Here is a 43415-nt window from a genome sequence, read left to right as displayed (position 1 = left end):
GAACCCACCAGGGTTGAAAACCTGGGGGATGACCTGTGGTTAGGGGTGAAAGGCCAATCAAACTCCGTGATAGCTGGTTCTCCCCGAAATGCATTTAGGTGCAGCGTCGTGTGTTTCTTGCCGGAGGTAGAGCACTGGATAGGCGATGGGCCCTACCGGGTTACTGACCTTAGCCAAACTCCGAATGCCGGTAAGTGAGAGCGCGGCAGTGAGACTGTGGGGGATAAGCTCCATGGTCGAGAGGGAAACAGCCCAGAGCATCGACTAAGGCCCCTAAGCGTACGCTAAGTGGGAAAGGATGTGGAGTCGCAGAGACAACCAGGAGGTTGGCTTAGAAGCAGCCACCCTTGAAAGAGTGCGTAATAGCTCACTGGTCTAGTGATTCCGCGCCGACAATGTAGCGGGGCTCAAGCGTACCGCCGAAGTCGTGTCATTGCAGCATGAGGGTCAACGCCCGCTGTGATGGGTAGGGGAGCGTCGTGTGCCGGGTGAAGCAGCACCGGAAGGTAGTTGTGGACGGTTCACGAGTGAGAATGCAGGCATGAGTAGCGATTCACACGTGAGAAACGTGTGCGCCGATTGACTAAGGGTTCCTGGGTCAAGCTGATCTGCCCAGGGTAAGTCGGGACCTAAGGCGAGGCCGACAGGCGTAGTCGATGGATAACCGGTTGATATTCCGGTACCCGCTGTGAAGCGTCAAACATCGAGCATCGTGATGCTAAGGCCGTGAAGCCGCCCCGGAGCCTTCGGGCGAAGGGGAGTGGTGGAGCCGCCGGACCAAGCGGTTAGTAGGTGAGTGATGGGGTGACGCAGGAAGGTAGTCCAGCCCGGGCGGTGGTTGTCCCGGGGTAAGGGTGTAGGCCGCAAGGTAGGTAAATCCGCCTTGCATACGGCTGAGACCTGATGCCGAGCCGATTGTGGTGAAGTGGATGATCCTATGCTGTCGAGAAAAGCCTCTAGCGAGTTTCATGGCGGCCCGTACCCTAAACCGACTCAGGTGGTCTGGTAGAGAATACCGAGGCGTTCGGGTGAACTATGGTTAAGGAACTCGGCAAAATGCCCCCGTAACTTCGGGAGAAGGGGGGCCACACCTGGTGACGAGTCTTGCACTCCGAGCTGGGGGTGGCCGCAGAGACCAGCGAGAAGCGACTGTTTACTAAAAACACAGGTCCGTGCGAAGCCGTAAGGCGATGTATACGGACTGACGCCTGCCCGGTGCTGGAACGTTAAGGGGACCGGTTAGTCCGATTTCGGTCGGGCGAAGCTGAGAACTTAAGCGCCAGTAAACGGCGGTGGTAACTATAACCATCCTAAGGTAGCGAAATTCCTTGTCGGGTAAGTTCCGACCTGCACGAATGGCGTAACGACTTCTCGACTGTCTCAACCATAGGCCCGGTGAAATTGCACTACGAGTAAAGATGCTCGTTTCGCGCAGCAGGACGGAAAGACCCCGGGACCTTTACTACAGTTTGATATTGGTGTTCGGTTCGGCTTGTGTAGGATAGCTGGGAGACTTTGAGACGCGGACGCCAGTTCGTGTGGAGTCGTCGTTGAAATACCAGTCTGGTCGTGCTGGATGTCTAACCTGGGTCCGTGATCCGGATCAGGGACAGTGTCTGATGGGTAGTTTAACTGGGGCGGTTGCCTCCTAAAGGGTAACGGAGGCGCCCAAAGGTTCCCTCAGCCTGGTTGGCAATCAGGTGTTGAGTGTAAGTGCACAAGGGAGCTTGACTGTGAGACCGACGGGTCGAGCAGGGACGAAAGTCGGGACTAGTGATCCGGCGGTGGCTTGTGGAAGCGCCGTCGCTCAACGGATAAAAGGTACCCCGGGGATAACAGGCTGATCTTCCCCAAGAGTCCATATCGACGGGATGGTTTGGCACCTCGATGTCGGCTCGTCGCATCCTGGGGCTGGAGTCGGTCCCAAGGGTTGGGCTGTTCGCCCATTAAAGCGGTACGCGAGCTGGGTTTAGAACGTCGTGAGACAGTTCGGTCCCTATCCGCTGTGCGCGTAGGAGTCTTGAGAAGGGCTGTCCCTAGTACGAGAGGACCGGGACGGACGAACCTCTGGTGTGCCAGTTGTTCTGCCAAGGGCATGGCTGGTTGGCTACGTTCGGGAGGGATAACCGCTGAAAGCATCTAAGCGGGAAGCCTGCTTCGAGATGAGGACTCCCACCTCTATAAGAGGGTAAGGCTCCCAGTAGACGACTGGGTTGATAGGCCGGATCTGGAAGCCAGGTGACTGGTGGAGGTGACCGGTACTAATAGGCCGAGGGCTTGTCCTCAGTTGCTCGCGTCCACTGTGTTTGTTCTGAGGCAACGACCGTTGCCGGCTTTGAGCAGAACGCATAATTGAAGAGTGTGCTTGTTCGCTCGAAACCATTAGGGTTTCGGTGGTTACAGCGTGAGGGAAACGCCCGGTTACATTCCGAACCCGGAAGCTAAGCCTTACAGCGCCGATGGTACTGCAGGGGGGACCCTGTGGGAGAGTAGGACGCCGCCGAACAATCTTTGGAAGGACCCCTGGTCCCAGCGTTCAGCTGGGACCAGGGGTCCTTTCGTTTTTTACAATGCTTGCGGTACCTAAGACAGGAGTCACCATGTCCACCAACTCTCCCGACGACCGACCGGAGCGCGACCAGCGGCGACGGGACAGTGGGGACCGTGGCGAGCGCGGCGGCTACCGCGGCAACCGCGGTGGTTTCCGCCGCGACGACCGTCGTGACGACAATCGGCGGGACGACAACCGAGGTGGTGGGTACGGCCGGCGTGAGGATCGGCGCGAAGGCGACCGCGGTGGCCGCCCGGCGTTCCAGCGTGACGACCGGGACCGCGGTCCGCGTCGGGACGACCGTGACCGCGACCGTGGTTTCCGCCGCGACGACCGCTCTGACCGGCCGTCCTTCCGCCGCGACGACCGCCGCGACGACCGCCGCGACGACCGCCGCGACGACCGCCGGGACGATCGTGGCGAGCGTCGTGATGCCGACCGAGGTGGCTTCCGGCGCGACGACACCCGTGGTGGCGGCTATGGCCGTAGGGACGATCGCCGTGGCGGGTACGACCGTGGCGGCAACGATCGCCGCGATGACCGAGGCGACCGCGGTGGTTTTCGTCGTGACGACCGTCGTGACGATCGGCGCGATGACCGTCCGTCGTACCGCCGCGATGACCGGGACGACCGCGGTGACCGTCCGTCGTATCGCCGTGACGACCGGCGCGACGACCGTGCTCCCCGCCCGTCCTTCCGTCGTGACGACCGCCGTGACGACCGTGCTCCCCGCCCGTCCTTCCGCCGTGACGACCGGCGCGATGATCGCCGGGACGACCGCGGTGACCGTCCGTCGTATCGCCGGGACGACCGCCGGGACGACCGTGGTGACCGTCCGTCGCATCGCCGGGACGACCGCCGAGACGACCGCGGTGACCGACCGCCGTACCGCCGAGACGACCGCAGGGACGACCGTGGTGAGCGTCGGGACGGCGAGCGTGGTGGCTACGGCCCCGGTCGGCGTGACGACAACCGGGGTGAGCGCGGTGGGTTCCGCGGGCGTGATGAACGGGGTGGACGCGGTGGGGCTCGGCGTGACGACCGCGGTGGGCGTCCCGGTGGTTTGCGGGGACGTGACGACCGGCGCGGCGGCGGTGGCGGTCGGTTCCGTGACGAGCGGCCCAGGGAGCGGGATCGCGACCGGGACCGGGACCGGGACCGGGAGCCGATCAAGCGGTTGCCCATCCCCGAGGACGTCACCGGTGACGAGATCGACAAGGACGTGCGGCAGGAGCTGCAGAGCCTGCCGAAGACGCTGGCGGAGGACGTCGCCAAGAACCTGGTGATGGTCGCCCGGCTCATCGACGAGGATCCCGAGGGCGCCTACGCCTACTCCCGGGTGGCGCTCCGGCTGGCGTCGCGCGTGGCCGCCGTACGTGAGGCGGCCGGGTTCGCCGCGTACGCGAACCAGAAGTACTCCGAGGCGCTGGCCGAGTTCCGGGCCGCGCGGCGTATGACCGGCACCGTGGACCTGTGGCCCGTGATGGCCGACTGCGAGCGTGGGCTCGGACGGCCGGAGAAGGCGCTGGACATGGCTGGCGCGCCCGAGGTGCAGAAGCTGGACAAGGCCGGGCAGGTCGAGATGCGGCTCGTCGCGGCCGGCGCACGGCGCGACATGGAGCAGCTGGACGCCGCCATCGTCACGCTGCAGAGTCCCGAGCTGGCCTCGAACTCCGTGCAGCCGTGGACCGCGCGGCTGCGGTACGCGTATGCCGACGCTCTGCTCGCCGCCGGTCGCGAGGGCGAGGCGCGCGACTGGTTCGCGAAGGCCGTCGAGGCCGACCGGGACGGCAGCACGGACGCCTCGGACCGGCTCGCCGAGCTGGACGGCGTGGAGTTCGTGGACGCTTTCGACGCGTCCGACGACAGCGCGGAGGACGATGAGATCGACAGCGGCGACAGCGGCGACAGCGGCGTCGGCGGCGACAGCGGCGTCGGCGGCATTGACGGCGCGGACGCCGAGGAGGACGCCGGCGCCGAGGCGGGCGACGACAAGGACTGATCCTTAGTGCTGTGAAGGGGCGGGGCCATGCGGTCCCGCCCCTTTCCTGGGCCCCGCCCTTTCGTGGGTCCCGTCGCTTTCGGGTTCGTGTGCCGGGGTCCGGCGCACCGGACCGGGGTCAGAGGTCCAGCGTGCGCAGCACCAGTCCCGATGCCGGCTTCGGGCCGAACGACGTCGACTTGCGGGGCATCGTCACGCCCTGACGGGCCAGGTCCCGGACGACCTCCTCGCGGACCGGGTGCAGCAGGACGGCCGTACCGCCGTCGCGTTCCGCCTTCTCGACGGTGGCGGCCGCGTCGTGGATGTAGGCGATGCGGGCGGGGTCGTCCTCGGGGATGCCCCAGACATGGGCCAGGAGCGTGGCGTGCAGGACCGTCGCGTCCAGGGTGCGCCAGGCGACGGGGCGGTCGACGGGGACGGTACGGGCCAGGAGGTCCGGGTCCGGGCGGTCGACGAGGTGGAAGGCGCCGTCGCCGGCCAGCAGGAACGCGTTGCCGGCGCAGGCGCTGTCCGCCAGGGCCGCCAGGGCGTCCGGGAGCGGCACCGGCAGGTGCCGGACGCGGAAGCGGCCCTCCAGGGCGGCGAGCGCGTCGGCGACCGGCAGCCCGTGCAGGAGGCGGTGGATGGAGCGGACGCGCAACGGGTAGCGCGCCGTGTCGACGAGGAGGACGAGGCCGTAGTCCCAGGGGCTCGGCGAGCCGTGCTCCATACGCAGCCGGCGATAGGTGGCCCAGCGGTGGTGGCCGTCGGCGATCAGGGCCTGGTGCTGGGCGAGGTCGGACCGGACGCGTTCGAGGTCGGCCGGGTCGGTGATGGACCACAGGCGGTGGCTGTAGCCGTCCTCGGTGGTGGTGGCGAGGAGCGGGGGGCGGCCGGCGACGTCTTCCACGAGCTCGCTCGCGGCCGACGGCGTGCCGTTGCCGCGGTAGGTCAGGAGCAGGGGTTCGAGGTTGGCGGAGGTGGCCCGCATCAGGTCCGCGCGGTCGGCGACCACGTGCGGCATGACGTCCTCGTGCGGCAGCACCACGCCCTCCGACGGGTCCGAGACACGCAGGGCGCCGATGATGCCCCGCTGGAGCAGGCCGTCGCCGTCGTGTTGCTCGTAGACGTAGAGGCCGGGTTCGGGATCGGCGGCCAGGACGCCGTCGGACAGCCAGCGGCGCAGGGTGTCGGACGCCTGCTCGTTGCGCGCGCCGGCCGTCGGGGCCTGCGGCAGGATCAGGCGGACGATGTTGTACGGGTCCGCGGACTGGAGGTGGTGCAGGCCGTCGGGTCGTACGACGACGTCGTACGGCGGCGATGTCACGGCGGCCAGGCTGCCGACCCGGTCCGGGTCGTAACGAAGGCCTCGGAACGGGGTGAGTTCCAGGCCCCGGCGCGCCGTCGCTTCCGAGTGACCTGCTGAGTTCATCCCGGCATCGTACGTGTGTCAGAGGCGTGAGGGATGATCGGGGGAGAGCCGTCGATCGAGGAGCGATGTGGAATGAGCCAGAGCGTCAGGACGAGGCCGGAGGGCAGTGGCCGGGCCCTGAGCGAGGCGTACGACACGGCGCTGCTCGATCTGGACGGGGTGGTGTACGCGGGCGGCCACGCCATCGCGCACGCCGTCGAATCGCTGGCGACGGCCCGGGGCGGTGGGATGCGTCTGGCGTACGTCACCAACAACGCCCTGCGTACGCCGGACACGGTGGCCGACCATCTGACGGAGCTGGGGATCCCGACCGGCGCCGCGGACGTCATCACCTCCGCGCAGGCGGTCGCGCGGCTGATCAGCGAGCAGGTGCCCGCGGGGGCCCGGGTGCTGGTGATCGGGGGCGAGGGGCTGCGGGTCGCCCTGCGGGAGCGGGGACTGGAGCCCGTGGAGTCGGCGGAGGACGATCCGGCGGCGGTGGTGCAGGGATTCGGCGGGCCCGAGCTGCGGTGGGGGCGGTTCGCCGAGGCGTGCTACGCCATCGCGCGCGGGGTGCCGTGGTACGCCTCCAACACCGACCTGACGATTCCCAGCGGTCGCGGGATCGCGCCCGGCAACGGCGCGGCGGTGGAGGTGGTGCGGATAGCGACCGGCGCCGAACCGCAGGTCGCGGGCAAGCCGTTGCCGCCCATGCACCGGGAGACGATCCTGCGGACGGGCGCCGAGCGGCCGCTGGTGGTCGGGGACCGGCTGGACACGGACATCGAGGGCGCGTTCAACGGCGAGGTGGACTCGCTGCTCGTCCTGACCGGCGTCACCGACGGCGCGAAGCTGCTGGCCGCACCGCCCCGGCACCGGCCGACGTACGTCGACGCCGATCTGCGCGGCATGCTGGCGGGACAGCCGGAGGTGACCGGAGCGCAGGACGGCTTCCGGTGCGGCGGCTGGACGGCCACGGCGACCTCGGACCGGTTGGAACTGGACGGTGACGGCACGCCCCTGGACGGCCTGCGGGCACTGTGCGCGGCTGCCTGGACCGCTGCCGGTGAGGGCGAGTGCCGGCTGGATGCGGGGAAGGCGCTGGCGCGGCTGGAGTTGTGAACCGGGGGTTGGGTGAGACGCCGGGCAGGTGCGAGGCCGGGGAGGTCAGCTGCCGGCCAGGTGAGGGATCGGGGAGGTCAGCCGCCGGGCAGGTGAGGGGTCGGGGAGGTCAGCTGCCGGCCAGGTGAGGGATCGGGAGGTCAGTCGCCGGGCAGGTGCGAGGTCGGGGAGGTCGGTCGCCGGACAGGTGAGGGGGGCGGGCAGGTGAGTGGCCACCCCATCGAGCGGGGAAGCGAGGGTAGGCTAACCTAACTACGTGTTGGTCGACAGTCCTCCCGAACAGCGCGCGGACACCGCCCCCGCGCCCCCGACCCGCCGGGCGATACGCGCCTCCGGCCTTCTCCTCGCACTCGCCGTGCTGGCGCTCGTCGCCCTGGCGAGCATCGCGATCGGTGCGAAGGAACTGTCCCCGGAACAGGTCTGGCACGGACTGTTCCGGAGCACGTGGACCTACGGCGACGTCGTCGTGGACGAGCGGCTGGCGCGGACCGCCCTCGGGCTGCTCGCCGGCGCGGCGCTCGGCCTCTCCGGCGCGGTGCTCCAGGCGCTCACCCGCAATCCGCTGGCCGACCCAGGTCTGCTCGGCATCAACGCGGGCGCGTCGGCCGCGGTCGTCACGGCCATCACGTACTTCGGTGTCACGAGCCTCGAGGGCTATGTGTGGTTCGCCTTCTTCGGCGCGGCCGCCGTGGGAGCCCTGGTGTGGGTCCTCGGTGGGAGCCGGAGCGCGACGCCGGTGCGGCTCGCGCTCGCCGGAACCGCCATCAGCGCCGCCCTCTACGGCTATCTCCAGGCCGTGATGATCACGGACGAGGCGGCGCTCAGCAAGATGCGCTTCTGGACGGTCGGTTCGCTCGCCTCGGCGACCGGCTCGACCACCCTGCGGGTGCTGCCGTTCATCGCGGCCGGCACGGTCCTCGCCCTCGTGCTCGCCCGGCCGCTCAACGCGGTGGCCATGGGCGACGACACCGCCAAGGCGCTCGGCGCGGACCTGAACCGCACCCGGGCGCTGTCCATGCTCGCCGCGACCGTGCTGTGCGGGGCGGCGACGGCGGCCTGCGGACCGATCGCCTTCGTCGGGCTGATGGTCCCGCACGCCGTGCGCTCCTTCACCGGGCCCGACCTGCGCTGGATCCTGCCGTACGCCGCGGTCCTGGCGCCCGTGCTGCTGCTCGGCGCTGACGTGCTCGGCCGGGTCGTCGCCCGCCCCTCGGAGCTGCAGGTCGGCATCGTCACCGCGATCATCGGCGGGCCGGTCTTCATCTTCCTGGTACGGCGGCGCAGGACGGCGCAGCTGTGAGGGGCCACCGTGTGCTGAGGTCCCCGGGCGGGCTCTCCGTGCGCCTGGACGTCCGGGCCGCCGCCGTGGTCGTCGTCCTGCTGCTCGCCGCGCTCGCCGCGAGCGTTCTGCTGATCGGCACCGGCGACTTCCCGATCTCGGCCGGCGACGTGCTCAGGGCCCTGGCCGGGAACGGCAGCGCGAGCCAGGAGTTCATCGTCGACGAGCTGCGGCTGCCGCGCGTCCTGGTGGGGTTGCTGGTCGGCGCCTCGCTCGGCCTCGGCGGCGCGCTGTTCCAGGCCGTCACCCGCAATCCGCTGGGCAGCCCGGACGTGCTGGGCCTCGGGCAGGGGGCGACGGCCGGGGCGCTGGTGGTGATCGTGCTGTTCTCCGGCAGCGCCGCCCAGGTCACCGTGGGCGCCCTCGCGGGCGGACTGGCGACCGGGCTCGCCATCTATCTGCTCGCCTGGAAGCGGGGCGTGCACGGTTCCCGGCTCGTCCTGGTCGGTATCGGGGTCTCCGCGATCGTCACCGCGGTCAACGGCTATCTGCTCACGGTGTCCGACATCGTCGACGCCGCCCGTGCGGTGGTGTGGATGACCGGCTCCCTCAGCGGCCGCGACTGGGACCAGGTCCGGCCGCTGCTCGCGCTGTGCGCCGTGCTCGTCCCGCCGGTCCTCGCGGGCGCGCGCGGGCTCAGGCTGATGGAGATGGGCGACGACGTCTCGAACGCTCTCGGGGTGCGCGTGGAGCGGGTACGGGCGCTGCTGATGGTGGCCGCCGTGCTGCTCACCGCGACCGCAACCGCCGCCGCGGGACCCGTCAGCTTCGTGGCGCTCACCGCGCCGCAGCTCGCCCGGCGCCTGACCCGCTCGCCGGGCCCCAACCTGCTGTCGTCCCTGTGCATGGGTGCCGCCCTGCTGGTCACCGCCGACTGGGCCTCGCAGCGGGTCTTCGGTGCCGACCAGCTGCCCGTGGGCGTGGTCACCGGGGTCCTGGGCGGCGTCTATCTGCTGTGGCTGCTGGTCGCCGAACGCAGGGCGGGCCGGATATGAGCGGCTCCGCGAGGCCGGACGCGAGCGGCTGCACGGAGACGGAGGCAAGCGGCTGCACGGAGCCGGACACCGACACCCAGAGGAGCGCAGTGAACCGCCTGTCCGCCGAGAACGTCACCCTCGCCTACGATCAGCGGGTCATCGCCGAGCAGCTGTCGGTGGAGATCCCGGACAACTCCTTCACGGTGATCGTCGGCCCGAACGCGTGCGGCAAGTCGACACTGCTGCGGGCCCTGTCGCGGATGCTCAGGCCGAGCCGGGGCCGGGTGCTGCTGGACGGGCAGGTCATCCAGTCGATGCCGGCGAAGAAGGTCGCGCGGACGCTGGGCCTGCTGCCGCAGTCGTCGATCGCGCCCGACGGCATCACCGTCGCCGACCTGGTGGCCCGCGGCCGCTACCCGCACCAGGGCGTCCTGCGCCAGTGGTCCGGCGAGGACGAGCGGGTCGTCAGGGAGTCGATGGCGCGGACCGGGGTCGCCGAGCTCGCCGATCGACATGTCGACGAACTGTCCGGCGGGCAGCGCCAGCGGGTGTGGATCGCCATGGCGCTCGCCCAGCAGACGCCGTTGCTGCTGCTCGACGAACCGACGACGTACCTCGACATCCAGCACCAGATCGACGTCCTCGACCTCTGCGCGGAGCTGCACGAGGAACAGGGCCGGACGCTGGTCGCCGTGCTGCACGACCTCAACCACGCCGCCCGCTACGCCAGCCACCTCATCGCCCTGCGTGCGGGGCGGGTCGTCGCGCAGGGCGCGCCGAAGGACATCGTCACGGCCGGCCTGGTCGAGGAGGTGTTCGGGCTGCGCTGCCGGATCATCGACGACCCCGAGACGGGCACGCCGCTGGTCGTGCCGGCGGCACGGAGGGCGCGTGCGCGGACGAGGGCCGGCGCTACAGGAGCTTCCTGAGCTGGAACAGGTCGCGCAGGCCGGCCTCCAGCTTCACCCGGCCCGAGCCCCAGGCCCGGGCGAAGTGCAGTTCGCCGTCGACCATCGCGAGCAGGTCGTCGCCCTTCATGGCCAACCTGATCTGGGCCTTCTCCCGCGGGGGGCCCTGGAGCGTGTCCTGCACCACGATCCGGCCACCGGTCATCCTGCCGACGAACGTGACATCGAGGTCGGTGATCAGGCAGCTCACCGACCGGTCCAGGGAGGCGGCCGCGCGGACGTCCCCTTCGGCGCGGTCCATGTTGTCCGAGAGCTTCTCGAGCGCTGCGCGGCATTCTTCGATCGTGGCCATCGGGATCGACGGTACCCCAGGCCTTCGGGGTAGCGTCTGGGCATGAGCGACACTGCGCCCGAGGCCCCTGCGGGGGACGAAAAGGCCGAGCCGGAACCCGGCCACGACCCCGCCGCCCCCGCCCCGCTGGACGTGCCCCGCACCCCGACCGGCAACGCCGGGGTCGACGCGCGGCTGGAGCGGCTGGGCGACGCCGACCACCTCGCCACCGACGGACACATCGAGGTGTACGAGGATGTACACCGGGGGCTGCGCGACACGCTCACCGCGCTCGACGCCCGCCAGGGACCTGCGGCCCCCTCACCGTCGTACGGACAACACAGGAGCTGAACCCAACGTGGCAGGAGTCGCACGTCGCCGTCTCGACGCGGAGCTGGTGCGCCGCAAGCTCGCGCGCTCGCGCGAGCACGCCAGCCAGCTGATCGCCGCCGGGCGGGTCAAAGTCGGCAGGACGGTGGCGACCAAGCCGGCCACGCAGGTGGAGACCGCGGCGGCGATCGTCGTCGCCTCCGACGACCGCGATCCCGACTACGTCTCCCGGGGCGGCCACAAGCTCGCGGGCGCGCTGGCGGCCTTCGTGCCGCGGGGGCTCGTCGTCGAGGGGAGGCGGGCGCTCGACGCCGGCGCCTCCACCGGCGGCTTCACGGACGTCCTGCTGCGGTCGGGAGCCGCGCACGTCGTCGCCGTCGACGTCGGATACGGACAACTCGCCTGGACTCTGCGCAGCGATGAACGCGTCACCGTCAAGGACCGTACGAACGTACGCGAGTTGACGCTCGAAGCGATCGATGGGGAGCCTGTGGATCTTGTCGTGGGGGATCTGTCCTTCATCCCGCTGGGCCTGGTCCTGCCCGCCCTGGTGCGGTGCGTGAAAGCGGACGCCGACCTGGTGATGATGGTCAAGCCGCAGTTCGAGGTGGGGAAGGAACGGCTGGGCAGCGGGGGAGTCGTACGCAGTCCGCAGCTGCGGGCGGAGGCCGTGCGGGGCGTGGCCCACAGGGCGTCGGAGCTCGGGCTCGGGGTGCGGGGCGTCACCGCCAGCCCGCTGCCCGGCCCGTCCGGGAATGTCGAGTACTTTCTGTGGCTGCGGGCCGGGGCACCGGAACTGGACCCGGCCGACGTAGACCGTGCAGTGGCGGAGGGGCCGCGTTGACACAGAACCGAGCTCGTACTGTTTTCCTGCTCGCCCACACGGGGCGGCCCGCGGCCGTCCGCAGCGCCGAGCTGGTCGTGAAGGGGCTGCTGCGCGAGGGCATCGGCGTGCGCGTGCTGGAGTACGAGGCACACGACCTGCCGCTGCCCGAGGAGGTGCAGCTGGTCAAGGAGGCCACCCCGCAGTGCCTCGACGGGTGCGAGCTGCTGATCGTGCTGGGCGGGGACGGGACGCTGCTGCGCGGCGCCGAGTTCGCGCGGGCCTCCGGCGTGCCGATGCTCGGCGTCAACCTCGGGCGGGTCGGGTTCCTCGCCGAGGCCGAGCGGGACGACCTCGACAAGGTCGTCGACCGGGTGGTGACGCGGGCGTACGAGGTCGAGGAGCGGATGACCGTCGACGTCGTCGTCCATCGCAACGGCGACATCGTGCACACGGACTGGGCGCTGAACGAGGCGGCCGTGCAGAAGGTGTCCGCCGAGAAGCTGCTCGAGGTGGTGCTGGAGATCGACGGGCGGCCGGTCACCGGGTTCGGCTGCGACGGGATCGTGCTGTCGACGCCCACCGGGTCCACGGCGTACGCGTTCTCCGCGGGCGGGCCGGTGGTGTGGCCGGAGGTCGAGGCGCTGCTGATGGTGCCGATCTCGGCGCACGCGCTGTTCGCGAAGCCGCTGGTGACCTCGCCGGACTCCGTGCTGGCGGTGGAGGTGCTGCCGCACGTCCCGCCGGGGGTCCTGTGGTGTGACGGACGGCGGACGGTGGAGCTGCCGCCGGGAGCCCGGGTCGAGGTGCGGCGCGGAGCCGTGCCGGTACGGCTGGCCCGGCTGCATCACGCCTCGTTCACCGATCGGCTGGTGGCGAAGTTCGCGTTGCCGGTGTCCGGGTGGCGCGGAGCGCCTCACTAGCCGTCCGGGAGCACGTCCGGGAGCGTGTCGGCGGCTGCGGCGGGTCGTGGTCGCCCGCGTGGTCGCCCGCGCCCCGGAGGACCTTGCACTCGCGTGGGTGACGATCTGGCCGCGACACACATCCGTCACCTGCACCTTCACACAACCGAACCGGGGGGCGTCGCACATCCGACCCCTGACCTCGTAAGGTCGTGTTCGTGTTGGAGGAGATGCGGATACGGTCGCTCGGAGTCATCGACGACGCGGTCGTCGAGCTGTCGCCCGGGTTCACCGCCGTCACGGGTGAGACGGGCGCGGGCAAGACCATGGTGGTCACCAGCCTCGGGTTGCTGCTGGGCGGGCGGGCGGACCCCGCGCTGGTGCGGATCGGGGCCGGCCGGGCCGTGGTGGAGGGGCGGATCGCCGTTCCCACCGGCTCCTCGGCCGTCGTACGCGCCGAGGAGGCCGGGGCCGAGCTCGACGAGGGCGCGCTGCTGATCAGCCGTACCGTTTCCGCCGAAGGGCGGTCCCGGGCGCACCTCGGCGGGCGCAGCGTTCCCGTCGGGCTGCTGGCCGAGCTCGCCGACGACCTCGTGGCCGTGCACGGGCAGACCGATCAGCAGGGGCTGCTGAAGCTGACCCGGCAGCGGCAGGCGCTCGACCGGTACGCCGGAGAGGCCGTCGCCGGGCCGCTCGCCAAGTACGGCGAGGCCTACCGGCGGCTGCGGGCCGTCTCCGCCGAGCTGGAGGAGATCGTCACGCGCGCGCGTGAACGGGCCCAGGAGGCCGACATGCTGCGCTACGGGCTCGACGAGATCGCCGGCGTGGAGCCGCGGGCCGGGGAGGACGTGGAGCTGGCCGAGGAGGCGGAGCGGCTCGGGCACGCGGAGGCGCTCTCGTCCGCCGCCACGGCCGCGCACGCCGCGCTGGCCGGCAACCCGGAGGACCCCGAGGGCATCGACGCCGCCACGCTCGTCGCGGGCGCCCGGCGGGCGCTGGACGCCGTGCGCTCGCACGATCCGGCGCTGGCGGCGCTGGCCGACCGGATCGGCGAGATCGGGATCCTGCTCGGCGACGTGGCAGGGGAGTTGGCGGGGTACGCCGACGACCTGGACGCGGACCCCCTGCGGCTGGCGGCGGTCGAGGAACGGCGCGCCGCGCTGGGCGCGTTGACGCGCAAGTACGGCGAGGACGTCGCCTCGGTGCTGGCGTGGGCCGAGCAGAGTGCCGCACGGCTGACGCAGCTGGACGGCGACGACGAGCGGATCGCGGAGCTGACCGCCGAGCGGGACGCGCTCCGCGGCGAACTGGGCGGCCTGGCCCAGGTCCTGACGGACGCGCGGTCGGAGGCGGCCGAGCGGTTCGCGGCGGCCGTGACGGCCGAGCTGGCCTCGCTCGCCATGCCGCACGCGCGGGTGTCCTTCGAGATCCGGCAGACCGAGGACCCGGACGGCGTGGAGGTCGGCGGCCGCACCGTCGGCTACGGGCCGTCCGGCGTCGACGAGGTCGAGCTGCTGCTCGCCCCGCACCCCGGGGCGCCGCCGCGGCCCATCGCCAAGGGCGCGTCCGGCGGTGAGCTGTCGCGCGTGATGCTCGCCGTCGAGGTGGTGTTCGCGGGGACGGATCCGGTGCCGACGTACCTCTTCGACGAGGTCGACGCCGGTGTCGGCGGCAAGGCCGCGGTCGAGATCGGCCGCCGGCTCGCGCGGCTGGCGAAGAGCGCGCAGGTCGTGGTCGTCACGCACCTTCCGCAGGTGGCCGCCTTCGCCGACCGGCAGCTGCTGGTCGAGAAGACCGACGACGGGTCCGTGACCCGGTCGGGCGTGAAGGTCCTCGAGGGCGAGGAGCGGGTCAGGGAGCTGTCGCGCATGCTGGCCGGGCAGGAGGACTCCGAGACGGCCCGGGCACACGCGGAGGAACTGCTGGCCACGGCCAGGTCCGACGGTTAGGGCCGGTTGGGGCCTGTTGCGGAATCGGCGGCGCTGCCCGAAGGGCGGCCGCCGGCCGGCCGGGCCCGCGGACCGGGCGCCGTCGACCGGGAATCGAGCGCCCTCCTCGCCCAGGTGGCCCTCCACGCGCGCGTGCCGCTCGTCGCGACCCGCGTCGACGGCATCCCCGAACCCGTCGGCGACGCCAGGGCCTAGGGTGGCCGGATGGCCAACCGCGCTCGCAGAACAAGGTCGTTCGCACTCGCCGCCGGGCTCACCCGCGCGGGAATCGCCGGGCTGCGGGCCTGCGCACCCGGTGGCCGCGGGCGCTGGGAGCGCGAGAACCACGCCGGGCGGGCCGTCGGGCTGTACGCCGGGCCCGCGGCCGGGCTGGCCGCCGCGGCCGGGGCCGCGCGGGTGCGGCCCGCCGCCGGCCTCGCGGTGCTCGCGGCCACGGTCTGCGGGGCCTACGACGACGTGGCCGGCGCCGGTGACCCCCGGCGCGGGTTCCGGGACCATCTCTCCGCGCTGCGGGACGGCGAGGTCACCAGCGGGACGGTCAAGCTCTTCGGGATCTCCGCGGCGGGGCTGGCCGCCGGCGCGCTGCTCGGGGAGCGGGCGGTGGACAAGGTTCTCGCGGGAGTCGTGATCGCCGGGGCCGCCCACTTCGTGAACCTCGTGGACGTACGGCCGGGGACGGCCGCCGGGGCGGTGGCGGCGCTCGGGGCACCGGGACTGCTGCGCTCCGGGCCCGGCGCGGAACTGGCCGCCGTCGCCACGGGCGCCGCCGCGGCCGTCCTGCCCGACGACCTGGCCGAGCGCACGATGCTCGGCGACACCGGCGCGCACGCGCTGGGCGCGGTCCTGGGCACCGCCGTGGTGGCGGGCAACGGGCGCGCCGGGCTGCTCGCCCACGCCGCCGCGTTCGTCGCCGCGGCCGTGTACGGCGACAAAGTCAGCGCGGCGGTGCGGTCGTTGAGCCTGGAGTGAAGCGTGCGCCGGAATGTGTTCCGGCTTCACTCGTGTGAGTGACGAACCCCACCGTCGTGCGGCCCCCGCGTCACCTCAGCGGTGCCGGAACACCCGTGCGTACTGGCATCCTTGACGTAGCGCGGGGAGGAAACCGCGCGGTACACCCCCTGCGCCCGATCCTTCTGTACTTTCGTCGTGACCGCCCGACGCCGACCCAGGAGCCCCGGCCACGTGAGCCCCGTGAGCAGCCACTCACCGCACGGCCAGTCGTCGCTGCGCACCGTGCAGGTGCTGGGCGGCGGCAACGCCCGCAGCAGCGCGCACGTGCGCTCGCTGGCGTCGGGACTGGTCGCGCGGGGCGTGCGGGTGACCGTGTGCGCCCCCGCCGAGGCCGATCGCACCTACGACTTCACGGGCACCGGCGCCGAACACGTGCACGTGCCGCGCAGCAGCGACCCGGGAGCCGTGGCCGCGCTGCGGGCGGCCTGCGCCGACGCCGACCTCGTGCACGCGCACGGGCTGCACGCCTCCTTCCGCGCCGCGCTCGCCCTCAGCGGCCGGCGCACCCCGTTCGTCGTCACCTGGCACGACCGGGCGCACGCCGAAGGCGCCCGCGCCCATCTGCTGCGGCTGCTGGAGCGGCGGGTGGTGAAGGCCGCCACCGTCGTGCTCGGCGCCTCCTCGGACCTCGTGGACGGGGCCCGGCGGAGCGGAGCGCGCGACGCGCGGCTCGCCGCCGTCGCCTTCCCGGCCCCGCGCCGCTCCTCCGACGCGGAGGACCCCGACAGTCCGGGCCTGAAGGCGCGGGCCGAACTCGGCGCCACCGAGCGCCCGTTGCTGGTCGCCGTCGGCTCCCTCGACCGGCACCGGGGTTACGGCACCCTGCTGGACGCCACGCGCGCGTGGCGGCGCCTCGACCCCGTGCCGCTGGTGGTGATCGCGGGCGAGGGGCCGCTGCGGGCCGTACTGCAGCGCCGTATCGAGGACGAGGGGCTGCCGGTCCGGCTCATCGGATGGCGTGAGGACGTCGCCGGACTGCTCGCGGCCGCCGACCTGGCACTGCTGCCCGGCAGCCGGGAATCGCGCTCCCTCCTCGCCCAGGAGGCCCTCCACGCGCGCGTGCCGCTCGTCGCGACCCGCGTCGACGGCATCCCCGAACTCGTGGGTGACGCCGCCGAACTGGTCCCCTACGGCGACGCCGAGGCGCTGGCCGCCGCCGTCACCGGGCTCCTCGGCGACCCCGGCCGGTGCGAAGAGCTCAAGGACAGGGGCACCCGGCAGGCCGCCACCTGGCCGACGGAGGACGAGACGGTCGCCCACGTGCTGAGCGTCTACGACGAGTTGACGCGGCCCGGGGTGCCGATCTGACCGTCGGCCCCGGCTACGGCACGTGCCGGCGCGCCCGCAGGGCGAGGCTCAACGCCAGGACCGTCTGCGGGTCGTCGAGGTCCGTGCCGAGCAACTCGCCGATGCGGGCCAGACGGTTGTAGAGGGTCTGCCGGTTGAGGTGGAGCTCACGGGCGGTCTCCGCCTTGCGGCCGGCATGCGCCAGGTACGTCTCCAGGGTGGGCAGCAGGGGCGGCCGGGAGCGGTCGTCGTGGTCGCGCAGCGGGCCGATCGCCCGGTCCACGAAGGCCGCCAGGTCCGGCTGGTCGCGCAGCCGCCACAGGAGCAGGTCGATGTCCAGGCGGCGGGCGTCGTACCAGGGGCGGTCCGGCAGGCCCTGTGCCGCCGTCGCCGTCTCCACCGCGTGTCCGAGACCCGCCGACGCCGCCGCCCAGCCGCCCGCCACCCCGACGACCACCACCGGCGCCCGCCCCCCGGGCCGCTGCGGCCCGGCCCGCTCCACGCCCGCCCGCAGCGCCGCGGCGACCCGGTCCGCGACCGCCGGACGCTCCGACTCCGAGCGCAGAGCGAGCAGGACGAGCACGCGGCCCTCGACGGGCCGTACACCGAGCAGGACCGGCGCCCCGATGGACGCCAGCTCCTCGGACACCGCCCGCGCCAGCACCGCCCAGCCCCCCGCACGCTCGAACGCGCTCGCGTGGGCGGTGCCCCCGGCGGGCGCGAGGGTGTCGCCCAGCCGCATCACGACCGGCAGCAGCGGGCTGCCGCCGGGCTTGAAGCCCAGCACGCGCGCCTGCGCGGGCGCGTCCCGCGCGGTGATCCGGCCCTCGGCGAGGTCCGTGAGGAAGTCGCCGCGGCCCCGCGCCGCCAGCTCCTCCTCCTGGCGTGCCTGCATCAGGACGACCGCGAGGATGCCCGCCGCCCGCTCGGCCGCCATGCGGTGCACGGGCGCCAGCGGGGCCCGTACCGGAAGGAGGACCAGACGCGCCCGTACCGAACCCGTTCCCGGCCCGCCTCCGGGCACGTCCACGAGCACCGAGCCGGACGGCGGAGGGGTGTCCTTGTGCTGGCCGCGCAGCCCCTCCCAGACCTGGAGCGGGTCCGCGCCCTCGGGTCCGGACCCGGCCGCGTACAGCAGCCGGCGGTCCGGCGTCTCCAGGAAGACCGGATTGTGGCCGAAGTCGGCCAGGACACCGAGGACCTGGGGTACCCCGCCGCCGCCGAGCAGGGCCTCGGTGCAGCGGCGGTGCACCTCCTCCGCCTGCTGCAGCAGCGCGTAATGGCCGTTGACGATCTCGGTGTGGATCTCCTCCGTGACCGTCACGAAGGGCACCTCGCGGTGCAGCTGGACCAGGGGGAGCCCGGCCGCGCGCGCCGTGTCGACGAGCGCGGCGGGCAGGCGCGTGAAGCGTGGGCCGAGCTCCACGACGAGTGCCGCGATGCCGCGCTCGGCCAGGGTGCGCACGAACGCCCGCTGCTCGGCCGGACGGGTGCCGAGACCGTACCCGGTGGTCAGCAGCAGCTCGCCGCCCTTCAGCAGCGAGGCGATGTTCGGCACCTCGCCCGCGTGCACCCAGCGCACGGTCCGCTCCAGCCGGTCGGCGCCCGCGAGGACCTCCGGCAGCCCGCTGCGCAGACCGGGCAGCTCCAGTGCCCGCCGGACGGTGATCCCGGCGCCGTGGGGCTCGAGTCCGCTGTCCGTACCGCTGTCCGTACCGCTGTGCATAGCCGGACGCTACCTGCGCCGATGCCTCCGGGACAGCTCCGGGTGCCCACGGCCGGCGGCAGCCCCGAGGGCTCAGCCGCCGTACGCCCCCGACGCCGTCAGCCGCAGGGCCGTGTCGATGAGCGGCACATGGCTGAAGGCCTGCGGGAAGTTGCCGACCTGGCGCTGCAGGCGCGGGTCCCACTCCTCGGCGAGCAGGCCCAGGTCGTTGCGGAGCGCGAGCAGCTTCTCGAACAGCCTGCGGGCCTCGTCCACCCGGCCGATCATCGCCAGGTCGTCCGCCATCCAGAACGAGCAGGCCAGGAACGCCCCCTCGTCACCGGGGAGGCCGTCGACGCCCTCGCTGGAGCCCTCCGTCGGGTAGCGCAGGATGAAGCCGTCCGTTGTGGACAGCTCCCGCTGGATCGCCTCGATGGTGCCGATCACCCGCTTGTCGTCCGGCGGCAGGAAGCCCATCTGCGGGATCAGCAGCAGCGAGGCGTCCAGCTCCTTGGAGCCGTAGGACTGCGTGAAGGTGTTGCGCTCCTTGTCGTAGCCCTTGTCGCACACGTCCCGGTGGATGTCGTCGCGCAGCCGGCGCCAGCGCTCCAGCGGGCCGTCGGCGTCCCCCGACTCCAGGAGCTTGATGGTGCGGTCGACGGCGACCCAGGCCATGACCTTGGAGTGCACGAAGTGCCGGCGGGGACCGCGCACCTCCCAGATGCCCTCGTCGGGCTCCTCCCAGTGCTGCTCCAGGTAGCGGATCAGCTTCAGCTGGAGCAGGGAGGCGTAGTCGTTGCGGGCCAGGCCGGTCATGTGGCCGAGGTGCAGGGCCTCGGTGACCTCGCCGTACACGTCCAGCTGGAGCTGGTGCGCGGCGCCGTTGCCGACCCGCACCGGTGCCGAGTCCTCGTAGCCGGGCAGCCAGTCGAGCTCCGCCTCGCCGAGTTCCCGCTCACCCGCGATCCCGTACATGATCTGCAGGTTCTCCGGGTCGCCCGCCACCGCGCGCAGCAGCCACTCGCGCCAGGCGCGGGCCTCCTCGCGGTAGCCGGTGCGCAGCAGCGAGGAGAGGGTGATGGCCGCGTCCCGCAGCCAGGTGTAGCGGTAGTCCCAGTTGCGGACCCCGCCGATGTCCTCGGGCAGGGAGGTGGTGGGGGCGGCGACGATGCCGCCGGTCGGCGCGTAGGTCAGGGCCTTCAGCGTGATCAGGGAGCGGATCACCGCCTCGCGGTAGGGGCCGTGGTAGGTGCAGTGCTCCACCCACTCCCGCCAGAAGTCCTCCGTCGCCTGCAGCGAGGCCTCCGGCTCCGGCAGCGCGGGGGGCTGCTTGTGCGAGGGCTCCCAGGAGATCGTGAACGCGATCCGGTCACCCGGAGCGACCGTGAAGTCCGAGTACGTGGTCAGTGACTTGCCGTAGGTCTCGCACTCGGTGTCGAACCACACCGAGTCCGGGCCGGCGACGGCCACCGTGCGCCCGTCGTGCTTGTGCACCCACGGCACCACACGCCCGTAACTGAAACGCATCCTGAGGGCCGAGCGCATCGGGACCCGGCCGGAGACGCCCTCGACGATCCGGATCAGCTGCGGGGCGCCGTCACGCGGCGGCATGAAATCGGTCACCCTGACCGTGCCGCGCGGGGTGTCCCACTCCGATTCCAGGATCAGGGAGTCGCCGCGGTAGCCGCGCCGGGCCGCGGTGGGCGGCTCGGCGTCGGAGGCGTGCGCGGGCCCGAGCCGCCAGAAGCCGTGCTCCTCGGTGCCCAGCAGGCCGGCGAAGATGGCATGCGAGTCGAAGCGGGGCAGGCACAGCCAGTCCACTGTGCCGTCCCGGCAGACCAGGGCAGCGGTCTGCATGTCTCCGATGAGTGCGTAGTCTTCGATGCGCCCGGCCACGTGCAACTCCAGTCGAACGGCCACGTCAGGCCCCTGGGAGGGGGCTGCCGCCAAGTCGGTCAAGGGGTCCATGCAATACGTCGTTGAGCGGTGAAGCAAAACAGGCGTTCGGCCTTGTGGCAAAACGACGATTTTTGCTCAACGAACTGACGAGCTCTCGTTGTTCCGGAGCAAACGGACGGGGGTGGTGCCGTGTTGCCGGCCGGGCTCGGCAGCGAGTGTCCGAGCAGGATACGACGCACGTAGATGATCTGCGTGCCCCTCCGGGCAACCCGGGTAGGCCGAACGGGTGAGCAACGGGTGGGAAACCCGCAGACCGTGCGGGTCCGTGGTGACTCGTGTGCGGAGCGTGGCCGGAAGCCATCCCCTCCGGGCGCTGATACCCTGGTAGCCCGTGGACCGGTGGGCATGAAACCCCCGAACCGCAGCGACGGCGCCTCCGCGAGAGAACATCGCGATCTCCGGTGGGCAGCCGGACCGCACCCCAGACCGCGACCACGGGAGCCCCCCTTTGGCCATGCCGCCCGCTGCTTTCCGAAACAGCACAGCCACGACGACCAAGCACATCTTCGTCACCGGGGGTGTCGCCTCCTCGCTCGGCAAGGGCCTCACCGCCTCCAGCCTCGGCATGCTGCTCAAGGCCCGCGGCCTGCGCGTGGTGATGCAGAAGCTCGACCCGTACCTGAACGTCGACCCGGGCACCATGAACCCCTTCCAGCACGGTGAGGTGTTCGTCACGAACGACGGCGCCGAGACCGACCTGGACATCGGGCACTACGAGCGGTTCCTCGACCGTGACCTGGACGGCTCCGCCAACGTCACCACGGGCCAGGTCTACTCGACGGTGATCGCCAAGGAGCGGCGCGGCGAGTACCTGGGCGACACCGTCCAGGTCATCCCGCACATCACCAACGAGATCAAGCACCGCATCCGCCGCATGGCCACGGACGAGGTGGACGTCGTCATCACCGAGGTCGGCGGCACGGTCGGCGACATCGAGTCGCTGCCCTTCCTGGAGACCGTCCGCCAGGTGCGCCACGAGGTCGGCCGGGACAACGTCTTCGTCGTTCACATCTCGCTCCTGCCCTACATCGGCCCCTCGGGGGAGCTGAAGACGAAGCCGACGCAGCACTCGGTTGCGGCGCTGCGCAACATCGGCATCCAGCCCGACGCCATCGTGCTGCGCTGCGACCGCGAGGTGCCCACCGCGATCAAGCGCAAGATCTCGCTGATGTGCGACGTCGACGAGGCCGCCGTGGTGGCCTGCCCCGACGCCCGCTCCATCTACGACATCCCCAAGACCGTGCACGGCGAGGGCCTGGACGCCTATGTCGTGCGCAAGCTGGACCTGCCGTTCCGCGACGTGGACTGGACGACCTGGGACGATCTGCTCGACCGCGTCCACAAGCCCGACCACGAGGTCACCCTCGCCCTGGTCGGCAAGTACATCGACCTGCCCGACGCCTACCTCTCGGTCATCGAGGCGCTGCGCGCGGGCGGCTTCGCCAACCGGGCCCGGGTGAAGATCAAGTGGGTCACCTCCGACGACTGCAAGACCCCGGCCGGCGCCGCGGCGCAGCTCGCCGACGTCGACGGCATCTGCGTCCCGGGCGGCTTCGGCGACCGCGGTGTGCTCGGCAAGGTCGGCGCGATCAAGTACGCCCGCGAGAACAAGGTCCCGCTGCTCGGCCTCTGCCTGGGCCTGCAGTGCATCGTGATCGAGGCCGCGCGCCACCTGGCCGACATCTCCGACGCCAACTCCACCGAGTTCGACCCGGCCACCGGCCACCCGGTCATCTCCACCATGGCGGAGCAGCTGGACATCGTCGCCGGCGAGGGCGACATGGGCGGCACCATGCGCCTGGGCATGTACCCGGCCAAGCTGGCCGAGGGCTCGATCGTGCGCGAGGTGTACGACGGCAAGGAGTACGTCGAGGAGCGCCACCGGCACCGGTACGAGGTCAACAACGCCTACCGCGCGGAGCTGGAGAAGAAGGCCGGCATCGTGTTCTCCGGCACCTCGCCCGACGGCAAGCTGGTGGAGTACGTGGAGTACCCGCGCGAGACGCACCCGTATCTGGTGGCCACCCAGGCACACCCCGAGCTGCGCTCGCGCCCGACCCGCCCGCACCCGCTGTTCGCGGGTCTGGTGAAGGCCGCCGTCGAGCGGCAGCAGAACGAGGACAAGGTTTCCGAGTAACACGACAGTTGTACGGTGGCCGGGGTGCCCGCATTCAAAAGGTGGGCGTCCCGGCTCCATGTGCGCGTGCGGAAGGACAGGGCATGACGATCAAGGACACCCCGGAGGAGTGGGAGATCCGGGCGACGGAGACCCCCTTCGTGGGCAACAAGACCTCCGTCCGCACCGATGACGTGGTCATGCCCGACGGCCATGTGGCCCGCCGCGACTACCAGGTCCATCCCGGCTCCGTCGCCGTCCTCGCCGTCGACGACGCCGGGCGGGTCGTGGTCATCCGCCAGTACCGCCACCCCGTGCGCCGCAAGCTCTGGGAGATCCCGGCCGGCCTGCTCGACGTCCCCGGCGAGAACCCGCTGCACGCCGCCCAGCGCGAGCTGTACGAGGAGGCGCACGTCAAGGCCGAGGACTGGCGGGTGCTGACCGACGTCTACACCACCCCCGGCGGCTGTGACGAGGCCGTGCGCGTCTTCCTCGCCCGCGGCCTGTCCGAGGCCGAGGGCGACCGCTTCGACGTCGAGCACGAAGAGGCCGACATGGAGCTCGCGCGGGTGCCCCTGAAGGAACTCGTCCGGGGAGTGCTGGCGGGCGAGCTGCACAACAACTGCCTCGTCGTGGGCGTCCTTTCGCTGGTCGCCGCGCAGAACGGGGACGGGCTCGAGGCGCTGCGCCCGGCCGAGGCGCCGTGGCCCGCGCGCCCCTTCGACTCCTGAACGCACCCGTCCCCGTACCCGCCCCGTACCCGTCCCCGCGTCCGTGCGCGCCCCCGTTCCCGCGCCGGTGTGACCATCGGCTGATCCGATCGGGGGACTCCTCCGCCGCGCTCCGCACGGAACGTAGCAGAGCGTGAACTAGGCTCTGAACACGCCCGTACCGGGGACCCGGCGGGCTTGCGCGTGCGTGGGACGGGAGTGTGGCCCGTGACGGATCAGGCGGTGGACACAGACGGTGTACGGCCGGCGGGGCGCGCTGCTGAGGAGAGCCGATTCCTCGGCCGTACAAGGGAGTTGAAGGAACTCCGCGCCGACATCGAGCGGGCCGGCCTGGACACCCTCTCCGGCCGCAAGGCCCCACGCGCGCGCGTGCTGCTGATCGCCGGCAGGCCCGGTTCCGGACGCACCGCGCTCGCCGAGGAACTGGTGCGGCAGGTCGCGGACCGTTACGGCGACGGAGTGCTGCGGACCCGGCTGAGCGGACACGACGGCACACCCGTCCCCGTCGCCCGGGCCGCCCGCGAACTGCTCGCCGCCCTGGACCTGCCCGCCCCCGCCGGCGCCTACGAGGACGACCTGGCCGGGGAGCTGCGCACGGCCCTCGCCGACCGCCGGGCCCTGGTGCTGCTCGACGACGCGGCCGACGCCGCGCAGGTGGACGCCCTGCTGCCGGACACGCCGGAGTGCCTGGTCGTGGCCGTCTCCGGCGGCCCCCTCACCGGGATCTCCGACGTCCGTCCCTGCACTCTCGGCGGTCTCGACACCAAGTCGGCCGTGGAACTGCTCAGCCGCTACACCGGCTCGGTCCGGATCACCGTCGACCCCCGGGCGGCCGAGAGCCTCGTCGAGGAGTGCCAGGCCCAGCCGGCCGCACTGAGGCTGGCCGGCGGCTGGCTCGCCACCCGTCCGCAGGCGGCCGTCGCGGACCTCGCCAAGCAGCTGCACACGGAGGGTGACGAGGGCACTCCGCTCAGCCGGGTCTTCCGGCTCGTGCACGCCTCGCTGCCCGCGGCGAGCGCCCGGATGCTGCGGCTGCTCGCGCTCGCCCCGGCCGGGCAGGTGGACCCGCACACCGCCTCCGCGCTGGCCGGCTGCTCGGTGAGCGACGCCCGCTCCGCGCTGGACGGCTTCGTCACCCTCGGCCTGCTGCGGCCGGTCACGTCGCCGTTGCCGCAGTACGAGGTGCCGGGCTGCCTGTACCCCCTGCTGAAGCGGCTCACCGAGACCCTGGACCGGCCCGGCGAGCTCCAGCTGGCCCGCGCCCGCATGCTGGAGCGGACGGTACGGCTGCTGCAGTCCTGCCGGACGATCACCGAGACCGACGACGCCGAGGCACGCGAGAAGCTCCAGGCCATGCCGCCCTCGGTGCGCTTCCCCACCCCGCGGGCCGCCGAGGAATGGCTGCGCGCCCGCAGGCCCGCGCTGCTGGCCGCGGCGCGGCTCGCGGTGGCCGACGGGGAGCTGGACACGCTCGCCCGCCGTCTGATGTCCCAGCTGGTCCGGGCCATGGTCGCGCACTTCGGCACCCGTGCCGCCGCGTTCGACCTGTACGGCGTCCACCGGCTCGTGCTGGACGTCGCCGAGCGGCAGAAGCTGCCCCGGGAGCAGGCCGCGGCCCTGCTGAACCTCGGCGACCTGGACGCCCGGACCGGCCGTACCCGCAAGGCGCTGGCGCGGTACCGGGCGGCGCTGGACGCCGGACGGGAAGCGAACGACCCGTACGCGACCGGCCGCGCGATGGAATCCGTAGGCGGCGCGCACCTGGAACTCGGGGACTACGACCGGGCCGCCGACTGGTTCGGCCGGGCCCTCGCCGAGCGCCTGGCCCGGGCCGACCAGGAGGGTGCGGCCCGCCTCTACGGCCGGATCGCCGTGGCCCACACCTACGCCGGCCGCTACGGCGAGGCCCTGCGCGCCTGGCGCGCCGCGATCGCGGGGCACCGCAGGAGCGGTGACGTCGCGGCCCACGCACGGGCGTTGAGCGAGGCCGCCCGGGTCCAGGAGTACGCGGGACGGCCCGAGGAGTCGCTGCTGACCTGTCACGAGGCGGTGGAGCTGGCCCGCCGTGCCGAGGACGTGCGACTGCAGGCGGCGCTCCAGCTGCGGCTCGCCGACACCCTCGAGCGCCTCGGGGACCCCGCCTCGGCGCAGCTGCACCGGGGTGCGGCGGAGCGGCTGCTGGCCGAGGAGCCGCGGGACCCGGAGGCCCCGGAGGGGCCGGAGAGCGCCGATGACCTGAAACAACTCGGTGATGCCTGCGAAATCCGTAGTGCATCGACTGAAGATTGATGCAATGAAAGGCTAGACAGCGGGAACACCTTCATTAAACTGGCTCTGCCGCACCTTCTCCTGCGGTGTCTCCCGGTGTGCTCACGCATGCCTGGGTATGTGTTGTATTGCCCCATCCACGAGCCAAGGACCGTGATCGACGTGAAGGTCGGCATCCCCCGCGAGGTCAAGAACAACGAGTTCCGGGTGGCCATCACCCCGGCCGGAGTGCACGAGCTGGTGCGCCACGGCCATCAGGTCGTCCTCGAGCGCGGCGCGGGCGTCGGCTCGTCGATCCCGGACGAGGAGTACACCGCCGCAGGCGCGCAGATCCTGGAGACGGCCGACGAGGTCTGGGCCACCGCGGACCTGTTGCTGAAGGTCAAGGAGCCCATCGCCGAGGAGTACCACCGCCTCCGCAAGGACCAGACCCTCTTCACCTACCTGCACCTGGCCGCGTCCAAGGAGTGCACGGACGCGCTCATCGAGTCCGGCACCACCGCCATCGCCTACGAGACCGTCGAGCTGCCGAGCCGCGCGCTGCCGCTGCTCGCCCCCATGTCCGAGGTCGCGGGCCGGCTGGCCCCGCAGGTCGGCGCCTACCACCTGATGCGCTTCAACGGCGGCCGCGGTGTGCTGCCCGGCGGCGTCCCCGGCACCCAGCCCGCGAAGGCCGTCGTCATCGGCGGCGGTGTCTCCGGCTGGAACGCCACGCAGATCGCCGTCGGCATGGGCTTCCACGTCACGCTGCTCGACCGGGACATCAACAAGCTGCGCGAGGCGGACAAGGTCTTCGGCACCAGGGTCCGGGCGATCATGTCCAACTCCTTCGAGCTGGAGAAGGCCGTCCTGGACGCCGATCTCGTCATCGGCGCCGTCCTCATCCCGGGCGCCAAGGCGCCGAAGCTCGTCACCAACGAGCTCGTGGCGCGCATGAAGCCGGGAAGTGTCCTTGTCGACATCGCGATCGACCAGGGCGGCTGCTTCGAGGACTCGCGTCCGACCACGCACGCCGAGCCGACCTTCCAGGTCCACGACTCGGTCTTCTACTGCGTCGCCAACATGCCGGGTGCGGTGCCCAACACCTCCACCTACGCCCTCACCAACGCCACGCTGCCCTACATCGTCGAACTGGCCGACCGCGGCTGGGTGGAGGCGCTGCGCCGCGACCCCGCGCTGGCCAAGGGGCTCAACACGCATGACGGCAAGGTCGTTTACCGCGAGGTCGCGGAGGCGCACGGCCTGGAACACGCCGAGCTGGAGACCCTGCTCGGCTGACCGGACGGCCGCTGACCGGAGGGTCGTCGAGCCGCTAAGTCACCATTCGGCAAAAGGCGATACGTCAACACACGTCGTCAACCCCGCGCGCCCGGCCGGACCTTGCCCGACAAGGTCCGGCCGGATGTGTGTATGGTCACTTTGCGGCTCTCGGCCAACTCGCCTCGAACGTAACCCTTTGGCCGATTCGTACACCGGCGAAACCTGCCGTGCGACGGCCGTACGCCCTTGACAGAGGGATGTTTCATTGCCGACACATCCTGCCGGGTCCGGCGGATTGTGTTGCTGCGGACGCCCGACACGCCATAGAGTCGCCAACCGTCGGCATGGTGCCACGCTGACCTGTCTAGAAGTTTCCTGGTCACCAAGGAGGTAAGACGACTTGTGAATGAGTCGACATTTTCTCCCGGGGGTGGTCAACCAGGAGCGCCTGTACGGGGCCAGGGCCCCGCAGGGTTCGAGGCTGTCGGCTCCGTTGCTGTGCGCACCTTCGCAGCCCACCAGAGCCCGGGTCCGCAGGCGATCCGGACTGCACACCAGAGCATGGATGGCCATCACGTGAACGCCATGGCCGGCGACGGAAGTGGCGCGCCCCACAACCACTTCGCCGACTACGACGAACTGCCCGAAGGGCACTTCTACGACCCCGACGCGGAGTACGAGCCCGACCCCGAGTACGCGGCCACCCTCGCGCCCGACGCTGCCCGCCAGCGCCGTGAGCGCATCGGCCCGACCGGACGTCCGCTGCCGTACTTCCCGATCCCGGGCCCGCTGACCGACCACGGCCCCGCGAAGATCATCGCGATGTGCAACCAGAAGGGCGGCGTCGGCAAGACGACGTCGACCATCAATCTGGGTGCCGCGCTCGCGGAGTACGGACGGCGCGTGCTGCTCGTGGACTTCGACCCGCAGGGCGCGCTGTCGGTGGGCCTCGGCGTCAACCCGATGGAGCTCGACCTCACCGTCTACAACCTGCTCATGGAGCGGGGCATGGCGGCCGACGAGGTGCTCCTGAAGACGGCGGTCCCCAACATGGACCTGCTGCCCAGCAACATCGACCTGTCCGCCGCCGAGGTGCAGCTGGTCAGCGAGGTCGCGCGCGAGTCGACGCTCCAGCGCGCCCTGAAGCCGCTCATGGCCGACTACGACTACATCGTGATCGACTGCCAGCCCTCCCTCGGCCTGCTCACCGTCAACGCGCTGACCGCCGCGCACAAGGTGATCGTGCCGCTCGAGTGCGAGTTCTTCGCGCTGCGTGGTGTCGCGCTGCTGACCGAGACCATCGAGAAGGTCCAGGAGCGCCTCAACCCGGAGCTGGAGCTCGACGGGATCCTCGCCACCATGTACGACTCGCGCACCGTGCACAGCCGTGAGGTGCTCGCGCGTGTCGTCGAGGCGTTCGACGACCACGTCTACCACACGGTCATCGGACGCACGGTCCGCTTCCCGGAGACCACGGTCGCCGGTGAGCCGATCACCACGTACGCCTCCAACTCCGTCGGTGCCGCCGCCTACCGCCAGCTCGCCAGGGAGGTGCTCGCCCGGTGTCACGCCGAGTGAGTCTGCCGGGGGCCGACGAACTCTTCCGAACGACAGGGGGAATGGCGCTCCAGCCGTCCAGTCCGCGGCGGCAGGCCAACGGTGAGGCCCGCGTGCCCGCTCCCGCGGGGGAGAGCGACGCCGCCGCGGCCACGACCACCGAGGACGCGCCGCAGTCGGTGCCCGCGCAGGGCGGCGACGGCGAGGGCGCGGAACACGTGGCCGCGGAGCCGGAGCCGGCCGACGCCGGTGAGTCCCGCAGCCGCGGCACGGGCGGGGAGCGCCCCGCACGACGTCAGGGGGCGCAGGAAGGTTCTGCCGCCGCCTCCGCCAACGCCCAGCCGCGCAAGCGCGGCCGCTCGTCCGCCTCGCGCCGGCCCAGTGGACGGGAGCGGCACGACGAGAAGATCACCGTGTACGTGTCCGCCGAGGAGCTCATGGACCTGGAGCACGCGCGTCTGGTGCTCCGCGGCGAGCACGGGCTGGCCGTCGACCGCGGGCGCATCGTCCGTGAAGCGGTCGCCGTCGTGCTGGCCGACCTGGAGTCCCGCGGGGACGCGAGCATCCTCGTACGTCGGCTGCGCGGGCGGTAGCGATAGCCTGCGGGGGCCATGACCTCGAACGACGTTCCCGCCTCCGCCGGCGCCGGTGCCTCCGGCGGCCGTCGGCGCGCACTGGGCCGCGGACCGGGTGCGGCGCGGGTGGCTCCGCCGGCGGAACCGGCGCCCGAGTCGCCGCCTGAGCCGGCGCCCGAGCCGGCGCCCGAGCCGATGCCCGAGCCGGAGTCGGTCCCGGAGCCCGTGTCTGAACCGGGGCCGGTCCCGGAACCAGGGTCGGCAACTGATCCGGAACCGGTTTCGGTGCCGGGGTCTGCGTCCGGGCCCGAGTCGGGGTCGGACTCGGAGTCTGAGCCGGTGTCCGGACGGGCGCCGGTGTCTGCGTCCGAGTCGGAGTCGGGGTCTGCGCCCGAGCCCGAGTCCGAGTCGGGGTCCGAGGCGGTGTCTGGACCGGCACCGGGGTCCGAGCCGGGGTCGGGGAGTGGGGCGGGGGCGGTTCGGGCCGAGGGGGCGGCCGAGGGCGGCGGGCGGGACGGCGGCGAACCGGAGGACGAGGCCGGTGATGGCGTCTTCAAGGTGCGGCTGTCGAACTTCGAGGGCCCCTTCGACCTCCTCCTCCAGCTGATCTCCAAGCACAAGCTGGACGTCACCGAGGTCGCGCTGTCGAAGGTGACCGACGAGTTCATGGCGCACATCCGGGCGATGGGGCCGGACTGGGACCTGGACCAGACGACCGAGTTCCTGGTGGTCGCGGCCACGCTGCTCGACCTCAAGGCCGCCCGGCTGCTGCCCTCCGCGCAGGTCGAGGACGAGGCCGATCTCGCGCTGCTGGAGGCCCGTGACCTGCTGTTCGCACGGCTCCTGCAGTACCGCGCGTACAAACAGATCGCCGACATCTTCAACGCCAGGCTCGAGGAGGAGGCCCGCCGCCACCCCCGTACCGTCGGCCTCGAACCGCACCACGCCGAGCTGCTGCCCGAGGTGGTCATCAGCATCGGCCCCGAGGGCTTCGCGAAGCTCGCGGTCAAGGCGATGCAGCCCAAGCCCAAGCCACAGGTGTACGTCGACCACATCCACGCGCCCCTGGTGAGCGTGCAGGAGCAGGCCGGGATCGTGGTCGCGCGGCTGCGGGAGCTCGGCGAGGCCAGCTTCCGGACGCTGGTGGCGGACACCGACGACACCCTGACCGTCGTGGCGAGGTTCCTGGCGCTGCTGGAGCTCTACCGCGAGAAGGCCGTCGCGCTGGAGCAGGAGACCGCGCTCGGCGACCTGACCGTGCGCTGGACCGGCGGGGAGGGCGACGAGACACCGAGGGTGACCGACGAGTTCGACCGGCCGCCCGAGGAGCCCGAGGAGCCGGGGGAGCCCAGAGAGTCCAAGCAGCTCAAAGAGCCCAAGGAGCCCAAGGAGGGGAAGAAGGCATGACCGAGGAGACGGCGGACCTTCCGGCAGGGCTCCGCAGCGTCGCCGACCTCGACCTCAAGCCGGCCCTGGAGGCCGTCCTCATGGTCGTGGACGAGCCCGTCGGCGAGGAGCACCTGGCGAAGATCCTGGAGCGGCCCAGGCGGCGGATCGCGGACGCGCTGCGGGAGCTGGCCGACGACTACGCCGTGCAGGGCCGCGGCTTCGAGCTGCGGTTCGTGGCCGGCGGCTGGCGCTTCTACAGCCGCGCCGAGTACGCGCCCGCCGTCGAGCGGCTCGTGCTGGACGGCCAGACGGCCCGGCTCACCCAGGCCGCCCTGGAGACCCTGGCGGTCGTCGCCTACCGCCAGCCGGTGAGCCGCAGCCGCGTCTCGGCCGTACGGGGAGTCAACTGCGACGGGGTCATGCGCACCCTCCTCCAGCGGGGTCTGGTCCAGGAGGCGGGCACGGAACCCGAAACAGGTGCGATCCTGTACACCACGACGAACTACTTCCTGGAGCGGATGGGCCTGCGCGGTCTGGACGAGCTCCCGGAGCTCGCGCCCTTCCTCCCGGAGGCGGAGGCGATCGAGGCCGAGACCCAGGAAGCCGTACCGTCGTTCGATCCGGACGCCCCGGACCCGGACGACGGATCCACGTCGGCCATGACTGACACGACGACGACGGAACTTTGATGCGAAGCAGCGGCAGCGGCAAGAGCGGCGGGCGCGGTAACCACCGCGGGGCCGGCAACAACAGGGACCAGAAGCAGGGCCAGGGTCAGGGCCGCCCCCGCAAGCCCCGCCCCGAGGAGCGCCGCTACGACGTGGGCCCCGGCGCCACGCAGGACGGCCCCAGGTCCGGGCGCGGCGGCTCCGCGCGCGGCGGCGCCAAGGGCGGCCCCAAGCCGTCCCGGCAGGGCGGGGGCGGCCGTACGGCGCCCGGCCGGTCCCGCGAGTACGAGGCGCGCGCCGAGGAGCGCAACCGGGAGCGGTACGCGGGGAAGAAGGACGTCAGGCCGCCCAGGACCTTCCCGGGCGCCGAGCAGGAGGGCGAGCGGCTGCAGAAGGTCCTCGCGCGCGCGGGCTACGGCTCCCGGCGGGCCTGCGAGGAGCTGATCGAGCAGGCCAGGGTCGAGGTCAACGGCGAGATCGTCACCGAGCAGGGCAAGCGGGTCGACCCGGAGAAGGACGAGGTCAAGGTCGACGGTCTGACGGTCGCGACGCAGTCGTACCAGTTCTTCTCGCTGAACAAGCCGGCGGGCGTGGTCTCCACCATGGAGGACCCGGAGGGCCGGCAGTGCCTCGGTGACTACGTCACCAACCGCGAGACCCGGCTCTTCCACGTCGGGCGGCTCGACACCGAGACCGAGGGTGTCATCCTGCTCACCAACCACGGTGAGCTGGCGCACCGGCTGACCCACCCCAAGTACGGCGTGAAGAAGACCTACCTCGCCGCCATCGTCGGCCCGATCCCGCGCGACCTGGGCAAGAAGCTCAAGGACGGCATCCAGCTGGAGGACGGGTACGCGCGCGCGGACCACTTCCGGGTCGTCGAGCAGACCGGCAAGAACTACCTGGTCGAGGTCACCCTGCACGAGGGCCGCAAGCACATCGTGCGCCGCATGCTGGCGGAGGCCGGCTTCCCGGTCGAGAAGCTGGTGCGCACGGCCTTCGGGCCGATCACCCTGGGCGACCAGAAGTCGGGCTGGCTGCGGCGGCTGTCGAACACCGAGGTCGGCATGCTGATGCAGGAAGTCGATCTCTGACGGTTCGGGTTCCGGCGCGCCGTGGCCGATGCGTTTTCGTGCTCCGGCCGGTCCATACTGCGTGACCGACCGGCGAGGGGAGTGGCGAAACATGGCTACGACGACGGACCGCGGCGATACCGGCGGGGGCGCCGCTCCCATGCGTCCCGGGGCGCTGCTCCGGTGCCGCGCGGGGCGCCCGCTGCCCGGCGGGCCGGGTGGGCCGGCACGGCCGTCCGAGGGACCACGCAGGGTCCCTGCCGCGGACGCGGTGCGGGTGCTGTCATGAACGCGGGGGAGCTGCTGGAGCGCTCGATCGCCTACGCGCTGGGCAGCGTCGCCGGCGTCGCACCCGGACACCTGGGACGCGGCACGCCCTGTGCCGGATGGGACCTCGGGGAGCTGCTCGGGCACCTGCACGACTCGCTGGACACCCTGTACGAGGGGCTGACGGGCGGGCGGATCGGGCTGTTCCCCCGGGAGCCGGGGGCGGCCGACCCCGGCTGCGCGTTCCGCACCCGTGCGTGCGCGGTGCTCGGCGCCTGGGCCGCCGGACCGGGGGAGCGGGTCGAGGTGGGCGAACTGCCGCTGGACACGCGGCTGATGGCCGCCGTGGGATCGGTGGAGATCACCGTCCACGGCTGGGACGTCGCCCAGGCCTGCGGACGGCCGCGCCCCGTCCCGGCGCCGCTCGCGGGGCAACTCCTGCCCGTCGCGCGGTGTGTGGTCGCGGTTGAGGACCGGGGTGTGCGGTTCGCCGAGCCGGTCGGTGTGCCGGCGTGGGCGGGGCCCGGTGCGCGGTTGCTGGCCTTCCTGGGGCGCCGCACGTGAAGGTCACGACCCGCCGGCCGGCTCCGCGGACGGGGGCGCGTCGGCGCCGAGCAGCCGGCGCATGCGCTCGGCGGCGTGGACGGCGGCGGCGCCGCAGCAGTTGTTGAACAGGACGTGGACCTCGTCGGTCCGCCGCGCCAGATCCCGCAGTCCGGGCAGCCAGTCGGCGAGTTCCCCCTCGTCGTACTCGTGGCGGAACCGGTCCTCCTTGCTGCCGGTGCCCCAGTGGGCACTGCGGCCGTGGAAGCGGACGACCGACAGCCGCGGCGAGGTGACCGGGGTGACCGGCGGGACGGACGTGGGGAGGGTCTGCGTCATGTCGACCGCGACCGCGGTCATGCCGTACCGGGTGAGCAGCGCGCACGTCGCGTCCGCCCACTCCGCCCGCCACCAGGCGGGGTGGCGGAACTCCACGGAGACCGGCCAGCCCGCGGTCCGCTCGGCGCACTCCCGCAGGAACTGCCCGGCGCGCCTGCCGGGCCGGACCCACGGCGGTAACTGGAAGAGCACGCTGCCGAGCCGCCCGGCCGCACGCAGCGGCTCGATCCCCTCGGTGAACAGCGCCCACACCTCGTCCAGCACTTTCGCATCGCGCCGCTCGGGGGGCAGGCCGTCCGGCATCGCGGCGCGGCGCGTGGGATGTCCGGTCAGGAGTGAGAACGCCTTCACGTCGAAGACGAAGCCGTCCGGCGTGCGTTCGGCCCACAGGCGGCTGGTGCGGGCGCTGGGCAGCGCGTAGTACGTCGAGTCGACCTCGACCACCGGGAAGCGCTCGGCGTAGTGGCGCAAGCGGCCCTCCGGGTCCCGCCGTCCGGGCGGATACCACCCGCTGCCGATCAGTGCCCGGTCCGTCCACGAACAGGTGCCCACCAGGATCTCGCCCATGGAGGCCCGGTTACCCCGGCCGGCCTTGCGGAAGCACGCGACCCTGTTTATAGTCGTACTGACCATTAAAAGAGGTGGAGGGTCCATGCCCAGCGATCCGGCGGGCCGTGAGCAGACGGACCACGGCCACCACGCCTACGACAAGTACGCCTACGAGCCCTTCGCCGTCACCGTCGACCTCGCCGTCCTCACCCTCCGCGCGGGCGCCCTGCACGTCCTGCTCGTCGAGCGCGGACAGGAGCCCTTCGCCGGCCACTGGGCGCTGCCCGGCGGCTTCGTGGAGCCGCACGAGTCCGCCGAGACGGCCGCCCGGCGCGAACTCGCCGAGGAGACCGGCCTGTCGGACGTCACCGGCCTGCACCTGGAGCAGCTGCGGACCTACAGCGAACCCGATCGCGACCCCCGGATGCGGGTGGTGTCCGTCGCCTTCACCGCGCTGCTGCCCGACGCGCCCGAGCCGCACGCCGGCACGGACGCGGCCCGGGCGAGCTGGCTGCCGTACGATTCGGCGGGCCCGCTCGCCTTCGACCACGACGTGATCCTGGCCGACGCCCACGAACGCGTCGGCGCCAAGCTCGAGTACACCTGCCTCGCCACCGCCTTCTGCCCGCCCGAGTTCACCCTCGGGGAACTCCAGCGGGTCTACGAGACGGTGTGGGGCACCACCCTCGACCGGCCCAACTTCCGGCGCAAGGTGCTCGCCACGCCCGGCTTCGTCGAACCCCTGCCGGGCGGCGCCCGGTTGACCGGCGGCCGGGGCAAGCCCGCCGCGCTCTACCGCGCCGGACCGGCCACCGCCCTGCAGCCGCCCCTCCTCCGCCCGTCCCCGGAAGGACGCCCCGCATGAACGACCTCGTCGACAAGCAAGCCGCCACCGGGGCGCTGACCGGTCTCGCCCTCGGGGACGCGCTCGGCTTCCCGACCGAGTTCAACGACGTGCCCTCGATCCTCGCCAAGTGCGGGCCGTGGCGGCAGATGCGGCTGCCGGAGCCCGCGTTCGTCACCGACGACACCCAGATGACGCTGGCCGTCGGCCATGCGCTGCGCACGGCCATGGACCGCGGGGTGCTCTCGCCGAGGGGGCTGGAGGGACCGCTGCGCGAGGAGTTCGTGAAGTGGTACCGGTCGCCGGACAACAACCGGTCGCCCGGCAACACCTGTCTGCGCGCCTGCGACCTGCTCGAGGACGACGGCCGGCCCTGGCAGCGGGCGAGCCAGGTCCACTCCAAGGGCTGCGGCGCCAACATGCGCGTGGTGCCCGTCGGGCTCGTCCCCGGTCTCAGCGACGAACAGCGCGCGGGCGCGGCCCAGTTGCAGGCCGCGCTGACGCACGGGCATCCGACGGCGCTCGCCGCGTCCGACCTCACCGCCCACGCCGTACGCCTGCTCGCCCAGGGCGGCGACCCGACCGGACTCGTCGGGCTGCTGCGGTCGTACGCCATCGACAACCGCAGCCGCTACCACGAGCCCTGGCTCGGCGACCTGTGGAGCCGCGCCGGGGACGCCTCGCCCCAGGCGTACATCGCGCGGGGCTGGGACGAGTGCCTGGAGATCCTCGCCCGTCTCGGGGACGCCGTGCGCACCGTCTCGCCGGAGACCGACCCCTGTCTGGCCACCGGCGCGGGCTGGATCGCCGAAGAGGCCCTGGCGACCGGCCTGTTGTGCTTCCTGCAGTGCGTCGACGAACCGGTCACGGCCATTCGGCGGGCCGCCTGCACCTCCGGGGACTCCGACTCCCTCGCCGCGCTGGCGGGCGCCTTCGCGGGTGCGTGGCTCGGTGCGGACGCGTGGCCGACGGAGTGGGCCGACCGCGTCGAGTACCGCAGCGACCTGCTCACCCTCGGCGCTCTCTGGGACGCTTGAGGGATGATCGACGCCCTCGCCCTCGACCTGACGCCGGTGGTCGCGGAACAGCCCGACCCGGTGCTGTTCGCGACCGTCTCCGGCGCGCACCTCTACGGCTTCCCCTCCCGCGACTCCGACGTGGACCTGCGCGGCGCGCACCTGCTGCCCGCCGCCGACCTCGTCGGGCTGCGCGAGCCCGAGGAGACACGCTCCCGGATGTGGGACCGGGACGGCGTCGAGATGGACCTCGTCACGCACGACGTACGCAAGTTCGTCCGCCTGATGCTGCGCCGCAACGGCTACGTCCTGGAGCAGCTGCTCTCGCCGCTGGTCGTGCACACCACCGACGCGCACCGCGAACTCGCGGCGCTCGCCCCCGGCACCGTCACCCGTCATCACGCCCACCACTACCGGGGCTTCGCGGCCACCCAGTGGCGTCTGTTCGAGAAGACCGGCGAACTCAAGCCGCTGCTCTACACGTTCCGGGTGCTGCTCACCGGCATCCACCTGATGCGCAGCGGCGAGGTGCAGGCCCACCTGCCCACGCTGCTCGGCGAGGTGGGCGCGCCGGGCTACCTGCCGGAGCTGATCGCGGCGAAGGCCGAGCGGGAGCACGGGGGTGCCGGCGTCGGGCACGCGGGGGTGCGGGGCGACGTCGAGCGGCTGCACGCCGTGCTGGACGAGGCGCAGGCCGGCTCGGCGCTACCCGCGGCCGCCACCGTCCACGACGCCCTGCACGACTTCCTCGTACGGGTCCGGTCGGCGGGCTGAGTCGCGGCGGACGCGGACGAGGAAGTCCTCCACGCGGCGCCGGTCCGGCTCCGCGGGCAGCGGGCTGCGGCGGGCGGCCTCGTCGGCCTCGACCGCCAGGCGGTTCATCCGGGACTCGACCTCGGGCCAGGGGACCTCACCGCGCCTGACCGCCAGCAGTGACTCGCGCCGGTCGCCGACGCCGATCGCCAGGGTGCCCGTGCGCAGCAGATCGCCGGCGCTGATCAGCAGCCGCAGCAGGTGCATGGCGTGCTTCCAGCGCGGGGCGCCGTGCGTGCGCACGTCCGCCTCCAGCTTCCTGCGCTGGCCGAGCGCGTAGCGCGTGAAGGTCTCGTGCGCCCGGCGGGAGAGGAACGCCCCGCGCAGCGCGAGGAGTTCGCGGCCGGTGTCGTCGACGTGCTCCACGAGCGGGGAGTGCAGGCACTCCAGGACGTTCGGGTTCGCGCGCAGCGCCAGTTCGCAGAAGCGCTCCAGCTCCCAGCTGAACTGCTCCGCGGCCGGTCCCTCCACATGGGCCGGCGGCTTCCCGAAGCGCCAGAACAGCGCCGTGGGCGCGAGGAACACGCCCCGCCGGTCGGTGTCACTGCTCTCCGTCGCCAGACCGAAGGCGCGCGAACCCATCACGCAGGCGTAGATCGTGTGGTCGCGTACCAGGGTCTCGGGATGCATGCCGGGGAGCGTACGCGGCGTCTCACGCCAGCCGAATCGAATTTCCCCGCACCTCGATCCGCTCCGCGGGCAGCGGGCTCGGTGCCGGTCCGCCCGCCACCGAGCCGTCCGCGATGCGGTACTTGCTGCCGTGGCACGGGCAGTCGATGGTGCCGTCCGCGACGGTGCTCACCGTGCAGCCCTGGTGGGTGCAGATCGCCGAGAAGGCCTTGAACTCGTCCTTCTTCGGCTGCGTCACCACGACCTTCTCCTGCTTGAAGATCCTGCCGCCGCCGACCGGGATGTCGGACGTCTTCGCCAGCTCCTGCCCGCCGGAGGCCTGCACGGAGGACGACCCGGAGTCGTTGCTGTGGCCGTACTTGCCGCAGCCCGCGGCGAGCGCGGTCGCCCCCGTCGCGAGCAGGACCGTGCGGCGGGTCGAGCGGTCGGTCATGTCGTCACTCCGAAGGTGCGGAAGAACCAGAGGGCGGAAGTGAGCCAGATGAGGGTGAGCGCGGTGAAGACCAGCCCGCCGACGAGCGGCAGCAGCCGGCCCGGGAGCCGCTCCGAGCGGAGCAGCAGCATCTTCGCACTGAAGACACCGAAGAAGAAGCAACCCAGGACGGAATGGATCATCACGCGCGTCTCGTACGTCTGATAGCCCAGCGCGTACAGGCAGTGGACGGCGACCGGCACGGCCACGAGGAAGGCGATCCGTCCCGACCAGCGGTGCAGTGCCGGCGCCCAGCGCGGTCCCGGCAGCTTCCCGTACACCATGAAGGCGCTGACCAGCTGGACCAGCGCGAAGCAGAACGCGGTCGTCGCCAGCCAGGACTTCACCGCGCCCGTGCTGCTGAAGCCGGCGATGTCGAAGGCGGTCCCGGCCGGGTCGTGGGTGCGGCCGTAGACGCCGAGGGCGACCGCCACCGCCGCGGCGACGAGGGCCGGGACGAGGTAGCGGGCGGCGCCCGGGTCACGGCGGGCCGGTTCATGGGGCGGGACGCTCTGCGTGGCGGCGTTCGGGTCGACGGTCATGGTCGGCTCCCTGGAGCGGACGGTGGTGTCAGGGGGTCACAGGACGTGGCGTGAGGTGCCGGCCCCCGACCGTCACCGCACCCGTCCGCGGGTCGATGGCCGGTGCGGCCGAGGCCTCGGAGCCGCGGGTGACGACGCCGACCTGCCTGCCGTTCTGCAGCACGATCCAGCCGCCGTCGATCCTCGCCCCGCGCACCGTGGCCGTCGCCCGGTACAGCCCGGACGGCTTCCTGGCCCGGTCGGCGGTGAAGGCGTAGTGCCCGCCGGCGATGCCGACCGAGCCGCGGATGCGCGTGTTCTCCTGCACGGTGCCGTTGAGCTCGGCGCCGTCCGTGCCGGTCAGCCGCAGCCCGCCGTCGTCCTTGACGTCGCCCTTCAGCCACGACTCCCTGGAGCGGCCGTCGCAGAAGTACGCGATCGCCCGGCCGCCGCGCACCGAGACCGCGACGGCGGAGGAGCCGTCGTCCGTCCGTCCGGCGTAACTTCCGTCGGTCACCGCGGACCGCGACGGGGACGGTCGCGGCGACGCGGTGGACCTGGCCGGAGCCGGTGAGGCGGTCGCGGCCGGCGGCTCCTTCCTGGGCGCCGACGAGGCGGCCTCCGTCCCGGTCGTCGTGTTGAGAACCAGCATGAACAGGCCGAGCAGCAGTCCCGCGAGCAAGGTGAGCAGCGGTCCAGGACGCTTCATACGGGCCTCCCCCGAGGCGGGCGTGCTGCCATCAGAGCGGACCGCGGGCCCGGCGTAAAGAGGCGCACGGGGGCATCTCGCTTCAAGTGGCGGAATCGGGACGATTCGGTGACATTGGCCATGTCTCCGGTGCCCGCGGCGAGCGGTGCGCGGGGCGCTCTCCCGTCTCAGCGGGCGGGCGTCGCCCACCCGCTCGCCGCGGGCTGACTACGCTGGGCGGTCTCAGAGCCGATCCGTAGAGCAGCGAGGAGCCAAGCCGTGGCGGTACGAGCGGTCCGGGGAGCCGTCCAACTGGAGCGGGACGAGGCCGGCCACATGGACGAGCGGGTCGGGGCCCTGCTCACCGCCATCATCGAGCGCAACGCCCTGACCGCCGACGACCTGATCAGCATCTGGTTCACGGCCACGCCCGACCTGCACAGCGACTTCCCGGCGGCCGCCGCCCGCAAGCTCGGCATCGTCGACGTGCCGCTGATCTGCGCCCAGGAGCTGGACATCGAGGGCGCCATGCCCCGCGTCGTGCGCGTCCTCGCCCACATCGAGTCCGACCGGGCCCGCGCCGACATCGCCCACGTCTACCTCGGCGCCGCGGCCGCCCTGCGCAAGGACATCGCCCAGTGAGGACCGCGCTCGTCATCGGCACCGGGCTCATCGGCACGTCCGCCGGCATCGCCCTGTCCCAGCGGGGCGTCGTCGTCCACCTCGCCGACCACGACCCGGAGCAGGCCCGCACGGCGGCGGCGCTCGGCGCCGGCACCGACGAGGCCCCCGGCGCCCCCGTCGACCTGGCGATCGTCGCCGCGCCCCCCGCCCACGTGGCCGGCGTGCTGGCCGACACCATGCGCCGCGGGGCCGCGCGCGGCTACCTCGACGTGGCCAGCGTCAAGGGCGGCCCGCGGCGCGAGCTGGAGGCGCTGGGCCTGGACCTGTCGGCCTACATCGGGACGCACCCCATGTCGGGCCGCGAGAAGTCCGGGCCGCTCGCGGCCACCGGCGACCTCTTCGAGGGCCGCCCCTGGGTGCTCACCCCGACCCGGGACACCGACACCGAGGTGCTGAACCTCGCCCTGGAGCTCGTCTCGCACTGCCGCGCCGTACCGGTCGTCATGGACGCCGACGCCCACGACCGCGCCGTCGCCCTGGTCTCCCACATGCCCCACCTGGTCTCCAGCATGGTGGCCGCGCGCCTGCAGAACGCCGAGGAGGCGGCCGTACGGCTGTGCGGGCAGGGCATCCGGGACGTCACCCGGATCGCCGCCTCCGACCCCCGGATGTGGATCGACATCCTGTCCGCCAACCCCGGGCCGGTGGCGGACCTGCTCTCCGACGTCGCCGCCGACCTGGACGGGACGGTCCGGGCCCTGCGGTCCCTGCAGTCCTCCGACGAGGCCAAGCGGGTCGAGGGCACGGCCGGCATCGAGGACGTCCTGCGGCGCGGCAACGCCGGGCAGGTCCGCGTCCCGGGCAAGCACGGGTCGGCCCCGCGGGCGTACGAGGTCGTGGCCGTCCTCATCGACGACCAGCCCGGGCAGCTGGCCCGGATCTTCGCCGACGCCGGGCGGGCCGGGGTCAACATCGAGGACGTGCGCATCGAGCACGCGACCGGCCAGCAGGCGGGCCTGGTGCAGCTGATGGTGGAGCCGCAGACGGCGCCGGTCCTCACGGCGGCGCTGCGGGAGCGGGGCTGGGCCATCCGGCAGTGAGCGGACCCGCCCCGTCGCGGTGATCACCCGGATCATCCGCCTGTAAGAAGGGTGCCGGCGAGCCAGTAACCTGGTGCCGGGCGCCCTCGTGCCCCGCACACCACCCGCCACACCGCACCAGGAAGGTGTCCCCCCGTGGAAAACGGCGCTGCCCAGCCCGTGATTGTCGCCATCGACGGCCCCGCCGGCACCGGCAAGTCGAGCACGTCGAAGGCCGTCGCCGCGCACCTCGGCCTGAGCTACCTGGACACCGGCGCCCAGTACCGGGCGATCACCTGGTGGATGGTGACCAACGGGATCGACGTCGACGACCCCTCCGCGATCGCCGCCGTGGCGGGCAAGCCCGAGATCGTCTCCGGCACGGACCCGGCGCACCCGACGATCACGGTCGACGGCGTGGACGTGGCCGGGCCGATCCGCACCCAGGAGGTCTCCGCCCGGGTCAGCGCGGTCAGCGCGGTACCCGAGGTGCGGGCCCGGATCACCGAGCTGCAGCGCTCGGTGGCCGCCGCCGCCGAGCAGGGCATCGTGGTCGAGGGCCGTGACATCGGTACGACCGTGCTGCCGGACGCCGACCTGAAGATCTTCCTCACCGCCTCCGCCGAGGCCCGCGCCGCCCGCCGCAGCGGCGAGCTCAAGGGCGCCGACGTGCACGCGACCCGCGAGGCACTGATCAAGCGCGACGCGGCCGACTCCTCCCGCAAGACCTCGCCGCTCGCCAAGGCGCGGGACGCGGTGGAGGTGGACACCACCGAGCTCACGCTGGCCCAGGTCGTGGAGTGCGTGGTCACCCTCGTCGAGGAGAAGCGGGCCGGCAAGTGACCGTTCATCCGTCACCCGGCCGCCGTCCCGCAGCGCGGCGCGACGCGCCGCCCCGGCCGGCTTCCGAGCGGGGCGCCGAGGCCGGGCGGCGCATCGGCGTCGGCCTGATGTACGGCCTGTGGCGGCCGCGCGTGCTAGGTGCCTGGAAGGTGCCGGCCACCGGCCCGGCGATCTACGCGGTCAACCACTCGCACAACATCGACGGCCCGATGGTCCTGGGCGTCTCGCCCCGGCCGATGCACTTCCTGATCAAGAAGGAGGCGTTCATCGGCCCGCTGGGTCCGTTCCTGACCGGCATCGGCCAGCTGAAGGTGGACCGTTCGGCCGCCGACCGCACGGCCATCACCCGCGCCCTGGACGTGCTGGCGGCCGGCGGGATCCTCGGCATATTCCCCGAGGGCACCCGCGGCGAGGGCGACTTCGCCTCCCTGCGCGCCGGGCTCGCGTACTTCGCCGTCCGCAGCGGCGCCCCGGTGGTGCCGGTCGCCGTGCTGGGAAGTTCCGAGCGGCGGGGACGGTTGGTGACGGGGCTGCCCCCGCTGCGCAGCCGTGTCGACGTCGTCTTCGGCGATCCCTTCGAGGCGGGCGACGGAAGCGGGCGGCGTACGCGCGGTGCGCTCGACGAGGCGACCGGACGCATCCAGAAGCAGCTCACCGCGCACCTGGAGGACGCCAGGCGGCTCACCGGCCGGCTGGGCGACACTGAGTAGTGGATCAACCGGGGAGACCCGGATGTTCCACCGACCACCACGATGAACGAGGTACGGACTTCATGAACGACCACATCCACTCCGAGGGCTCTTCCGAAGAGCACGACCACGGAGAACTCGGGGATGCCGAGTACGCGGAGTTCATGGAGCTCGCCGCGGAAGAGGGCTTCGACCTTCAGGACGTCGAAGGCGCCATCGAGGCGGCCGGTCACGGACCGCTGCCCGTCCTCGCCGTCGTCGGCCGCCCGAATGTCGGCAAGTCGACGCTCGTGAACCGCATCATCGGCCGCCGTGAGGCGGTCGTCGAGGACAAGCCCGGCGTCACCCGCGACCGCGTCACCTACGAGGCCGAGTGGGCGGGCCGCCGCTTCAAGGTCGTCGACACCGGCGGCTGGGAGCAGGACGTCCTCGGCATCGACGCCTCCGTGGCCGCCCAGGCCGAGTACGCGATCGAGGCCGCCGACGCCGTCGTGTTCGTCGTCGACGCCAAGGTCGGCGCCACCGACACCGACGAGGCGGTGGTACGGCTGCTGCGCAAGGCCGGCAAGCCCGTGGTGCTGGCCGCCAACAAGGTCGACGGCCCGAGCGGTGAGGCGGACGCGGCCTACCTGTGGTCGCTGGGCCTCGGCGAGCCGCACCCGGTCTCCGCGCTGCACGGCCGCGGCACCGGCGACATGCTGGACGCCGTCCTGGAGGCCCTGCCCGACGCCCCCGAGCAGACCTTCGGAGGCGCCGGGACCGGCGGCCCCCGCCGTATCGCCCTCATCGGCCGTCCGAACGTCGGCAAGTCCTCGCTGCTGAACAAGGTGGCCGGCGAGGAGCGCGTCGTCGTCAACGAACAGGCGGGCACCACCCGCGACCCGGTCGACGAGCTCATCGAACTCGGCGGCGTCACCTGGAAGTTCGTCGACACCGCCGGCATCCGCAAGCGCGTCCACCTGCAGCAGGGTGCCGACTACTACGCCTCGCTGCGCACCGCGGCCGCCGTCGAGAAGGCCGAGGTGGCCGTCATCCTGATCGACGCCTCGGAGTCCATCTCCGTCCAGGACCAGCGGATCGTCACCATGGCGGTCGAGGCCGGCCGCGCCATGGTCATCGCCTACAACAAGTGGGACACCCTCGACGAGGAGCGCCGCTACTACCTGGAGCGGGAGATCGAGACCGAGTTCGGCCAGGTCGCCTGGGCTCCCCGGGTCAACGTCTCGGCGCGCACCGGCCGGCACATGGAGAAGCTGGTCCCGGCGATCGAGACGG

The 43415-nt window shown here is 72.2% G+C and carries 39 protein-coding genes, 2 rRNA genes and 1 pseudogene (2 of these 42 only partly in view); 33 read left to right on the top strand and 9 right to left on the bottom strand.

Annotated features, from left to right (window positions below):
* From ACJ9NR_RS09055 to ACJ9NR_RS09040, 4 genes are all read left to right on the top strand, one after another.
* Positions 1-2285: ribosomal RNA gene (locus tag ACJ9NR_RS09055) — 23S ribosomal RNA — on the top strand (it extends 835 nt beyond the left edge of the window).
* Positions 2286-2389: 104 nt separating this feature from the next.
* Positions 2390-2506: ribosomal RNA gene (rrf, locus tag ACJ9NR_RS09050) — 5S ribosomal RNA — on the top strand.
* A gap of 158 nt (positions 2507-2664) precedes the next feature.
* Positions 2665-3837, top strand: a complete 1173-nt coding sequence (locus tag ACJ9NR_RS09045; RefSeq protein ID WP_412491719.1) for a hypothetical protein — start codon at positions 2665-2667, stop codon at positions 3835-3837.
* The gene (locus tag ACJ9NR_RS09040; protein WP_412491718.1) at positions 3729-4553 is read left to right on the top strand and encodes a hypothetical protein; all 825 of its coding nucleotides are present in this window, start codon (positions 3729-3731) and stop codon (positions 4551-4553) included. Before ACJ9NR_RS09045 ends, ACJ9NR_RS09040 begins: the two co-directional genes overlap by 109 nt.
* A gap of 118 nt (positions 4554-4671) precedes the next feature.
* Here the strand turns inward: ACJ9NR_RS09040 and ACJ9NR_RS09035 are convergent, their stop codons facing one another.
* Positions 4672-5964 (bottom strand): DUF1015 domain-containing protein, encoded by a 1293-nt coding sequence (locus tag ACJ9NR_RS09035; RefSeq protein WP_412491717.1) that lies wholly within the window; start codon positions 5962-5964, stop codon positions 4672-4674.
* Positions 5965-6036: 72 nt separating this feature from the next.
* Between ACJ9NR_RS09035 and ACJ9NR_RS09030 the strand changes: the two genes are divergently transcribed.
* From ACJ9NR_RS09030 to ACJ9NR_RS09015, 4 genes are all read left to right on the top strand, one after another.
* Positions 6037-7065 carry an HAD hydrolase-like protein gene (locus tag ACJ9NR_RS09030; protein ID WP_412491716.1) on the top strand — a complete coding sequence of 343 codons (1029 nt, stop codon included), beginning with the start codon at positions 6037-6039 and terminating at the stop codon, positions 7063-7065.
* 256 nt (positions 7066-7321) lie between these two features.
* Complete coding sequence (locus ACJ9NR_RS09025) at positions 7322-8365, top strand: FecCD family ABC transporter permease (protein ID WP_412491715.1); 1044 nt, start codon at positions 7322-7324, stop codon at positions 8363-8365.
* Between the two features lie 11 nt (positions 8366-8376).
* A complete protein-coding gene (locus tag ACJ9NR_RS09020) occupies positions 8377-9399 on the top strand; it encodes a FecCD family ABC transporter permease (protein ID WP_412491714.1) in 1023 nt (340 codons plus the stop codon).
* Between the two features lie 89 nt (positions 9400-9488).
* Positions 9489-10310, top strand: a complete 822-nt coding sequence (locus tag ACJ9NR_RS09015; RefSeq protein ID WP_412491713.1) for an ABC transporter ATP-binding protein — start codon at positions 9489-9491, stop codon at positions 10308-10310.
* Here the strand turns inward: ACJ9NR_RS09015 and ACJ9NR_RS09010 are convergent.
* On the bottom strand, positions 10294-10641 hold the full coding sequence (locus ACJ9NR_RS09010; RefSeq protein WP_412491712.1) for a sterol-binding protein: 348 nt from the start codon (positions 10639-10641) through the stop codon (positions 10294-10296). The two genes, ACJ9NR_RS09015 and ACJ9NR_RS09010, sit on opposite strands and share 17 nt — an antisense overlap.
* A gap of 42 nt (positions 10642-10683) precedes the next feature.
* On the opposite strand from ACJ9NR_RS09010, the gene ACJ9NR_RS09005 reads away from it, so the two are divergent.
* The 7 genes and pseudogenes from ACJ9NR_RS09005 (at position 10684) to ACJ9NR_RS08975 (ending at position 16943) form a co-directional block, all read left to right on the top strand.
* Positions 10684-10971: a hypothetical protein gene (locus ACJ9NR_RS09005; protein ID WP_412491711.1), complete on the top strand. Its 288-nt coding sequence runs from the start codon at positions 10684-10686 to the stop codon at positions 10969-10971.
* Positions 10972-10978: 7 nt separating this feature from the next.
* A complete protein-coding gene (locus tag ACJ9NR_RS09000) occupies positions 10979-11794 on the top strand; it encodes a TlyA family RNA methyltransferase (protein ID WP_412491710.1) in 816 nt (271 codons plus the stop codon).
* Positions 11791-12696, top strand: a complete 906-nt coding sequence (locus ACJ9NR_RS08995; RefSeq protein WP_412491709.1) for an NAD kinase — start codon at positions 11791-11793, stop codon at positions 12694-12696. Before ACJ9NR_RS09000 ends, ACJ9NR_RS08995 begins: the two co-directional genes overlap by 4 nt.
* Before the next feature lie 209 nt (positions 12697-12905).
* A complete protein-coding gene (gene recN / locus ACJ9NR_RS08990) occupies positions 12906-14624 on the top strand; it encodes a DNA repair protein RecN (RefSeq protein WP_412491885.1) in 1719 nt (572 codons plus the stop codon).
* Between the two features lie 90 nt (positions 14625-14714).
* A pseudogene (locus tag ACJ9NR_RS08985) lies at positions 14715-14810 on the top strand (glycosyl transferase); the annotation flags it as partial.
* Positions 14811-14828: 18 nt separating this feature from the next.
* Positions 14829-15593 (top strand): hypothetical protein, encoded by a 765-nt coding sequence (locus ACJ9NR_RS08980; RefSeq protein WP_412491708.1) that lies wholly within the window; start codon positions 14829-14831, stop codon positions 15591-15593.
* A gap of 213 nt (positions 15594-15806) precedes the next feature.
* Positions 15807-16943: a glycosyltransferase family 4 protein gene (locus ACJ9NR_RS08975; RefSeq protein WP_412491707.1), complete on the top strand. Its 1137-nt coding sequence runs from the start codon at positions 15807-15809 to the stop codon at positions 16941-16943.
* 13 nt (positions 16944-16956) lie between these two features.
* On the opposite strand, the gene ACJ9NR_RS08970 is transcribed toward ACJ9NR_RS08975, so the two are convergent.
* Both ACJ9NR_RS08970 and ACJ9NR_RS08965 read right to left on the bottom strand, forming a co-directional pair.
* A complete protein-coding gene (locus ACJ9NR_RS08970) occupies positions 16957-18648 on the bottom strand; it encodes a PucR family transcriptional regulator (RefSeq protein WP_412491706.1) in 1692 nt (563 codons plus the stop codon).
* A 72-nt stretch (positions 18649-18720) separates the two neighbouring features.
* Positions 18721-20523, bottom strand: a complete 1803-nt coding sequence (locus tag ACJ9NR_RS08965; RefSeq protein ID WP_412491884.1) for a glycoside hydrolase family 15 protein — start codon at positions 20521-20523, stop codon at positions 18721-18723.
* A 517-nt stretch (positions 20524-21040) separates the two neighbouring features.
* Here ACJ9NR_RS08965 and pyrG point away from each other — a divergent pair.
* The 10 genes from pyrG to ACJ9NR_RS08915 all read left to right on the top strand — a co-directional run bounded on the left by pyrG (position 21041) and on the right by ACJ9NR_RS08915 (position 33054).
* Complete coding sequence (gene pyrG, locus ACJ9NR_RS08960; protein ID WP_412491705.1) at positions 21041-22723, top strand: CTP synthase; 1683 nt, start codon at positions 21041-21043, stop codon at positions 22721-22723.
* Positions 22724-22806: 83 nt separating this feature from the next.
* The gene (locus tag ACJ9NR_RS08955) at positions 22807-23433 is read left to right on the top strand and encodes an NUDIX domain-containing protein (protein WP_412491704.1); all 627 of its coding nucleotides are present in this window, start codon (positions 22807-22809) and stop codon (positions 23431-23433) included.
* A gap of 207 nt (positions 23434-23640) precedes the next feature.
* On the top strand, positions 23641-25722 hold the full coding sequence (locus ACJ9NR_RS08950) for a tetratricopeptide repeat protein (protein ID WP_412491703.1): 2082 nt from the start codon (positions 23641-23643) through the stop codon (positions 25720-25722).
* Positions 25723-25863: 141 nt separating this feature from the next.
* Positions 25864-26979 (top strand): alanine dehydrogenase, encoded by a 1116-nt coding sequence (ald, locus tag ACJ9NR_RS08945; RefSeq protein WP_412491883.1) that lies wholly within the window; start codon positions 25864-25866, stop codon positions 26977-26979.
* Positions 26980-27363: 384 nt separating this feature from the next.
* A complete protein-coding gene (locus ACJ9NR_RS08940) occupies positions 27364-28539 on the top strand; it encodes a ParA family protein (RefSeq protein WP_412491702.1) in 1176 nt (391 codons plus the stop codon).
* Complete coding sequence (locus tag ACJ9NR_RS08935) at positions 28536-29111, top strand: hypothetical protein (protein ID WP_412491882.1); 576 nt, start codon at positions 28536-28538, stop codon at positions 29109-29111. The genes ACJ9NR_RS08940 and ACJ9NR_RS08935 overlap by 4 nt, the downstream gene beginning before the upstream one ends.
* 18 nt (positions 29112-29129) lie before the next feature.
* On the top strand, positions 29130-30500 hold the full coding sequence (locus tag ACJ9NR_RS08930) for a segregation and condensation protein A (RefSeq protein WP_412491701.1): 1371 nt from the start codon (positions 29130-29132) through the stop codon (positions 30498-30500).
* Positions 30497-31171, top strand: coding sequence for an SMC-Scp complex subunit ScpB (gene scpB / locus ACJ9NR_RS08925; protein WP_412491700.1), 675 nt, complete (start codon positions 30497-30499; stop codon positions 31169-31171). Before ACJ9NR_RS08930 ends, scpB begins: the two co-directional genes overlap by 4 nt.
* A complete protein-coding gene (locus ACJ9NR_RS08920) occupies positions 31171-32244 on the top strand; it encodes a pseudouridine synthase (RefSeq protein WP_412491699.1) in 1074 nt (357 codons plus the stop codon). The genes scpB and ACJ9NR_RS08920 overlap by 1 nt, the downstream gene beginning before the upstream one ends.
* Before the next feature lie 264 nt (positions 32245-32508).
* Positions 32509-33054: a TIGR03086 family metal-binding protein gene (locus ACJ9NR_RS08915; RefSeq protein WP_412491698.1), complete on the top strand. Its 546-nt coding sequence runs from the start codon at positions 32509-32511 to the stop codon at positions 33052-33054.
* A 3-nt stretch (positions 33055-33057) separates the two neighbouring features.
* On the opposite strand, the gene ACJ9NR_RS08910 is transcribed toward ACJ9NR_RS08915, so the two are convergent.
* Complete coding sequence (locus ACJ9NR_RS08910; protein WP_412491697.1) at positions 33058-33939, bottom strand: DUF72 domain-containing protein; 882 nt, start codon at positions 33937-33939, stop codon at positions 33058-33060.
* 85 nt (positions 33940-34024) lie between these two features.
* Here ACJ9NR_RS08910 and ACJ9NR_RS08905 point away from each other — a divergent pair, with 85 nt between their 5' ends.
* The 3 genes from ACJ9NR_RS08905 to ACJ9NR_RS08895 are packed head-to-tail and all read left to right on the top strand — an operon-like array spanning position 34025 to position 36555.
* Positions 34025-34786, top strand: a complete 762-nt coding sequence (locus ACJ9NR_RS08905) for an NUDIX hydrolase (protein ID WP_412491695.1) — start codon at positions 34025-34027, stop codon at positions 34784-34786.
* Entirely contained in the window at positions 34783-35802 is a 1020-nt protein-coding gene (locus ACJ9NR_RS08900) for an ADP-ribosylglycohydrolase family protein (protein WP_412491694.1), read from the top strand. Before ACJ9NR_RS08905 ends, ACJ9NR_RS08900 begins: the two co-directional genes overlap by 4 nt.
* Positions 35803-35805: 3 nt before the next feature.
* On the top strand, positions 35806-36555 hold the full coding sequence (locus tag ACJ9NR_RS08895; protein ID WP_412491693.1) for a nucleotidyltransferase domain-containing protein: 750 nt from the start codon (positions 35806-35808) through the stop codon (positions 36553-36555).
* On the opposite strand, the gene ACJ9NR_RS08890 is transcribed toward ACJ9NR_RS08895, so the two are convergent.
* From ACJ9NR_RS08890 to ACJ9NR_RS08875, 4 genes are read right to left on the bottom strand one after another with little or no spacing between them, the layout of a single operon-like run.
* On the bottom strand, positions 36487-37224 hold the full coding sequence (locus tag ACJ9NR_RS08890) for a nucleotidyltransferase domain-containing protein (RefSeq protein ID WP_412491692.1): 738 nt from the start codon (positions 37222-37224) through the stop codon (positions 36487-36489). The two genes, ACJ9NR_RS08895 and ACJ9NR_RS08890, sit on opposite strands and share 69 nt — an antisense overlap.
* Before the next feature lie 22 nt (positions 37225-37246).
* On the bottom strand, positions 37247-37657 hold the full coding sequence (locus ACJ9NR_RS08885; protein ID WP_412491691.1) for a Rieske (2Fe-2S) protein: 411 nt from the start codon (positions 37655-37657) through the stop codon (positions 37247-37249).
* Positions 37654-38238, bottom strand: coding sequence for a DUF6529 family protein (locus ACJ9NR_RS08880; RefSeq protein ID WP_412491690.1), 585 nt, complete (start codon positions 38236-38238; stop codon positions 37654-37656). Before ACJ9NR_RS08880 ends, ACJ9NR_RS08885 begins: the two co-directional genes overlap by 4 nt.
* Positions 38239-38266: 28 nt before the next feature.
* On the bottom strand, positions 38267-38926 hold the full coding sequence (locus ACJ9NR_RS08875) for a hypothetical protein (protein ID WP_412491689.1): 660 nt from the start codon (positions 38924-38926) through the stop codon (positions 38267-38269).
* A 258-nt stretch (positions 38927-39184) separates the two neighbouring features.
* On the opposite strand from ACJ9NR_RS08875, the gene aroH reads away from it, so the two are divergent.
* The 5 genes from aroH to der all read left to right on the top strand — a co-directional run.
* Positions 39185-39547 carry a chorismate mutase gene (gene aroH / locus ACJ9NR_RS08870; RefSeq protein WP_412491688.1) on the top strand — a complete coding sequence of 121 codons (363 nt, stop codon included), beginning with the start codon at positions 39185-39187 and terminating at the stop codon, positions 39545-39547.
* Complete coding sequence (locus ACJ9NR_RS08865) at positions 39544-40629, top strand: prephenate dehydrogenase (protein ID WP_412491687.1); 1086 nt, start codon at positions 39544-39546, stop codon at positions 40627-40629. Before aroH ends, ACJ9NR_RS08865 begins: the two co-directional genes overlap by 4 nt.
* Before the next feature lie 135 nt (positions 40630-40764).
* On the top strand, positions 40765-41451 hold the full coding sequence (cmk, locus tag ACJ9NR_RS08860; protein ID WP_412491686.1) for a (d)CMP kinase: 687 nt from the start codon (positions 40765-40767) through the stop codon (positions 41449-41451).
* Complete coding sequence (locus ACJ9NR_RS08855; RefSeq protein ID WP_412491685.1) at positions 41409-42161, top strand: lysophospholipid acyltransferase family protein; 753 nt, start codon at positions 41409-41411, stop codon at positions 42159-42161. Before cmk ends, ACJ9NR_RS08855 begins: the two co-directional genes overlap by 43 nt.
* 62 nt (positions 42162-42223) lie before the next feature.
* A protein-coding gene (gene der, locus ACJ9NR_RS08850) for a ribosome biogenesis GTPase Der (RefSeq protein WP_412491684.1) crosses the window boundary here: on the top strand, positions 42224-43415 show its 5' portion. The gene runs 290 nt beyond the window's last position; only the first 1192 of its 1482 coding nucleotides appear in the window; its start codon is at positions 42224-42226; its stop codon lies off the right edge, out of view.

Source organism: Streptomyces sediminimaris (assembly GCF_047049295.1).
In the GTDB taxonomy this organism is placed as follows: Bacteria; Actinomycetota; Actinomycetes; order Streptomycetales; family Streptomycetaceae; genus Streptomyces; species Streptomyces sediminimaris.
Note: the sequence above shows the minus strand (reverse complement) of the source record. Positions and strands in the feature narration are given on the sequence as shown.

Excerpts from the sequence above, each read along its gene's own strand:
- ACJ9NR_RS09035 (WP_412491717.1), bottom strand. The coding sequence starts at position 5,964 with ATGAACTCAGCAGGTCACTCGGAAGCGACGGCGCGCCGGGGCCTGGAA.
- ACJ9NR_RS09030 (WP_412491716.1), top strand. The coding sequence starts at position 6,037 with ATGAGCCAGAGCGTCAGGACGAGGCCGGAGGGCAGTGGCCGGGCCCTG.
- ACJ9NR_RS09010 (WP_412491712.1), bottom strand. The coding sequence starts at position 10,641 with ATGGCCACGATCGAAGAATGCCGCGCAGCGCTCGAGAAGCTCTCGGAC.
- ACJ9NR_RS09005 (WP_412491711.1), top strand. The coding sequence starts at position 10,684 with ATGAGCGACACTGCGCCCGAGGCCCCTGCGGGGGACGAAAAGGCCGAG.
- recN (WP_412491885.1), top strand. The coding sequence starts at position 12,906 with ATGCGGATACGGTCGCTCGGAGTCATCGACGACGCGGTCGTCGAGCTG.
- ACJ9NR_RS08980 (WP_412491708.1), top strand. The coding sequence starts at position 14,829 with ATGGCCAACCGCGCTCGCAGAACAAGGTCGTTCGCACTCGCCGCCGGG.
- ACJ9NR_RS08970 (WP_412491706.1), bottom strand. The coding sequence starts at position 18,648 with ATGCACAGCGGTACGGACAGCGGTACGGACAGCGGACTCGAGCCCCAC.
- pyrG (WP_412491705.1), top strand. The coding sequence starts at position 21,041 with ATGCCGCCCGCTGCTTTCCGAAACAGCACAGCCACGACGACCAAGCAC.
- ACJ9NR_RS08955 (WP_412491704.1), top strand. The coding sequence starts at position 22,807 with ATGACGATCAAGGACACCCCGGAGGAGTGGGAGATCCGGGCGACGGAG.
- ACJ9NR_RS08930 (WP_412491701.1), top strand. The coding sequence starts at position 29,130 with ATGACCTCGAACGACGTTCCCGCCTCCGCCGGCGCCGGTGCCTCCGGC.
- scpB (WP_412491700.1), top strand. The coding sequence starts at position 30,497 with ATGACCGAGGAGACGGCGGACCTTCCGGCAGGGCTCCGCAGCGTCGCC.
- ACJ9NR_RS08920 (WP_412491699.1), top strand. The coding sequence starts at position 31,171 with ATGCGAAGCAGCGGCAGCGGCAAGAGCGGCGGGCGCGGTAACCACCGC.
- ACJ9NR_RS08915 (WP_412491698.1), top strand. The coding sequence starts at position 32,509 with ATGAACGCGGGGGAGCTGCTGGAGCGCTCGATCGCCTACGCGCTGGGC.
- ACJ9NR_RS08910 (WP_412491697.1), bottom strand. The coding sequence starts at position 33,939 with ATGGGCGAGATCCTGGTGGGCACCTGTTCGTGGACGGACCGGGCACTG.
- ACJ9NR_RS08905 (WP_412491695.1), top strand. The coding sequence starts at position 34,025 with ATGCCCAGCGATCCGGCGGGCCGTGAGCAGACGGACCACGGCCACCAC.
- ACJ9NR_RS08900 (WP_412491694.1), top strand. The coding sequence starts at position 34,783 with ATGAACGACCTCGTCGACAAGCAAGCCGCCACCGGGGCGCTGACCGGT.
- ACJ9NR_RS08895 (WP_412491693.1), top strand. The coding sequence starts at position 35,806 with ATGATCGACGCCCTCGCCCTCGACCTGACGCCGGTGGTCGCGGAACAG.
- ACJ9NR_RS08890 (WP_412491692.1), bottom strand. The coding sequence starts at position 37,224 with ATGCATCCCGAGACCCTGGTACGCGACCACACGATCTACGCCTGCGTG.
- ACJ9NR_RS08885 (WP_412491691.1), bottom strand. The coding sequence starts at position 37,657 with ATGACCGACCGCTCGACCCGCCGCACGGTCCTGCTCGCGACGGGGGCG.
- ACJ9NR_RS08880 (WP_412491690.1), bottom strand. The coding sequence starts at position 38,238 with ATGACCGTCGACCCGAACGCCGCCACGCAGAGCGTCCCGCCCCATGAA.
- ACJ9NR_RS08875 (WP_412491689.1), bottom strand. The coding sequence starts at position 38,926 with ATGAAGCGTCCTGGACCGCTGCTCACCTTGCTCGCGGGACTGCTGCTC.